The sequence below is a fragment of the Acinetobacter sp. 479375 genome, assembly GCF_000581715.1.
GTDB classification, from domain to species: Bacteria; Pseudomonadota; Gammaproteobacteria; order Pseudomonadales; family Moraxellaceae; genus Acinetobacter; species Acinetobacter ursingii.
This window is the reverse complement of record NZ_JEZN01000003.1, coordinates 1-56,472: the sequence shown is the minus strand read 5'-3', so window position 1 is coordinate 56,472 and position 56,472 is coordinate 1. Positions and strand designations below refer to the sequence as shown.

Sequence of the window (56,472 nt, the reverse complement as noted above, 5' to 3'; positions counted from 1 at the left end):
TTGAGTAATTCCTTGTCGAGTTCAAGAGAAAAAGACTCCGCGAACCTGTTAGTTACTTGCTCAATATTGTTTGCTAATGCAGGTCGCATGAATGGAGTTGCTGGCATTTGAGATGTTCCAAATTCAATGAATCGCCAATATTTAGTATTACCACCAGGTAATGCGATTGTATTCTCATCAGGTACCTGCTTTGCTTCGCCTTTTTTCTTTCTCTCCTTGAAAACAATTTTTTTGCTTTTACTATTTGATCCAGCACCACCCATGATACCAACACGCATTCTCACGTATGAACTGTTGCGGGTTTTACCCTGACTGACAGTGACATTCTCATAAATCGCTTCACGAGTTACTGGGTCGTCAATTCTTTTTGCATTTTGTTTTGCTGCATCTTTAACAATATTCATGGCTTTTCGTGCAGCACGGTTAGCAGCATTTTTAACAAGCCTTTGGTTGGATAATCTATTTAGTTTTTTTAAAACTTCTTCTAACCCTTCAAGCTTAATCTCCCCCCCCGCCATAAATACCTCACTTGGGTTTTTCTACACCCTGCCCCAACAAGAACGTGCAATATGTATATGAGTCTTCGTTGTCATCAAGCGCCTGACTCTTGATCGAAAATACTCGCCCTTTCCAGACCACTTGCATTTCGGTATCAATGTCAGTGCGATAACGAATTTTCATTCGTGCTGTGACTTCTGATTGATCTGCTTGTGCTGAAATCAGGTCTTTGGCTGAAAGTGGTGTTACTTTGGCCCATACCTTGGCGTATTCAACCAAGCCACCTTCGATTTCAAAACCATCTTCATCTCGACCACCTTGTTGATACTTTTGGATAACAACTCTGTGTCTTAATTCACCTGCGCTTTGTCCCATATCTCTCTCCTATATTGCCGTAGGCGTGCGATAAGGAAATAGCAATGCTTGAACAGGTTGAGGCATGTAATTTCCATTAACTGGCGCGTCAGACTCGGCATTGCGGTACTTGTCATAGAAACCAACGCAGACCAGAACAGCCAATTTAAATTCTTCAGGCGGTTCTGCATGATGAACTTCATCCGTATAACGAAAAACCGCTGATTCAGCGGCCTTTATGTAGATTTCTAGGTTCGTATCGTTGGAGTCATCATCGTAGCGAAGATGCTGTTTGACTTCTTCGAGTGTGACTAAGCTCATTCTGTCCACTCCTTCGCGCACAATTTAAAGTTTTTGTGGTCAAATTCACCTAAATGATTGTTTTCGACATGCCAGAGTGCGCCATTCTTTGTAATGAACTGACCTTTTTGGTACTGCACATCGTCTTTGAATACGCCCTTATAGAGCGATTTAAGAGAATTATCGGACTGGTTTGAGCTTGAATCATTCTTGGTGAATGGATCATCTTTAGCATCACGCTTGGCAAGCGCTTCCAAATTGTAGTTTTGCTGTTGTAAATAAGGAGATTCACCACCTTTAACAGGTAAATAACCCAACTTCTGGCGCGCCTCATTGGGGGCAAAGATGCCTGCACTGATGCCATCCTTGAAGTATGCAATTTTACTAGATGAATCCATACGAATTAGAACATCAAGATCAAGGAAAGCCGCAACACCATAAGACGGTAAATCCAATCCCTCATCCAAAAGGTTTTCACGTGCTTCGATATAGGATTGAAGGCAATCTGAATAGTAGATTTCGTTCAGATCAGAAACTTTAGTTGCACCTTGAACATCAGTCACGCCAATTTTGAAAGGTGGCACATTAAATGCCGTACAAACAATACGAGCAGACATCCCAAGTTGTTCAATTAATTGACTGTCTATCGCTGACATTGAAATGTTTACGTATTTTGCTCCATCGGACAAAAGACCAGTTTTACCCACATTGGCACCACTATAATTTGCATCCCATTTGGTTTTCACCTCTTGGGCTTTTGTTGCATCTAATGGTCCAGGCACCTCAATAACACCACCTGGTTTAGATCCATTGGCAAAAAAGTTTTTAGAGTTTCTGAGAATCGAAATACCCTGCTCAGATGCCAGACTACACGCCATGATTGGTGTTAATCCCACAAGCGGATGATAGAGCGCATTAATGCGGTCATGGATGATTTCAGAAGCGGGAATAATTACATTTTCTGTCTGTGCTAATCGGTCATTGGTAAGCTGATAAAACACATTTCCCTGATCATCAACAAGAACAGTCACAAGATCAGGGTTTAAAACAACCAATCGGTACAGCTCACCAAATACATCACGCATTTTAAAGACGTAGGTATTACCACGAAGCAACAGGCTTTGCGTCCATTGTTCATTAAATTGTTGCCAGTTTTGGTAATTATTCGGTTTTTGAAGTACGCGCTGTAATTCTTTTGGGGTTAAAGCATCAACTAAGACACCTTGCTGCTTCTTTTTTAACAGAACAGGCATCTTGCCAATGTCTTTAGAGATAAGGCTTACACAAGCAAATACCGCATAAAATGCAGTCATATCTTCGCGGGTAATTTCCTTGTTTTCTTGCCATGCACCAGAGTATGGCTCTGCCACAAATATGCTATTCCAACTTTGCCCCGAATTATGGACACTTTGATAGCTCTTTTTACCTCTCAACCAGTCATAAATGCCCATTTTTACCGCCTTATTCTTCAGTTTTTACGTCTTTTTTGGTGCGATTTGCAGCCTTTTTAGGCTCTTCATAAGGCTTTGCAACACCTGTTTTAATAAGGATATTTGCCGCAAAATCTTCAACTTCTTTCACTTCGCCTACTTCGGCATCGTGCATAACCTGTAAATATTCAATTTTCATAGCTGTTCCCATAGCTCAACAGTGAGTTTTCATTGTTCAGATATGAAAACAGCCCCAATTAAGGAGCTGTTTTGGATCGATATACCGATTAAGGCGTGTAATCAATGTATGCCGCTGCAATGGCGCGACGTTTCGCCCAAGTGATGAACTTCTCTACACGAATGGCAAATTTGTTTTCTTGCCATAGGTTATGGGTTGTAGATCCATCAACAAGCGTTGCTTGATCGCTGTACGCCACATCAACACCACCGTCCTGAGCAACAAGCAATTCGCTCATTTTTACAAGAATGATCTTGTCGCCAATGGATTGTGACGTGATAACTGGAATACCCAGAAGCGAACGCGCTGCACCCGCAAAGCTCATGCCGTTGAAATATGTATTTCCAAGAGCATCACGAAGCAAAGCGTATTGCATTGCACGCGTTTCACTCATTAAGAAATACGCATTGTCAGTGGTAAGGTTTGCGGCAACAAATGTCGTGATAAGTTTTAACAAATCGGCTTCAATTGCTGCTGCCGTAGTGCCAGAAGGTTCAATTGCTGTTACACCATTCAGAATACCCGATGGAGTCACATCGGTTTGCGCTTGAGTACCAAGAAACGTGGTATCAATCAGCACTTTGGTTGCTTCAATCAAATCATTAAGCACAAGTTGATCAATTGCTGGATCGGCACGACGCAACAATTCTTGCGTATAAACTGTAATCGCAGCCAATTTATGCTCTTTGATTTCGATACTGTTGAATGTCGGGTTAGTTAAAGGCTTTTTAGCACCTTCACCCACCCAAGAAGCAGTACCACCGCTTAATTGCCCGTTAATTTTTACATTAAACGGAACAGCACGATAACCTTTCAACTTATCAAAGATGGTTGCATTACGAAGCAATTCTAAGAAATCGCCTTTATATGTGTCTTGCTGCACAAGTGGCGCAGCGAAACCAGCATCAGTAGTGGTACCCAAGGTGGCTTTTTCAACATATTGAACCACTGCTTCGTCATAACCTAATGCTTTTGCCGCATCAACGACAGTCATTAATCGACCTTGTTTTTGCTCATGACATGCAAGCATTTTTGCACGAGCAAATTGTGCGAAAGGCATCCCTTTAGGAAGATTGGATTTAACTTCAACCTTTGGATCAGCTTTTGGCTCAGGATCGCCTTTTGCAGATTTTTTTGCTTCCTCAGGATCATTACCTGCAACAGGCGTTGCGGTTTTTGCCGCTTTTTCAATCTCTGCAATTTGAGCTTCGGTACGTGCAATATTTTTCTTAATTGCCTCAATATCTTTTTCAAGAACCTGAATTTCTGCTTCAGTTGCTTCATCAGGTGTTGTGCCTGCTGCTGCTGATTTAGACAGTGCAGTTTGCATTGCTGCGTTTTTATCTGCCAATGCTTTGAGCAGCTTTGCTAAGTATTCTTTCATAGTTTTACTCCACCCTGTGTTGGGCTATTTAGTTTTACGATTACGTGTTTTTGTTCAGATGAATCGCCATCTGGAACGTTCTGAGGTTGTTTGCCCAACGCGGCTTTGTGTTCCTCAAATGCTTTTTTAAAATCTGTTTCGCTTTCGCGATTGCATGGAATGGTGACTAAGGAAAGTTCATAAAACTCCCAATCATTAAATTTTATGCCACCACCTTTGATCATTTCCGCGTCATCCCAATTTGGGAGAAACCCAACGGATAGACCCTTGATGAGGTTGTGTTTCAAGGACTGATAAGCCTCTTCAATTCGGGCTTTCAATGCGCCTTCTTCTTCTATCTTTGGAAGATGAATTTCAACCTCAATCCCTTTACTGGTCACTTTCACATCCGTGACATGACCAATTGGTGATTTATGGTCGTGGTGAAAAAGTAATGGCATTGGCAAAGTGAACTTAGCGCCTGTGGGAACCATGATGTCTTTTGCTCGATCCTGATTGGGTGTGCTTGCCACCCCTTTAAATGTTCGTTTTTCATCGTCTACGGCTTTGATTTCGAATGAGCCGAATGATTTGTGCAGAGCAGTCATAGCCCCTCCAAAATGCAAAAACCGCCAAATAAGGCGGTTATTAAAAGAAAACCACCTTTCGGCGGTCTATTTGGTTTATAGCTTAATCTCTTAAGCGATAAGCTGTAATTGTTTTGAACTATCCAGACTATCAAGCAACTTTAAAGTATCTTTAGGAATCTCTGAAAAACACTCATTTGCCCCTCCAAATTGAATATTTGGAGTGTATTTATAATCAACTAACAAGCGATGTAACTTCTTTTCAAGATCCCAAACAAATGAAGCACTCTCACTGATAAATTTGATAACTTCATATGAGTAAGGCATATCATAACTAAATCGGTTTTTAATTTTCTTTACTGTAATTCCAATTTTGAAAAAAACTTCGTTGCTTGAGTAGCACTTAATAAGATACAGGTTGCTTTTCCCATCATGTCTTTCATCACACAGCTTTACATAATCTGATCTTTTCCAAAGAGATATTTCATTTTTGCATTGTGGACATCCAACTCCCATCAAATGGTCATTAGGGGTCTGCATAAATGACTTATGAAATTGACAAATGATCTTAACTTTAATTTTATTTCCACGATAATTAGTCAAGTCATAGTTGTACTTATCACCATGTAACGCTTTGGCTTTCTCTATAAATTCTGATGTATTGCTACTTAACTTTTCTTTAATCTTGTCATTGCCACAATGGTAACAACCATATCTGTAGTGTTCCTTAGCTTCTTGTTCAAATAAACCATGCTTTGGGCAGATAATTTTTACTTTGTGTGCTCTACCTCGGTATTCAACAAGAGAGTAATCATAAAAATTATTGTGAATAGATGACACTCTGCTTATAAATTCGTTTGTAGTTAATGGCATCTTACCAGCACATGCCAAACACCCTTGCCCCTTTAAGTGTTGCCTACTTTCCTGAAAGAAAGGTCCGTGAGTATGGCAAATAATCTTAACCTTCCCATGTGAGCCACAATAAACAACCTCAGAATAGTCATATTTATCAAAATGAATTTGCTTGGCCTTTTCTATGAATTGCCGAGTTGTCATTTTAAATTGCGTATTCTTTAATGCACCATTAGAATTGCTACCAGTCATAGTCGTTCCAGCTTAACGATTAATGATTAAAAGCCCATTAAGATTGCCGTCTTTTTGGGCTTTGTTTGTATAATAATTATACCACAAACAACAACCTACACGAAAAAAACACTATATTCTTTTTGTGCAGGTTCGGGGTTCATACTCATTAGTGCTGTAGCATTTAGAGCAGCAATTAATGGATCGATTTTAGCTACACCACTCTCCTGCTTACTGACCATAATGCCATTACCCTTCATGACAATACGAGCATTTCCAACCACCCAAGTCATCAATCCGAGACCTTGGTGCCATAACTCACGACCAGCAAGCTTTCTTTCTAAAGTTTGAAGATAGCCAGCTAACTTGTATCCTTGAGGAATACCAATGATTTGTTCTTGCGGTATTCCCGCATCAAGTAGACCATCCAATAACCCACCTATCATTAGTGGATCAAGGCCAACTTTGTCTAGCTTTCCGCTATCAAATACCTTTTTCGCAATTAATGAAATATCGGCAATATCATCACCTACTTTCTCATAAATCGTGAGGCTTCCTTCCCTTACAAAATCAAGCAGCTTAGGAGCTTCAGACTTTCTCCTCTCTAGGACGATCTGGTGACACCATGCATGGACCCACAACATCCACTCTCTTGTGGTTTTATGTCTCCCCATGAGAGCAAACCCCAATAAATCATCTAATCCACCACCATCGCCAGCTAATTCCAATACATCAGACTGCTCGATGATCTCATCTAGGGTGATATTTTTAGCCTGTTGATTCCAGAACTCAGCACCTGCCCACCGATTAGCACGTAGATTCATGCCAATTTCAATGTTTAAGTGCTTTGCCAAGAAGTCTCTAAGCGATTCTTCACCTGCATCTTTGACCTTTTTAAACTCTGAAATCAGATATTCAAGGTCTACCGATGCGCCTAAGTTTGGATTAGTGATGTAGAAGTTCTCAGGTTTTAAGTGTTCGCCTGCTTCGACCAAATGTTTTGGAAACTCATAAATGAGAGGCAAGAAGCCTTTATCCTCTTTGATCCCATCCCGTACATCACGGGCATAGTCTAAAAGCTGCTTAAATACTCCACACGGCACTTCATCCGACATTGTAGACAGATAGATCACGCAACCTTCTGGGCGAGACGCTAAACCACCTTTTGCCTCACGGAACATTGATTCAGCGTTGGCACGTTTACCAAAAAGCCAAACCTCATCGATCAAAATGATTGAAGCCTTTTTACCTGCTGCCGCATTTGATTCCGCTGCGATAACTTTAAGAGTTGCCCCAGTACCCAAATGAGTAACAGTCTTTGTGTGCTCAGACACATTGATCATTGCACTAAGTTCTTCATCAGCGCGGATAAAGTCACGAATCGGGTTAAAACTATTGTCTGCAACTTCCTTTGTTGGCGCTAAGATAATCAACTCGGCAGAAAGACGGTCATTCAACAGCAAAGCAACAAGCATTACACCAGCTGCAATTGTGGACTTAGTATTCTTCTTGGAAATCAGAAGAAAGAACTCACGTATTAATCTACGCTTTGTGCTTGGATCATACGCACCAAAGATTGCACGAACAAACTCAATTACCCATTCCAATGTGACATCGCCCATCTTTGGACTACCCATAACATCGACTAAAATCAGCTCTTTAAATATGCGCTCTGCTACATCAGCCACTTGTGGAAATAATGGCTCACAAGGCATGAGCGACTGTTTATTGACAATACGCCCCTCCCAGTCTGGGCAAGCGGTTGTCCATTCTGGAAGCATTGCGGTCATAAATTTACCTTGATATATAACCTATTTGATAGCCAACTGAGGGTGTGTCCATCCCCATGCTGCGCAACACTGTAGACATTACAATTGGCTATCAAATAAGAAACCGCCCGAAGGCGGCAGTCTTTAGATTTTTGTTAATGGTTGCCAAGCAGCAATCTGCTCAGGCGTGTAAATTTCACCGACCTGAGCCAAAACAAACTCATCTTTTCCTTCATTACACACATCAAAGTATGCAACATGATAATCCACTGATTCTTCATCAATTTGAATTGCTACGGCTACCATAGAATTGCGTTCTGGCAACTGGGCTTTATCTTTAATCCAACTCATTTTTCTCTCACATAAAAAAGAGCCATCAGGCTCGGTTATAAAAATTGGTTTTTATCAACTAGGCAATTGGTTATTCAAAGTGCCAAACTTGCCTGACTTAGTTGCAGCCTTAGCCGCATCCTCTTTGGTCTCTTTCTTGCCCTTTTCGGCTACTTTGCCGTGAACGTATGGAAGGGCGGCTTGGGCAGCTCGAACTCGCAGCGCCATGTCTTCCACTTGGTCTGTGTAGACTGACTTCAAGAACTCAAGCGGATCGTCCAATTTATTAGCAGTCTGGATAGATGTGAAAGTTGTTAAAGGTTTAATGTCGTGTTTAACAACTTGCTCGGGTGTGGCTTTTTCAAGTCGTTCAAGATAGGCAATAACATCAGGGTCTTTTGCTAAACGCGCACCTGCCGCAGATGCAGTCTTTTCAGGGCATCCAGCCAAAATGGCAGCTTCTTTATTATCTTTGCCGTTTCGTTTTGCGAGGGCAAATGCCTTCTTTTTTTCTGTTAAAGCCATGTACCCTCCTTTAACATATTTTTGAAAACTGATTTTTTCTTGTAAGTGAGGTGGGCGGTGGTGTCCGTGAGCTTTGAGCTTGAAAATTTTAACTCCCCCCTGCCTGCTGATATTTTACGCACCATTTTGATGCATATTTTTATTGGAATAATTTTCCACAAAATCATCCAGATCAATCGCTCTATCACGCAGTGCTTCTCTTGCATCACTTGGCAAGCGAGTATCGAACTGCATGCCACGCATAAAGTTAGCTGCCGATTCAAGCTGCGCTAATAGTTCTTCATCGTTCATTGTCTGCTTTCCTTCAAGGTCTTCGTCTTATGACAAGGCACACACAAACTCTGTAGGTTTGATTCATCATCATTGCCACCTTGTGCAATATTAACGATGTGATCTAACTCAAGCTCCATTGTAACTACACCACAGCACTGGCATGTGTACTTATCTCTTAGGTGAATCTTTGCCTTGAGTCTGCGCCAAGGACGACCACCACGACCTGAACCCCAACTATTCTGCCTTGGCGTTCTCTGTGCCTGTAGTCTCGGCTTGAGTGTTTGTAGTTTCATTATCTAATCCAACGTTCTCGACCTTGGTCTATCTTCTTCCTGTTCCGTAACCTGCATCAGCAACTCATTATTCTGTTCCAGTGCTGCTAGGATTATCTGATCCTTGTTCGCTATCTGCTGAATCAGTGTTGTGTTCTGTTCCACTATCTTTGTCAGCAATTCCTCTAATGCGGTTGATTGCTTTGGCTGTTCTTTCTTTTGCTCGCTCATATTGAACTCTCATCCATTCACGACGTTCTTCACATGATTTACAGACCATGGCTTACTCCAACGCATATTTCAAATCATCAGGCACAGGCAAAACCAAGCCAAACGTTTTAAGCGCAAATGATTCAATTAAATTTAGATACTCAGTGAATTGAGCTGTATTCATTCGTGTTGTAGAAGTCTCTCGAATAACACCGTTTGCTATCGCTTCATATTGCTCAGATTCGCTTTGTTTGAGAGTTTTGATGGCTAAACACATTGCTGCATATTCATCATCATCACGCTTCAATATGCCGATTAGAAACTTCTTCTTGAACTCAAAGTGCAATTGATCTTCATCATTGCCTGTCTTTCTATGAATCTCATGAAGCCATTTCCAATACAAACGGTTTTGAGCTTTTGATCTGTCTTTTGCTTCGGGTTTTATCTCAACCACAAGCGGCTTACCCTCATTAATCGCCTGAGTGTAATTGGTATGCATGAAGTTAATGGCTTTAGTGATGTCAGCATGACTCTGGATAGGAAACACGGCTTTTTGCATTTCCTACTCCCAGAACTTCGTGCGGCAATTAAATCAATTGGTTATGCTTTGTTGAGGTACTTCTGCTCGCGCTCGCGATCTTTCGATGTGGTTAATTCCCAAGGCAAGGCAACCCATCCAAGGTGAGAAACCTCATCTACGAACATTCGATTTTCAACTTGCGCTTCGGAAATCTGAAATTCAGTCAAGTCACCAGTTGACACAATACGGTGTCCATTCACATATTTTTTTAGAAACTCGAGAGCATTCTCGCCTTGTAATTCAACCATTAGAAAACCTCATAATTTTTAATATTTAGATTCAACATCCGCTCAACTCTCACTAGCCACTTCTCAAACATGGCTTCACTTTCTGCCCGGTGCTTTTAAATTAAAAATCCCTTTTCTTGCATAAAATCCACAGGATGCTTTGCGCTCTTTGTTAAATTGCAATTCTTGCAAAGCAATTGCAGGTTGTGTGGCTCATGCTTGCCGCCAAGTTTTATCGGTAAAATATGATCAATATGGTATCCATTAGCAATTGAAACCTTGCAGATTGCGCACTTAGCTTTTTGCAGTGTTTTTAGGTTAGTAATTGTGCCGCGTGGCAATCTTGGCATTATCTTTCCACGCTTCCTTCTACTGCTCCACTCTTTAACTCTCTCAGGATTTTTTTCCCTGTATTCTCGCAGCTTTCTCGCACCATCAATCTTAAATTTCTCTTTTGTTCTTTCGCGGTACGCTTGCTTCCCACCAGTCCAAGAGTGATGTTTCTCACCGTACCTGTAATTAATCTCACCCTTACTCCTCATTTCAGCCATTCTAGCAGTAGCTTTAATCTGCATAGATTCGCCATTCCTAGCGCAAACATCCTCGAGGTTACACTTGTGAGAGAAAAACTTTCCTCCGCCCATTTTTAGTTGATATTGTCTTGGGGTGAATTTCTTTTTGCAAACTAAACACTCTCTTTGCCTTTCTTTTTCGCCTTTTTCAACAATGTTCTTTCTGTACAATTCTGCACATTCACCACCACAAGTTTTATAGCGATTTAACTTACTTTTTGGTAAAAACATAGTACGCCCACAATGCCGACAATCCGTCGTATATTTTGTAGGGTCAAACTCAAATCTTAGCTCATGCCACCCTTTGTTTTTATCTTTCATAATTAACTACTTAAGATACATTTTACTGTATAAATTATAGCATATTCACACTATATCTTCTTGTTATTTCGACTATTTTCAATGTATTTTCCACCACCACTATTTAAATCCAAATCAAAATAAATCATCGTTTGATATGCTTAACATTCGATTGGTTATATCTAGTAATTTCTCAAAAAGCTCTTTCGCTTCTCTACGACTTAAATTTTTATAAGTATCTAGCGCATGGTGGCAAGCCCTACAAAGGCTAATCGTAAATTCATCCGATGCCTTTTTACCTAAGGATTTCCCATACTCAGCCCAATTCGCATGACATGCTTCACTTGGTGGAGGATTACCACACCTTACACACGGAAGCTTGCGAATCTCAGCCAGTCGCTTAGGACTACGCATAAAGAGCTGTGCGTAAATTATTAATACGCTCTTTTAGCTTGATCATAATGCCGTCAATGGTGCGCATCTCATTCAGTGTTAATCCTGATCTGCTGAGATTCTGATACTTAGACAGCTCAGCACTGCAAAACTCTAAGTCTTTTTTCGCTTGTACTTTGTCTGCCATAAATCCCAACCCTTCGGAATTTCCGAATAGTTGCCAATCGCTTATTGTCGCGCATCAAGCACTACCCGTAAGTTCTTAATCCTTTCCCTGAACTGCACAATCTTCCGGTCCACTAAGATCATTTCTTCACGTGAGAGTAATTGGCGAGATAAGCTTTGATACTTGTTCAATTCAGCAGAATACATTTCGATATTTTTTCTTATTTCTTTTGTGTCCATACAAACACCCGTCTTTAGCTTAGATGAAGTGAACCTTGCTCGTATCACTTAGATTTGCCGAGAGCGCTAAGACGCTATTCACTTCTCTAAATTAAATGGCACGCCATGCAGGACTCGAACCTACATCAATCACACTAGAATTATGATGTCTTATCCAATTAGACGAATGGCGCATAAAAAAGCCCCACCGAAGCAGGGCATAAAGAGGAAACTGAATTAAAACAGCCCAGCTATTCAAATGAACAACTGGGCTGAGCAGTAACGTAGTTTAAGGCTGACTGATGTGTTAAGGGGTCGCCAATCCGCAAGTAAATACTCACCTCTTTAGGTGGTCAATCCAAGGGTAGTGTCTTGTTCAAAACCCGCACCCTTCTACTCACTTTAATGACCAAATAAAGCGCTTATCAATTTTGGTTTGAAAGCCTGATAAGTAGCTCTCGGTTTTTGCTTGTGATCAACCACATACAAGCGAATGTGTTAGGTGGCATCATCAAGCCATGTCTAAACCCTTTATGCCCTCATGATGTGCTGGTGATAAACCAATGCCAAGGGTTGAGGCAATAAAAAAAAGCCCATCGGATTATGAGCTTTTTATAATTGGTCACTTTACTGTGTAATACGACCAGTATAGGAAAATACTACCTTATATACCGTTATTTTGTCAAATAAGCTTTGTTCAAATTTTTTCTATAGATATCAGTGTAATAATCAATTTCATCACGCATATCTTCAAGGGCGATATCCACCATCTTTTCAAGGTACGCATAACCTTTCAAATAAGTTTGAACCTTCATTTCCTTAATACCAAAAAAAATCAACTTGTCTTCGGCTTTCAAGACATTGTTTCCGCGCAAATTAAAGAACAAAGCCATCTTTGCTACCTTGAAAGCAAATGACTTTAAGTCAAACCTTACGCGCTGCACATCCTTTGCTAAAGTTTCATATAAAATCGCCGCTAGATGATGATGTAAAATATGATATGCCATGGTGTTGTCCCGATAATCACCCCATACCAGTAATTCACAATATGCCTTTGTTGCCACGTCTTCAATTGAAGCAATAGCACCGCAACGATCTTCCCAGTTTGCTGCCTTTTCTCCTGTCGATGCAGTAGATGCTTCATAGCTTGCTGTTTTAGCTCTCATTTGCTGACCAACCCATTCAAGATTTGATAATTTTTCAACTACTGCATTCATGCCATTCCCCTTATTTAAATATCGCGCAACTGTATTGGGTGCCCTTTACCCAAAAAACATCCTGCTTTTTGCATACCAGCAATGTGTTCACAATTGACCCACCCAAACCTATGATCATCATCAAAACTATGATCACCACCCATATTCCATCAGAATCTTTTTTACGCATCACGCAGCCTCCAGCATCAAATACTTTTTAATTTCATCTATGGCTTCATCCGCACCGAAGCAGACTTTGCACATGTAACCTTGTTCTTCTAAGCGTTGAATCATGAGCCTTTGACTTGGTTGTAATTTCCCTTTCTTTGACTTCAACTCAATCCAAAGCCCGTGTACTTCACCATTTGGAACGATAAGCTGAAGGTCTGGAACACCAGCCTTCACGCCTAACTTCTTGAACTTTGCAGCTTCAATTATGTTTCTTGAGCCACCATTAGGAATATGGAATAAGTAATCACTCAAACGTCCTGAACCATACTTCACACGATGCGCCCAACTCATGAGCGCCATCTGTTCTTGATCTTCTGTTGGCACTCTATTGAATCGCTTAGAACGAGCTGCCTTCAGTGACTGGACCCTTTGAGCCTCTTTGAATGTGGTCATTGGTCACCTGCCTCAAGAACATCAGTTCTTTCACGCGCTAGATATAGGTCAACTTCTTCAAGCAAGGTTTCATAGCGTCTTTTCGCTTCACTACCCAATGCAGAAGCTTCCTTCTGAATTTCCCATGCTTTGTCGTAGTCCTTTTTTGTATGCACTGGCTCGTCAGGGGCATGCACAAAACAATCCCGAAACTCTTCAAAGCGATTGATAGATTCTCTATGGATTTGAATCCAATGAATAAACATCATTCCGATTTTGGCCAATTCTTCGTTATTCACTGTCCTTCCCCCTTGAGCGCTTGCTCTTTCTCTAATGCTCTGCGTGCAATGTCTTTAGAATATGTATGGTCTTCTGACATCTTTACTGCCCAATATCCATTCAACTCACATCCATTGAGTTCCGCTTCTTTTTGCATATGTGGAATCGGGTAAGCGATCTGGTCTAACGCAAGCGTTAAGGCATCCACCCGCTTTTGCAGCTCCTCCAATTTCGCTTGCTGTGCTTCCTCACCAGCCAAATACATAGCCTTAGCTAGATTCTTTGTAGATTCCCAAACATGTCTGTTTTCTTTCCAAGCTTCTTCGAACTTTTCCATCACACACCCTCCACTTTGCAGAGCGGGCTAACATCGACCATGTCTAAGACTTCGACCTTCACTTGCTTGTAAGACTCAACGAGTTCGTAGTCTGCTAATCTTTTTTCAAGACTCGAAAATGTAACCATATCGCCTGAGGCACGATAGTTAGTAATAGCCGCCTTGACTGATTCAAACCCACCTGATCGCTGAACAATCTCAACCGATTCAACCACCTGTTTGAGTTCTTGAAGATCAACCGAATAGTGGCCAGTCATATTTGGAAAGCTAATAATGTGCCCGTGATTCTGATCTCGACTTATCCAAAAAACAGCCCAATCAGGCGCACCCTCCAAAACCGCTTTAGCTTTCTCAATACCATGTACTGCTACAAATTTATGTGCTTTCATGCTTAACCCCCTCAATCGCTCTCATACCCTTTCTCATCATTTCGAATTGGGTTTTTGAGCACGGTGTTTTACGGTTTTTAATCATCCCGATCTTTGTGCTTGAACAATTCATATAATTCGCCAAAGCCAAAGTTCGACCCAATTTCGCATCTAACCAATCACCCAACTCTTTCGCCTGCTCATCGCTAAGTCTTGGCATCTGTGCTTGAGGTTTTGCTCGACCACGCAACTTCACTTCACGATTGTTAAATTTTTGCTTTGGTGCAATACCAGTGAATCCTTGAAGCACTGTGATTTGATTGCCTTGAGCCAGCCATTCTTCTACTGTTGTTGCTGTCATGGCTTAATCTTCCCTTCAACATTCAATAAGTCTTTAGTGAACTGCGTTGCTACATAAGTGCAATTAGAGTCTTTCTTGATATATCCGCGCTCCTTTAAATCAGCCAAATAGTTTTGAATCGTGTTAATTGGTGCTTCCATCACACATTCTTGAATATCTCGGCTTGTGAATGGTTTTGTCGCATGACTTGCGAATAAGAGAATGTCAAACACGTTCTGAAATACCTCACATCTTTGAGCAACTGGTCTTGGATTGTTGTTTTTCATGCCGCACCTCCGAATAAATCTTGTTGAGATTCGATACCACCCCACTGCATAGCCATGGCGTCTGCAATACCCTGGAATGTCAAACTCCTTGCTTTTCTGCGAGCTTCCGCTGGTAGTTTTAAGGTATCTAAATGCCATGGGCTATCCGTGCCTTTACCGTTTTTGTACTTCACAATATTCGGCTCAACTACTTTGGTTGCCTTTAATGCAGGTAAGCCTTTTAGCCATAAGCACGTAGCTTTGCGTTCATGTTCTCCGAACATGTATGGATGTATAATTTGTGAAGGTTTTCTATAAACCTTACTCATGCAGCCAATCGGGTTTTCAATCGCCACTTTCTCACAATCCAAATCTGTGAAAAGTCTAAAAAATGCTATAGCTTGTTCTTGGGCTTTCTTTCTAGTTCTTGCTTTTTCCCCATAACGATCTGTATTAAACCAACGATTCCCAGCAACAGATAAAAATGTGCATGGCGGATGAGCGACAATAAGATCCCAATCGTGATAAAGCACATCTCGTACATCGCCTTGATAGTGTTTGCCGGGCTGCTCAGTGGGAAGGATGTCGCACGACATAGCATCATGGCCCAGCTTAGTAAACGCTTCACGCACTCGACCGGAGTATTCACATGCGATTAGGATTTTCACACCCCACCCCCAACTGCTAACGGCACTTTCTTGTTATCTGCCTTGTGCATTTCGATATATTCTTCCCTGTTATCGAATGGATCAGGCCAGTATTCAGAGTCGGGTTTGAGTTCAATCTTTTTTAGATCACCAGTCATTTTGTTGATCTCTTTAATCTCCCCTCTCACTGCTTTTTGCGCTTGGTTAATTGCTTCTTTAAAACTCATTTTTTGCTTCATGAGTTCCATTGTCATAATGCGGATGCGCTCTTGATCTTCGGAAAGACCTATCTTTTGAGACACAGTTTTTTCTTCAGCTTTGTAGCCGATCTGCTTTGGTGCTTGATGCCATTCTTGTTGCTTACCTGAAGCTTGAGCTTTCAAAAGATTTGCAGCGTAAATACCTTTGAACTGGTTGCGCGCCTCATTCATTTGACCAAGCGTGATCATGTATTCGACTTGATCTAACGCATATTTAGTCAAAGTCGTAATTTTCTGGTTGCGATCTTTCGTGTATTCACATGCTCTCGCCCATGCTTCATCCACTGACCACCAAGAGCCTGTTAAGCACATTGCTCTGAATTCAGCGATAGTTGGGCAATAACGACTGGAGCTTAGTTGTGACAGCCCAAAGTTGAATTGTTGCTCTGTGATGCCATACAGCGCACCAATGATGATAGTTTCGACCTGCTCAGGTGACACGTTACCCATTTGATGTGTAAACAGGTTGCCGTGAATGACGCGCATGGTGTCAATGAGTTGCTGTGCTTGCTGTGGGCCAAAAAAGGAATTAGTCATGCTGCACCTCGATCACATCAATGATGTTGTTCGGCTGCTGCTGATTTCGTTTTGCGTAGTAATCAGCCCATGCTTGTTCACGTTGTTGATTTGGTTTTGGTTGGTAGGCAGTTTGCTGATTGTTGTTTAGCTTTGCCCAGTCATCACGAATTGCTGTTTTGAAAGCAGCATCCCAATTCAGGTACTTGTACCCATTGGCTTCACACTTGGCAGTGAAATACTCAAGATGCTGCTCAAGGTGTTTGTAATTTTTTTCCAGCGCCCAAGTTCGGACTTGATCGCTGATTGTGAAGTTTTTAGGGATTGATGTTTTTGTCTTTCCAGACTCGCGTTTTTTTGCGGTTGGTTTGACTTGATCTTCGCCTGTGGTTTTTTCGTGTGCGAGTACACTATCTGATACTTCATGGTAGTTAATGGTAGTTAATGAATGTTTGTGTGACTCTGCGTCACTACTTTGTGCGCTTAAAGTCACTACTTCCTGCATTAAAGTCACTACTTCCATGTCGTCAAAGTCACTACTTGTTTTTCTAAAGTGGTGACTTTGCGTCACTGCTTTAGTGATGTTTTCTGCAACGAACTTGTATTTTGAATTGCTTCCTTTTGCTCTTTTTACCAACAAAAAACCAAGTTTTTCGAGTTGCTTAATATGGTGGCTAACAACACGGTTTGATAACCCAGTGTCATCCATTAATGTTTGGATTGTTGGGTAGCAAATGCCTGTTTCAAAATCAGCATAGGTAGCCAAAGTTAAAGCAACATGCTTTGTGGTTGAGTGCATCTTGATTGAGCGAATGCTAGTGACGTAATTAAACTTTTTTTCCGACATGGCTTTTCGCTCATTTTTTGGAAAACGAACAACCTCACCTTGTGGGTGTGGTGGTTCATGTGCTAAATTTGATTTCATTCAATGCTCCTGAAGTTTTGAATACAAAAGCCTGACCTAGACCGTCAGGCTTTTTCTTTGTCTGAATCCCCGTTAATCCCTTCCAATCCCTCACCGAAAATTACTTCTGTAGAGAGATCCCGCATCAAAGCTCCTAATCCCAAGCGCTCAAATGATTTTGCTTGTAAATTAAGTACATGCCACTCACCTGCTATTTCCTTCTCAAGTAAATATGCAAGGTATTGAGCAAGGTCTTTACCTTTGATTTCAGCGAGTACTTTTGCTCGCTCATGGTTTTCAGGAGACAAACGCACATGCGTAGATTTTTTATCAAGACTCATTTGAGTGTCCTTAGGCAGCAGAAGATTTGTTGCTTTGAATATTTGGGTTTAGAAATAAGTGTGGATATTGGAGTTTCACCTTTGCTGGTATTCCTCTAGTCATCCAGTTTTGAACTCGCTGTTTATCTTTGAAGCCTAGTAGCTCTGCCACTCTTGTAGAGCCACCAAGCCGTAAGAGAATTTCTTTATCAGCTTCGATAGACATGGTTGCCTCTAGTAAACGTTTGTTTATTTAATAGTAAACATGATGTTTCCTAATGTCAAATCATTTGTTTAACACAAAGTGTTTACTTTTTTAGATAATGTATTTGTTGATGTATTTGGATAATGTGATGAAAGAAGAAAAGGCTGCACACCCCTCTGTTATTCGTCTTTTAGAGGCCAGTAAAATGACTCAGGAGGAAACAGCTAAAGCTATTGATGAGTCGCCTCAAACAATAACAAACTGGAAAAAAAGAGGCGTGTCTAAAGCTGGCGCTCTAAAGGCTGCTGCACAGTTTGGTGTATCGGCGAATTGGATTCTTAAAGGTGAGTTAAATAAGAACGAAGTAAACCCAACAAAAGTATTAGAGTGGGATTCTGAAACTCCTATTGACGATGACGAGGTTGAAATACCATTTTATAAAGAAGTATTGGTTGCGTGCGGTTCGGGGTCTTTGGTTGAAATGATTGGTAATGAAACTCGCAAACTAAGACTCAGTAAAGCCACTCTTCGACAGTATGGGGTTGAAGCGTCAAATGCATATGCCCTAACAGCTTTTGGAAATTCAATGTATCCAGTCATTAATGACAGAGCGACTGTGTATGTTGATGTGGGTAGGACATCGATCATTGACGGTAAAATCTATGCGATTAGTCATGGTGGACTTTTTAAGTTCAAGTATCTTTATAGAATGCCAAAAGGCGGTGTAAGGATTGTGAGTGCCAACAAAGATGAATATCCAGAAGAAGTATTAACAGCAGAAGAAGTTATGGATCAGGATTTTTGTGTGGTGGCTTATGCTTTTAATGTACAAAATCCTCTACCGTAATTGAAATAAACATTTCGTTTTCTAAGACCACATAAAGTGGTCTTTTTTTATGTCTCTGTTTAGTAAAAGAAAACAAAATAAATAAACATTTGTTTAATATTTTTCTTGACTACAGTAAACGCTGTGTTTACTATTATCTCACAAACAAACAAAAAAGCTCCGAACACTTGCAGGCGGACGGAGCTTTACTCAACGAGTGAGGTCATTATGACACAGAATTACGAAATTAAAAATCGCTGGACTGGTGAGGTCCTTTTCTCTTGTGAAATCCCTGACGGTATGGAATCTGGAATGATTGCACGTCATGCGGTTGAGACTGCTATTGCTGAGAGCGCGAATCTTCGGGGCGCGGATCTTCGGGGCGCGAATCTTCGGGGCGCGGATCTTGGGGACGCGAATCTTCGGGGCGCGAATCTTTGGGGCGCGGATCTTGGGGACGCGAATCTTCGGGGCGCGAATCTTCGGGGCGCGGATCTTGGGGACGCGAATCTTCGGGGCGCGAATCTTTGGGGCGCGGATCTTGGGGACGCGAATCTTCGGGGCGCGAATCTTGGGGATGCGAATCTTGGGGACGCGAATCTTTGGGGCGCGAATCTTGGGGATGCGAATCTTGGGGACGCGAAAAATGCTCCGCTTATTATCCCAACCTTACGATGGCTTGTTTGCATTAATGGATTTGGTTACATGCGAATCGGCTGTCAAAACCACAAAGTAGAGCAATGGAAAGCTTTTACAGATCAAGAAATTAGTCGCATGGATAGTGATGCTTTGAAATTTTGGAATCAATACAAGGTCATGCTTTTGGCTGCTTGTGAAGCGCATGTTCATTCAGATGAGGAGGTTGATCAATGACACAAAACGAATTAATCGATCAATTGATCAAGAATCAAAATGAGAAGCGTGAAAAGCTTGCGTCACCATCTTTCATGAATTTGCTTTCAATCGGCTTTGTCGTTCTGTTTTTCGCGTTCTTGTCTGCTGTTTTTGTTTATAAGGCTGCTGATGAGATGGACTATCAAGAAGCAATGGCAAAGGCTTATCAGGCGCAGTTTGCGGAGCATAATCATGAGTGAGCTGATTAGTGGTGTCGATGCGCTTAGAGCGCTGGCGGATGGCAAGGAAGTGCAATATTGGTCTGAAAATGACCCAAGCATTCAGATGAGATGGACAACAATGACTGGCCATTTTTGGGATCAATATAATTTAGGATATTTTCTTAATGAGAAAACAGCATTCAAATTCCGCCTAAAACCCCGCACTGTAAAACTTGAAATCGAAGTGCCTGCGCCTTTTCAGCCAAAGGTTGGTGATATTTACTTTATCGTTCATCCTGCATTCAAGAGTGGATATACCTGCAATACATTTGACGATACTGAAAAACACAAGGAATTTGTTAAATACGGTGCTTGGCGAACTGTTGAAGACATCAAAATCGTCGTTGAGCAGCTTCGCAAACTAAAGGAGCACTCAAAATGAATATGATGCTTCGTACTCCAGACTCGGAAGTTATTCGCATAATTTTAAACGAATACCACACCTGTAAAGCTTGTGGCTCAACAACTAAAAACCGTTTTTTGTGTGAAGGTGGATACATCTGGCAATGCAAATGTGGTTGTGCTCAGCGTGTCTGGTCATGCAGTAAAGACTACACAGATGCATTGAATTACGTTTTGTCGTGAGGTGTGTATGGGCTTGCTATTCAACACAGACTTTCTTGAGCAATTTGGGTGTTTTGCTGGCGAAGAATCGGAAGCCACGCACTACAGCACTTTTGGCGGATCAGATTGGAAGCTTTTAGTAAATAAAGATCAATTGTTTTACTGGGATGCATTATCCAAATCATGGCGCAGATGGCATTTGACATTAGCTCACTGCACACCAATTGGTGAGCAAGAACCGAATTTTAGATGTGGGCCACAAAAGCCAATTGAACAACAAGTTATCAATATTGTTCGCATAGATCGGGATGTGTATTACCCGAACCGCGGACGTTCACATATAGTGGGTGATTAAGATGAACTCAAAAGTAAATGAATTACAAGTTATTGAACAAAACGCAATTATTGTTGCATTTCAAAAAGAAAATGGCATTCAAGATTTGTTTGATCGAATGGCAGAACAAGCGCGTTCAATCGTACCAGATGTCACCACAAAAAAAGGTCGTGATGCTATTGCCTCACAAGCTTACAAGGTAAGTAAATCTAAAGCCGCTGTAGATAATCACGGCAAGGATTTGGTTGCAGGTATTAAAGCTCAGGCTGCTGCAATTGATCGTGATCGTAAGGCATGGCGTGACCAGTGTGATGCACTGCGTGATGAGATTCGAAAGCCGCTAGATGACTGGGAGCAAGCCGAAAATGATCGTGTTGCAAAGCATCAAGCGGTAATTAGAGCCATTCATAGCTTGCATGGTGAAAACATCTTGAATAAAGAATCTCACGAGATTAAGGGTTATATCTTTGATCTTGAAAATACAGAAATTGATTCGTCTTTCGAAGAGTTCGAACAAGAAGCCAAAATCGCAAAATTGGAAACACTTGAAAAGCTACGCACTGCCCTGACTGCACGTGAAAAATATGAAGCCGAACAGGCTGAATTAGAGCGTTTGCGTCAAGCTGAAATTGAGCGCCAGCAAAAAGAACGTGATGAGGCTATTGCTCGTCAAGCTGCTGAAAATGCACGAATCGAAGCTGAAAAGAAAGCTCAAGCAGAGCGTGAAGCCGCAATCTTGCGTGAAGAAAAACTAAAACAGCAAGCGATTGAACAAGCAAAACAAGCTGAGACTCAAAAGCAGCAAGCGATTGAAGCGGAACGCTTACGCATTGAAGCCGAACAAGCTGCAAAGATTAAAGCTGATCAGGAAGCGGAAGCAGCGCGTTTAGCGAATAAAGAACACATGCGCTCAATCAATCGTGAAATTTTGAATAAGTTTTGTGAAATCGGACTAGATGAAGGTCAGGCAAAAGCGGTTATTACTGCGATTGCAAACAACCAAGTTCCGCATGTTTCAGTCAAATATTGAGGATTAGAAGATGAATGCACCTGCAAATAACAATATTGTTCTAGCTCAAATGCACAAAGTGGCTGTGGCGTTTGACATGGTTGATGTGGATCCAGAGCAGTTAAAAAAGACATTAATTGACACTGTGTTTAAAGGCGCGAATGACGTGCAGCTTGTCAGTCTTTTGATTGTTGCAAACCAGTACAAGCTCAACCCATTTACCAAAGAAATTTATGCTTTCCCTGCCAAAGGCGGTGGCATCACCCCTGTTGTTGGTATTGATGGTTGGGCGCGAATTATTAATGACAATCCTGTTTGTGATGGTATCCAGTTTGAGCAAGATGATGAATCATGTACTTGCAAAATCTACCGCAAAGATCGATCACACCCTACTGTTGTGACTGAGTATTTGAGCGAATGCCAAGGCACATCTGAACCATGGAAAAAATACCCAAAACGCATGCTTCGTCATAAAGCGTTAATTCAGTGTGCGCGTGTTGCTTTTGGCTTTTCAGGTATTTATGACGAAGATGAAGCGCGACGCATAGATGATTGTCAAACTTCACAGGTTAAGACGGTTACATCTGACGTTCCAGAAGGATACCAAGAGTTTGAGGATGAGCACTTGCCTACCCTGAATCGTGAATCGCAATACGGTTCAGAACGCCTTAAGAGTGCGTATGAAGCCCTTCCCCAAGGTTCACACAAAAACCACTTGTGGGCAAAGCATTCTGTCAACTTAAAAGGAATCGCGCAGTTTGCCGACCAAGCCTTATCCAACCAAGGAGAAACCTATGAACATTCTCCAGCGTAATGAAGATTGGTTTGCAGATCGTGTAGGCAAAGTGACTGCAAGTCGTGTCAAAGATTTGAATGCGAAGCCTATGAAAGGAAAAGCTTTAAATGCATTGGGTTTAACTATTCTTGCTGAGCGTCTTACTGGTGTTCAAAAAGAAATCCCAACCAGCTATAGCATGCAGTGGGGAATCGATAACGAGCCTCACGCTATTGCAGCCTATGAAAATGAAACAGGTAACTTTGTAGTAGGAACGGGCTTAATTGATCACTCTTTTATTGAAATGTTTGGCGCGTCACCTGATGGGATTGTAGGTAAAGATGGGCAAATTGAAGTTAAGTGCCCTGACACAACAACGCACCTTAATACGCTTCTGACTAGAAAAGTGCCTGATGAATATATTCCACAGATCACCAGTCAATTGTCTTGCACTCGTCGTGAGTGGTGTGATTTTGTGAGCTATGACCCACGATTGAAAGCAGAACTTCAGATCATTGTTATTCGTGTATTTGCAAAGGATTTGGATATTTCTGGCATGGAATCTGATGTTCGAGCATTTAATAAAAACATTGATGAAGCAATCAAAAGCTTAGGAGTGGCGTGATGAGACTTTACTTAATCCCTTACGCATTACGAACCAGGTCTTATTTAATGATCGAGTTTAAAGAATGGTGCTTAAAAAAGAACTACGACATATCCAATGATTCTAATTTTAGCATCAAGAAGCCGAATGGTGTTGTTGGGCGTTCATTTAAAAATGATAAATGCAACAGAAACTTTTTATCAATATGTCGAGATTTTTTGATCAATGAAAAGGGTCACAAAATGATTGGTTGTAATAAGAGATAGGGTGGCGAGATGGAAATTAATCAATTAAAACCTGCTGAAATTGTGCGTGATGATATGGGCCAATGGATTCATCCCGAATATTGCGCATATATAAATGCAATGAGCGGAGAATCAGACTATTTCACTAAAGAGGAATGGGATCAGCTTAAGCAACATTTCAATATCGAAACCGTGACGATCTGGATGGAAGCAAGTGTTTCGCAAGATGATTGGGAAATAATGATGGATGCGTCTGATATTACAAAGTGGGAACCAATCGCACCGCATGGATTTTTCTTAATCGATATTGGGTTTGGCGAAGATGATGCTTGTGCGCTCTTTGCTCGTGAAATTCGTGAAGAAAGTGAGGTGGCGTGATGGTTGATTTAGAGAAAGAACATAACGAATTTTGTGAAAAATATCGCGTGCGTGAAAATGGAATTATTTTCTCAGCAGAATTAAATACATTTGATTTTGGCAATTTAAAGCAAAGCGCCAATAAAAGCGAAATCAATCTTTTGATTGAAGTGAGAAAAATGTGGTCTGCTTGGCTACGATGCGCCGAATCAAAACAAGTCGAAATCGACTCACTCAAAGCTGAAAACGAGGAACTTAAAACAGCTTATTCTGGTGTAAATGCAGCACTTCTCGAGCAATTAAAACTTAATAGCGACTTGCATGAGAAACTTCTAGGTGCAAGTGATGGCGAGTTTGTTGTGGTGCCGAGAGAGCCTACGGATAACATGATTGATGCTGCAAATGAATTTGTCAGTGAAGATTATTCTGATATGGAGGCGGCATACAAAGCCATGATCGAAGCAGCGCAAGGAGATGGGGATGAGTGAAAAAAAGCCCTATGTTGAAATCTATGCTAGTGAAGGCTATTCACTTCAAATGAATATCAACGATATATCAGATGTTTATTTTGTGATTCTGTTTTTGATGACAGCATTTATAAGAAAGTCGGATTCTGTGAGTGTTGTAGAAGAAGCTGAAGGAGGTTGATGTGAAAATTAGATTAGAGGAAATGACTCAACAAGATAAAGATGATCGTTTGAATCGGTTTCTAACTGCACCAGAGCAACAACTTTTCCCTCAAGAAGATGTTGCGATTTACTTAGCATGTTCAACACATACACTTCAAAGGCTGCGCTGCACCGGCGGTGGAATTCCTTACTCAAAAGTGGGTCGCAGCGTTGCATATAAGAAAGCAGATGTGCTCAGGTTTCAGCAGAAGCAAACAGTAATGAATACAGCTCAACTTGCTTCTTAGTCGAAGCAATTGAGCCTACCCTGATAAACAGCTTCGATATCATTCATTGCAAGCCGTAATTTTTTAATTGATACCTGAACATAACCACCAGTTACATCATTTTTTGCGCCCGACCTATGATTAAGTAGGCGCTTAATGGTGTATGGTCCATAATCAAGATTATTGCAAATAGTGGCGAATGTTCTTCGTAAGTCATGTAGTGAGATAGCAACACCTGTCTGTTCCGCAAGTGTTTTAAGCAAACCATGCGCACCAGATATATGTTTAGCTTTGGAAATCATGCTCGAACCCGGAAAAACGTACTCATTATTTTTTAATTCATAGCGCTGTTTAATGATTTCAAAAAGATGATCACCCATCGGTAGTAAGTGGTCATCCCCATTTTTAGGATCTTTAAAAACAAATAACCCTTTCTCTATGTCCACATTTTCCCATTTCAATGTTTGAGCTTCGTTGCGTCGGCAGCCTGTGTACATGATGAATAAGACCAGATCCCTTGTGGCATTCTTACTTGCATCCTCATACAAAGATCGTTCGGTATAGTAATTTAAGACCGCATTATAATAGGTATGAATGTTTGTTTCATCTAAGTGCCTCGTTCTTGCTTTAGCCCTATTCCATCCACGCTTTGCAGGAATCACATCAACCGGGTTTTGTTTAAGAATTGGATTTTCATCAGTTGAGCAATGGATTTGAGCGAAGCGCCAGATAGACCCGAACATTTTTAAAGTAAGGTTGGCTTGAGTGGGGCTATATTCGGTCAGTTTAATAAACCGGTCAAATACATCTTTTTTGTTGATTTCAAATATAGGTCGTTCTTTCCAGTCTGAAAGGAATGTGTTGATGCAGTGATTGTAAGTATTCACGGAAAGCGGCTTTAGCTTTCTTTGCTTTAGGTACATGTCGAAAGCCTGACTTAAGGTCATTTCGTTGTTTAAGGTATCTTTCTTTTTTTCAAAAACACCATTGGCAATTTCCGCTAAAACAGTTTGAGCCCTTTTTCTAGCTTCGAGCGGTGTTATTTCATTTGTTTTCCCGAGCGTAACTCTAAAGAGCTTGCCTTCATGTCTACGTTCAACAATATATGATTTGCTTTTTGTTGTGGCGCGGACTGCAAAACCAATTAGGTCTGAGTCGCGATAGATGGCTTGCCCTTTTTCAGTCAATACAATAGCATCAACATTAGACTTGTTGAGTTTCATTTCAGACTTAATCTACAAATTCGACACTTGCATTTTAATCCTGAAATCACTCAACAGTCTACACATAGTCTACACCTTAATTTAAAATGTAGAATAAATTCAAAAATAGACATTTAAAAACAATTGCTTATAAAATACCTATTCTATACAAAATTAGAAACGCCAGTTATAGAACAAATCGATTGCACGTTCCAAAGATTGACTGGCTTCTAGATAAAGACGTTTATTCATTTGGTAACGTAAAGTTAATTTATTCACAGGTGTAAACACACCTACGCCGTAGCGAATAAACAAGTCAGGAGTAATATAACCCGTTAGACTCACCTGTGTATCATCACCAGTACCCTGCGCGTCTAATGCCAAACCACTTAAGCCAAAGGTCCGTCCGATTTGATTGGTAAGTGCACGAGTGCCACCTAAACCCATACTGATCCCTGCTGCGGCAATCGTGTTGTTGACATCTGATTTAAAGCCCGCTGTGTTGCTTAAACCACTATTACCCTCATTGATACGACCTGTCACCAGTGCATTGAGAGCTTCCTGCTCCGATAAACCTGCATCATTATAAATCTGGATATTAGGTACAGCGGCGGTACCTGTAACACGAACACCCACTGTACTGCCTTGAACAGATTTGTTGGCATCAACATCTAATGTCGGATTAGAAATTGGTCCGTTAAAACGAGCAATCGCGCGATTTAAATCTAGGCTTTGTCCATACGCTTCAATTTTAACTTTTTGGCTAACACCAATTGCACCACTTGCGCGTAGCGCAGTTTCAAGTCCGCGTTGCGATAAATTGAGACGACCCACCAAAGGAATTCGACTATTAAAGCCTTGAAAGATCACTCTTTCACTACCAATATTGACCGACACATCTGCTCGAATATCCCATGGTTTAGCTGCTTTCAAAATCGCAAGTTGATCCTGTCCATCTCTAACAACCCGTACATCAGATGAAACTGCCACCACAGGTTCACTTGCTTCTGGCATAGAGATTAAAGCACGAGGAATATCTATTTTCCCATTTACGATCAGACGTTTACTTAGCGGATAGGCATCCATCGATACATCTGGATTGACAATCGCGGTAATCAATGGTGCTTGACGAACAAGTAGATTATCACCCTTCAAATTTAATTGAACACGTGGATCATTTTTCCAGTCGATATTTCCTGTCAGTTGTCCAACGCCACGCCCACTATTAAACGCTCCATTAATTGTAGCGTTGTCCTGACGGATCGCCGAATACAATTGAATATTAGTAAGATTGACAGGCAATGACATCATACTAATCGAACCATTTTTTAGACGTAAATCACCTGTAATTTGGGGCTGAGTCAAAGTTCCATTAATCTTTCCAGCCAGTGCTAAAGTTCCATTCATTGAACGGACATCACTAATGAAAGGTTTAAGCACTTTAAGTTGTACATTATCAAAGGCCACTTCACCATTCATTGGCATAGGGGTTTGATAAGGATTAATAATGACTTTGGCATAGCCTGTACCAATTTCTGGTGTTTTGACATCTAATCTTAACAATAGGCCCTGACTGACACTTTTGGCAATCACACTGAGCTGATCATAACTTAAAGTCGATGCAGGATCTTGAGGGTCGGTAGCAGCCAATCCAATTTCACCATTTTGAGTGATTAATTGCGCGTCGAGTTTGGGCTGAGCACCATTTGCCCAAGATGCTTTAGCATAGCCATTGAGCTTACCTGTAATGGCTAAACCTTCTGGCATAAATGCTGCGAAATCATTTAAATCCAAATCTCGGGTTACAACTGAAAGATTTCCTCGTGCTTTACTGACTCTTAAAGGCTGATCCAGACAAAGCTGACTATTTTGGCTAGCCCAGCAATGCTGTCCAACAAATAATTCCTGATTGCCTGTGCTATAAATAACCGCAGCATTTTGCTGCTGTTTTAATACAGCACGGCGCGAGTCAAAAATACCCTGTTGAATTTGTCCAAGCCAGTCATTATTTTGGTTAAAACCACCTGCCAGTTGCACATAAAATTTTGAATAGTAGTTCCAGCCTTGTAACTGAACCAGATGTGCTTTACGCGTACCTGACAAGGTTATACCTGCGTATTGGATCTGACGTCCACCACGATGCAAATCATCTAGCGTCGCTTTTAATGACGTTGGTGTGGTGTCAGAAGTTGGGAGTTCTCCCAATATTTGTATTTTTTTGACACTAATATCACCAAAACCAAAGTTATCGACCACCAAATTTGCAGTCGCTTTTAGTCTTGGTTGAGCCTGAACATTCAAATATCCATAAGTACGACCACGTAATCCAGGATAAAGTTCATACATGGCAGGTGCATTGACCTTCAAACGTAAGTTTTGTGCATTACCAGAAGCCTGTACCTGATTTTTACCATAGGCCAAGAATAAGTTATTTGCCTCAAATTGCTGTGGTAAAAATCCTTTTTGGTTAGAGTTCACTATCATCGATAGATTACCCGTACCACGAACGATTTTGTTATTTAAAAAGCCCGCCATGTTGAGTTTTTCGATATTAATTCGTTTGGAGTTTTCAGCCCAGAGTCCTTGAGTTTTTAAGTTACCAGAGAGCTCACCTTTAACACTAGAAACAAAATATTGCGGCTTAAAACGAACCAGTGAAGCATTAATATCCCAACCAATTGCATTTTTTAAATTGACTGAACCTGATGCAAAAATTTTACCCGCAACACCATTGTGCTGTAATTCAGCAATTTTTATAAAATCTGGCGTTCCTGAAATATTAAACTTGAGTAAGCCTTTGCCCTGATTAAATGCATTTAGACCACCATCATAGTGAACTGCAAAACTTTTAAATCCACCACCCGATTTTTCATCATGAAAAACGATTGCAGCAGTACTTTTTCCAGTCAGCTCGATCATTTCATTTTGAGTAGAATTTGCCATACGACCTTTTAATGAGATCGCATCAAATTGGATAATCTGCTGATTCGGCTTGGCATATCCATTTGCCTTGATTTCACCATTGAGCAAATTTACAGGCGCAGCAGTAGTAATCGTTTGTGGATTAAAGTCTTTCGCATTTAAAATAGCATTCCATTTAAGTTGACGCTTTTCTGATGGCAGTTCAACTTTAGCCTGACCACTCAAACTACCTTTTTGAAGCGACTGATAGGTAAATGCAGGAACATTCAAGATATTATCTTTTAAATTCAAGCGCGCTTCATATTGACCCGCAGGCAACGTCGCTTGTTCATGCGTACGTACATTGGTCGCGACATGGATATCTTGTTTACCTTCCACCAAGGCCAAATTGACCTGTCCTTCATCGCTATCTAACCAACCAATATAAGGCATGGCACGATCAATATTTTTCCATGAAACATCCAGAATCATCGGTTGAACGTTTTGTTGCGATGCTTTTTTTGGTGTAGTCTGAGCCTGATTAAGCTTACCCTGCCATGATTCATATTTATCAAAATCAAGATTTGCGGTCAGCGCCGTCCCTTTTCCGAGTGAACCGGCTGATGCGATATTGGCATCCAACGATGGCGGTAAAAAATCGACGATTGCTTGAGGGATCACTTTATCTTTTGGATTAAGATGATTCAGACGTCCTTTGACATCCCAAGTGACGTGATCATGCCAGCCAACATGTCCTGCTAAGCTCACAAAACCCTGCATGAGTTGACCATTAAAGTCATGAATATCGAGACCATTAACCAGATCGGTAGACATTAACGAGGTGTACTGACCTTCTGGAATATTTTCGCCCTTTAAGTCGGTTGCCAGATCCAGATCCAGTTTGTCTACATTTCCTTTAAACTTGGCCGTACCATCCTTAGAAAATAATTTTTGCTCTATGAGTAATGGCCAGTGATAATTTTTAAAATTAAGCTGACCAAACATCGGCACGCCCTCACGCACAGGATGAACCACCACCCAACCCGTCAGCAAATCTGGGGTATTGGTTGCAACGCCCGCTTTTATGGTGTCTAGACTTCCGTTTGCCGCGACTTTAATCGTATCAATATTTAAACTTTTTAACGAAGGTATAATTAAATCTGCACGCGCATTTAGAGGATATTTACCATTAAATGTCATTTTTCCTGTGGCATTGTCTACCGCAAGGTAGCCCATATTCATACGGGAATTTTCGAATTTTAGTTCTGTCCCAGACCAAACTGCATCCTCAAGATAAATATCATGAAAATCGACTTTCGATTTGACGGTTTGGATCACTAGATGATCAATTTCAGCCTCATTCAGTCGTAACACAAATGGCAATTTAATTTCACTAAATTTGAAAGGTTCATTACTCGGTGGAGAATGGCTAATAATTTGTAAATTACGCACATCTGCACGTCTTAGGTGTATCTCTTTACTCAAAATTGCGCGCCAGCCCAAAGACACATCAGCTTTGTCAATTTTGACGTCCAGATCTTTTAGTTTCACCCAAATATTTTTTAAAATAATACCTTTTAAAAGATTCCCGCCTTCGTAATCATAACTCAGAATATGTTGACGCTCCATGACCCGATCTAGCAGAAACTTACTGCCCCGATCTGTGGTAAACATCACACCTAAAGCAGCCACTAAAAATACAATAACAATGAGCAGCGTCAAAAGTGCATTTCTCAGAATGCGACGCTTTTTAGGAGGTGTAGGAGTAGCCGGTTGTTCTACGTCAGCCATAATATTCCTGAGTCAAATTTATTTTAAAGTTGTGAACCAATAAAGAAATGCAATCGAATTGGATGATTATCATCGGAAATACCTGATGCAACATCCAGTCGAATTGGACCAATAGGTGATTTCCAGCGAATCCCCACGCCTACACTATAAGCCGTATCATTTTTAAATTTTTCATCATAAGCATTACCAAAGTCTGAAAATAACGCTGCGCGCCAGCCATCCTTAAATTGGTAGTTATATTCAAGTGAACCAACAGCCAGTCCTTGCCCACCGACTTTATAGCCATATTCTTCTGGAGAAAGACTTTTATAATCAAAACCACGTATGGTTTGGTCACCGCCAGCAAAAAATCTTAAATTATAAGGAACTTTGTCAAAATCATCGGTAAAGATATAACTTAAATCAGAACGTCCGACAAATTGATGATCATCGTTTTCACCCAAGGAATAAATAAAACGCCAACCCGCGGTTAAAATAGCCATATTGGCATCGGATAATAGTGACTCACTCCCCAACTCAACTTTATAACTTTGTTTAAACCCGCGCGTTGGGTTAATGCTGCTATTGCTCGTTGTTTTTGAAAGTTCATATCCGAACAATAAAGCTTCTTGTTCTGCATCCGAACCCGGGACTTTAAATGCATCAGGAATATCATCACTATCCACAACACCATGCTGAGTTAAGCGATCCAGTCGATAGCGAAAACCAAAACTATGTTGCCATCCTCCTAGCGGATTTTTGATGATGCGTTCTGCCCCAAATACCGCAGATTCAGTCTCTAGACTCACATCAGGGCCGATGTCATCACGATCTTCGCGCTCATATCCACCAACCAGATTAATATAATCATTAATTGGATCTTTATAGGGAATACTATAACGCCCATCTATGGCCTGACGTATCTTCGATAGTTCAAGGTTAGCGTCAAAAGAGTGCCCCAAACTATTTACAATGGCGCGTCGGTATTGAGTTCGAATACGAAATTCAGTATCTGTGCCATAACCAATACCTGTTTCCACACTGTTTAAACGATCGGCATTTAAGGTCACGATGACAGGCACTTTCTTTTCTTCGCGTGCCTGAGCCTGTAGTTGGTCATTTTCAGAAGCACGTTGCTGCATCTTTTGTTGTTCAACTTGTGATTTTTCACTTTGCTGATCAGTTGACTGAGTCCCCGCAAATTGAGTTTCATCAGCTACATTTTGCGTGACTTCTTGACCAGATTTTGCATCCGCTTTTTGCAAGGAAGCCACTTGCTGTTCTTCAATTTTTTGCTGATCAACCAATTCTTGTAAGTCAGGTGGTAATTCCAATGGCTTTTCAATTGGATCAGGTTTAATGGTATCGACCAAGGTATAATTAAAATAACGCGAATTGGTCAGGTTATTGGCTAATGTATTCACACGCCAAAAAGCATAATCATCACCATCTTTCCACGGCGTCATACTTTTCAGAACTTTCATTTTTAATGGTAATTTTTTCGATGGGTCACTCATTCTGAATTCGACATTGCCCAGCTTATAACGCTCACCTGTTTCGTACTTTAAATTAATCGCTGCGGTGTCTTCTGGTTGTTTCACCTTGACATCATGTAAACGCCAATAAGCATCAAAATAACCATTATCTGAAGCTGATTCTACAATACGGCTTTTCGTTTGTTCATATTTACCATGATTTAAAATATCACCGACATCCAGATCTGGTACTAAACGAATGACCTGAAATTGTGGAGTGTTTGCGCCTGCTCCAGAAAACTCAATATTTTGCTCTTCAACTTTAACTGGATTATTTGGCGTCACGGTAACTTTGACTTTGCTATCGCTGATTTTTTCAAAATTAAACTTGGCATTGTAATAGCCCACAGCCTGAGCAGCTTGATTACTTAAACTGCGTAATTGAGGTAAGGCTGCATTAAAGTCACCAAAGGCTTCCTGAGTATAACTAGATAATTTGGCGCTAATATTTGCTGCCAAGTCAGCAGGTGCTCCGACCACTTCTGCACTAATCCGAGGATCAGCTTTAGCTGTATTAAAACTACGAGAAGGTCTAATTTTATAAAGAATGCGCCGAAAAAAACCGACTTTTTCATCTTGGTTATCGGCATGCACTTCAGCAATATCATTTAACGAACGTCCTGAACTATTCGCTTCAACCGTAATTTTCTGATCAGATTGAATGTGTTGCATTAAGCTATCAACATTCACAGGCGCTTGATTAATTTGGGCAAGCTCCTGCGCTGTTGGGGCGCTAACACCCGTTTCTGCAACTTTGGATGTCCCATTTCTAGCGTTAGCAGCTTCTCGTTTGGCTTCTTCCGCCACCTTAAAGATTTCGTTGGCCATATTGGCATCAACTTGTGTCTCAGGTATATCTTGTAGGTCTTCAAATTCTATCGGTTTAAATGCCTCAATTTTATTTCCAGCTTGTTCTTGTTGTTGTAATAAAGCCTCACTATCTTGTTGAGATAGGTTCTGAGAAGAATTGACCGAAGACAAATCAGCAACATGCTGAGGATTGCTAGATGTAGTCTGATCGGGTTGAATGGCTACAGCATCAGTACTATTTTTTTGTTGAGTATTGGCTATTTCTGACTGAAGACTTTGACTTAAACTTGAAGAAATAGAGGTATCTGAAATACTTTCAGCATGAGCAACAGGCGAAAAATATAAACTCAACAGCATGCTTGAACAGATGAATTTATTGATATCATGCACATTTAAAATAAAACGTACAGATTGGGCAAGAGTTGTATGTCTAAATTTAATATTCGCAAGCATGTAAAACTCTAGGCTTATTTTAATCGGAATCGCTTTAATGTATATAAATACACGGAAATCAATTGATTTTTCAATGTATCAACCGTCAAAAATATCATACATGATTTTCAAGGTGATTTAACAAATTCATCACATTTCTTAATAAATCGCAATGAAGTTTTAAAAAATGAAAAATGACAGCAACCTTCTGACATCGCGTCGATTTTTACCTATGTTTCTAACGCAGTTTTTCGGTGCGTTGAATGATAATGTTTATAAACAGGCGTTGCTACTTGTCATTACATATGGACTGATCAGCCAACAATCTGCCAGTGTAAGTACCTTAAACAACCTTGCAGCACTTTTATTTATTTTGCCGTATTTTATTTTTTCTGCCACTGCTGGGCAAATTGCAGATATGTATGAACGTGCCAGTCTGGTTCGTGCGATTAAGATTCTTGAAATTATCATTATGCTGATTGGTTCAGTTGGCTTTATAACAGGACATTTATTTCTGTTAATGGTGGCTTTATTTTTGATGGGCGTACATTCCACTTTTTTCGGCCCGATCAAATACGCGATTTTGCCTGAGATTTTAAAGCCCAATGAATTGATGTCGGGCAATGCCTTATTTCAATCTGGAACATCGATTGCGATCTTGCTGGGTATGATTTTGGGTGGAGCAGTGATTTCTTCGTCCCATGGTAATTTGACTTGGATTAGCATCACCGTAGTCAGCATTGCAGTGATTGGTTATATGTGTAGTCGCTTTATTCTGCCGCAAAAAATTGCTGAACCTGATTTAAAAATTGACTGGAATTTTTTTAGAACCAGTTTTCAAACCATCAAATATGCCAAAAGTATTCCTTTAATTTTTACGATTTTACTGGGTAATTCATGGTACTGGTTTTATGGCGCAACCTACCTGACGCAAATTCCACAACTGACTCAACAAAATTTACATGCCTCGGAAAATGTTGTGAGTCTCCTTCTGACTTTTTTCTCAGTCGGGATTGGAGTAGGTTCATTACTGTGCCGAAAAATTGGTGGATCCGAACTGAATATCAAAATGGTGCCAATTGGTGCAATTGGTCTAACAGTCTTTGCTTTTTATCTGGCTGCGAGTCTGGCGTTTGTCCCAGAAAAAACAGGGGAATTACTTTCTTTAAAAGAGATGTTTACCTCTGGATCGGTGTATTATCATGTCATGCTTGCCGTCACGTTGTTAGGGGTTAGCGGTGGATTTTATATTGTGCCACTCTATGCCATGATGCAAGCTTATTCACCGCGTTCGCATCGCGCGCGCGTTGTCGCTGCAAACAATATTTTGAATGCTGTATTTATGGTGTCATCAGCAGTATTTTCAATTATTATTTTAAGTATTTTAAAAATTGACATTAAAATTCTTTTTATTATTACGGCTGTCTTGAGTGCTATTTTTTCAGTTTGGTTACTGCGTAAGTTACCACCCATGTTAAATTCAGCACATGATTCTCTGGAGGATTAATTCCATGCGTCACTATACGGGTATCGACCGATTGATCAACTCTTTCGATCAAGCATTAAGAAGTTTAGTTCCTGGAGCAACTGCGGCGCATCGCAGCAACCCAGCCGAACAAACTGATGCGCCGCTAACAGTCAGTGATGCGCGTCATGTCGCTGGCTTGATGCGAGTCAATCATAGTGGTGAAGTCTGTGCGCAAGCGCTTTATCATGGTCAGGCGCTCACTGCAAAACTACCCAATGTACGCCGTGAAATGGAACAAGCCGCAATTGAGGAACAAGATCATCTGGCTTGGTGTGAAGATCGCTTAAAAGAGCTAGATAGCGTCCCTAGTTTACTCAACCCCATCTGGTACGGCCTTTCATTTGGCATGGGTGCGATTGCAGGTATTGCAGGTGATAAATATAGTTTGGGCTTCGTTGCGGAAACTGAACGTCAAGTGAGTGCACATTTGATCGATCATTTAAATCAATTACCCGCTTATGATGAACGTTCAAAGCGTATTTTAGAGCAAATGAATGAAGATGAATTGCATCATCGCGATACCGCACTAAATGCAGGTGGTGTTGAGTTACCTTTTCCTGTCAAAATCACCATGACTGCAATTTCAAAGCTGATGACCAAGACCAGTTATTATGTTTAATTTAATCAATTAAATAAGTAACTAAAGAATCTAAAAAGCCCTCTCAATGAACTTGAGAGAGCTTTTTGATTATTTCAAGCCATGTTGATATTTAAACCTTTCCAGATCTCGAATCGCATCACGATAGTCACGATTAATTCGGTCAGAATCATTTTGCAGATCCTTTAGGAGTTTGCGATATCGCTCACGATCTTCTGGTTTAAGTTTGTCATCATAAGATTTGCGTGAATATTCTTTGAAATTATCCTGATAACGCTGATAATCTCGTTCAGCATTATAGTACTCTCGTGCAGCCTGATCGTAACTTCTTAATTGACCACGAGTTTCTACAGGACAAACTTGATAATTACCATTGCCTTTTAGCGCTTCATAAAAAATATTCTCGGGTTGACAATAGTATGTTTGCCCCTTGCGATAGCCTTGTTCATATTGAATCTGATTTGGCTTGATATCCGCTTTTGAACAGGCTTTATAATATTGATCTAGCCGACGTTCCTGCCCATTCGAACCATCTTTTTCACCAACTGCTACCCAATTTGCTGTTTTACATTCATCCAGACTCATTGCGGCACAACCTGAAAGTAAAACAGGCACAATCGCCAGACCTAAAATTGTTATTTTCATCATTAACCCGAGCCACACATTTTATGAGATATATTTAATGAATGAACAAGTATGACATCATTCACAGTCAAACTTTATAAGACGATTCAATAGTTGTTTTAAAAATAAACATCGTTTATATAAATCGCAATCCCACACCAGCTACCGTTTCTATATATTTAGGTTGTAATGCATCATCCCCTAGTTTACTACGCAACTTTGCCACCAATATTCGAAGATAATGCGTATCTTCCTGATGCGTTGGCCCCCAAAGCTCTTTAAGCAATTGTGGTTGAGTCACGAGTTGCCCTCGATGTTTTAATAATAACGCCAAAAGTTGAAATTCTTTACGACTCAGATTAATCAAATTTCCCTGAATAAAAACCTGATGCTGCGCCAGATCAACCTTTAAATGATGATCATCAAAATCAATCTGATCTTTTACCCCAGTTGTAGCCTGCGAACGTAGCACAACCCGAATCCGCGCCATAAGTTCGGGCACACTAAAGGGCTTGGTCATATAATCATTTGCACCTGCATCAAGCAAAGCAACTTTTTCCTGCTCATCAGCACGGACAGACAATACAATAACTGGCACATTCGACCAAGTTCTCAGCTCCTGCAATACTTCCCGACCATCCAGATCAGGCAAACCCAAATCCAGAATTACCAATTCGGCTCCTTGAGTTGCAAGTACCTCCAATCCTTTCATCCCTATTTCACAAAGTATCGTTTTGTAGCCTTGTGCACGTAAGGCAATGTCCAGAAATTTTCGGATTTGTGGCTCATCATCAATCACCACGATGCGCGTTTCAACGGAACTTTGTAGAGTCTGATTCATTTTTTTTAATTCATATTTGTTCTGGATGAATAGGTAAACGTATTCTAATCAGTGTTCCCTGTTGATCGCTACCTGTTGTCGCTGTGATTTCACCCATATGAGCACCAATAATTGCTTTGACGATGGTAAGTCCAAGCCCTGTTCCAAAGCGTCCCCGATCTCCACGTTCCATCGTATAAAACATGTCAAAGATTCGATTACGTTCATCTTCGGGGATTCCAACACCCCGATCTTCTATTTCAATTTGTAGCGTCTGATCATCCCATTTTCGAGTACGCACCTGAATCGGCTGATCTACAGGAGAAAATTTTGCGGCATTTTCCAGCACGTTAAAAATTGCCTGTTCAATCAAGGCAGGGTGCACATATAGTTCTATCGGTTGCTCTGCCCGCTGAATATCAATCTTGATCTCAGGCATATAGCGTTTTAGCCGTTGAGTTGCTGAACCTATCAGTTCATCCAGACCAATCCAGTCACGATTTAGTTTGAGACCATCATGGCCCAGTCTGGTCATATCCAATAGATTTTGAATATAGCGATCCAGCCGTTCACCTTCAAGACGAATCGTATCAAGCAATGTATCCTGATCCTCCTGAGACAAAGCAGAGTGATAATTTTTAAGGGTATCGGCCGAACCCATCATCGACGCCAAAGGTGAGCGTAAATCGTGTGAAACCGATGAAAGTAATGCAGAACGAAGTCGCTCGGTCTCACCCATAATTTTCGCTTGTTCCAGTTCGTCTACCAGTTGAGTACGCAACATGGATTGGGCAATTTGCTCGACCATCGATTCGATCAGGCGTTTTTGCTCCACATTCAAAGCAATTCGCTGCTGAGTTAAATCTAGTCCCAATACCCCCAAATTTTGTTTCTGAGCTAAAAGCGGCATAAACCACCAGTCAATCTGGCTAAGTGTATCGGTATATTTGCCACAGCCTTGTTGATGCTTTAAACACCAATCCGCTGCAATTCTTTCTTTGTCGTTTAATTCTCGATCAGAATGAATCATGTTATTTTGTGCAATCATGATCCAGACAGGAAAATTAAACTGCTGTTGAAAAGCGGTTTGTGCAATCTGAATAACATCATCTAAATGAACTGCACTGGATAATCGTGCGGTGACATCCTGCATACGACTGCTAAAGGCATTCGCTGCCCGAAGTGACAATACCTGTTGCCGCAAGCGTGATGCAAGACGACTGGCTATCAACGCCGCAGCTAAGTAGGCAATAACGGTGACAACGCCTTGATGAGCTGAAATCTGGAAAGTAAAACGCGGCTCGATAAAGAAAAAATTATAGGCAAAGAAAAAAAGCATGGCGGTAATTACCGCTGCCAACATCCGTGTCTTGGTTGCAACCAATAATACAGCCACGATAAAAATAATCGATAAATCATCGACTCCGACATACACTTCCGCTATTCTTGCCAAGATAATACTTGTAAATGTCACCATCAAAATGAAGAAAATTTCTTTTAAGCTCAATAAAGAGAAGTAAACATCTTGCCCTAATGGCTTTTGATTAATGCTATCACTTAAAGGTTGCAACACCACTTCAAGTCGCTGATTGTTTTCTAATAAAATGGAATGAAGCGGTCTTTTAAAAAGTGGTTTTAAGCCTGTAGATGGGTGATAACCCAAAATCATGGATGAAATTGATTTTTCCTGAATCGCATCATTCAATGTTTGAGCCACTTTAACACCATATAAAATTTCGGTTCTCCCCCCTAATTGACGTGCCAATTGAAATGCCTGTTCGACTTCCAACTGAACAGGCGCATATTTTTTTTGATCGGCGTAAAAACTCTCCTGAGCCACATGTACTACCGTCCATGACAATGCTCGTTTTTCAGCAAAACGACTGGCTGCTCGTACTAAATATTCTGACTGACCTCGTCCATCAATCGCGACCATCATCTCATTTTTTAACGGAATTGAACGCGTGCCTTGCGCAAGATAAGTTTCTCTCAAATCCGACTCGACATGCTCTGCAACGAATTGCATCGCCAATTCACGTAAAGCTGTCAAATTTTGAATACTAAAAAAACGTTGTAAAGCCGATTGCGCCTGATCAGGCAGATAAACTTTACCCTGCTGCAAGCGTTCAATCAGTTCATTTACGGGCAAATCGATCAGGCGTATATCCCGAATACGGTCAAACACCCGATCTGGCACGGTTTCTGAAACCCGAATCCCTGTCAACTGATAAACCACGTCATTCAAACTTTCCAGATGTTGAATGTTCATGGTGGTAAATACATCTATGCCAGCATCTAACAGCTCATTTACATCCTGCCAGCGCCGTTCATGACGGCTATTGGGAATGTTACGGTGTGCCAGCTCATCAACGAGGACTATCGTAGGACGCAAGGTTAAAATGGCATCCAGATCCATTTCATCAAAATATTGCTCTTTATAAAGAATATTTTTACGTGCTAATATTTTTAAACCTTCAGTTAAGGCAATGGTCTCAGCCCGACCATGAGTTTCCACAATACCAACTGTAATATCAACACCTTGGCGCGATAATTCGTGCGCACGGCTTAACATGGCATAGGTTTTACCAACGCCCGGAGCCGCTCCTAAAAAAACGGTCAAACGCCCTGCCTGATAGCGCTGAACATGATTCAGTAATGCCGAAGCCTGATCTTCACGTGCTGTGGTCATATTGATATTTCACTCAAAAATACGTCCCTGTATCAAATGATTTTGATCCATTTATGGTTATGGATGAAGTTGATCTAAAGCCAGATTCAATTCAAGCACATTTACACGCGCTTGTCCCAGCAGTCCAAATTGTTTCGATTCAGTATGTTGATGGACAATATCCATCACTTGCTGCGTTGATAAATGTCTGAGTTGAGCAATACGCTCCACCTGTAACTGCGCTGCTTCTGGACTAATATGTGGATCAATCCCACTGCCCGATGCAGTCACCAAATCACTCGGAATTTGGTTTTCATCAACATGATTGGCTTTTACAGTATCGACCAAACGCTGTTCAATTTTTGCCTTTAAATCAGGATTAGTCACCGCCAGATTACTCCCTGACATCGCCATCGGATCATAGTTCGCGGCCGAAGGTCGTGACATAAAATAGCGAGGATTTTGAAAATTCTGTGCAACCAGTGAGGAACCTTCAATCCTCTGACTCTTTTCAATCAAACTTCCGTTAGACTGTGCAGGAAAGAGTAACTGCCCTAGTCCTGTTGCCACACTGCTATAAAGCAAACCGAACCCTAAAAGGCTGACCAAACTTAGCCCAATAGCAGGACGTAATATTGCAGAACGAGGTTCAACATATTGTACTGATGATTTCATCATCTACTCCTTATATAGCTAAAATATGAACCAAAATAAGATCAATGGCTTTGATTGCAATAAACGGTAAAATCACGCCACCTACACCATAAATCAGCATATTACGGCGTAGTAATTGAGTTGCAGTTGAGGGTTTGAATTTCACACCACGCAAAGCAATTGGGATCAGTAATGGGATAATAATCGCATTGAAAATCAGTGCTGCCAAAATTGCATTGTTTGGACTGGAAAGCTGCATGATATTCAGTTTTTGCATTTGCGGAATGGCAGCAGCAAATAGTGCAGGTAAGATTGCAAAGTATTTGGAAACATCATTAGCCAATGAAAAAGTGGTCAGTGCACCGCGCGTAATCAATTGTTGCTTACCAATTTCAACCACAGCCAAGAGTTTGGTTGGATCGGAGTCCAGATCAACCATGTTCCCCGCCTCTTTAGCAGCCTGAGTGCCTGAGTTCATGGCCAAACCAATATCTGCCTGAGCCAATGCAGGTGCATCATTGGTTCCGTCTCCCACCATGGCGACTAGATGACCATCTTGTTGCTCTTTACGAATACACGCCAATTTATCTTCAGGACGTGCTTCTGCAATATAATCATCCACGCCCGCTTCCGCCGCAATTGCAGCAGCGGTCAGTGGATTATCGCCTGTGACCATCACGGTTTTGATTCCCATTTCACGTAAACGGGCAAACTTTTCTTTAATACCGTGCTTGATCACATCAGAGAGTTCAATTACCCCTAAAATGTGCTGTTGATTGGCAACCACCAATGGCGTTGCACCTTTTGAAGCAACTTGTTCGACTCGAGCTTTTAACTCGACATCGGCTTGCGAGTGCTGTACAAATTTTAAAATCGCATCCAACGCACCTTTACGAATCTGTTGACCATTTTCCAGATTGACACCTGAAATACGTGATGAAGCATTGAACGCAATAAATTCAGCATTCTCAGGCTCAATCGCTTGCAAGCCTTGTTCTCTTGCCAGTTTAACAATCGATTTACCTTCTGGGGTTGGATCGGCCAAAGAGCTCACCCAAGCTGCCATTCTTAAATCAGCCTCAGAAACCGATGTCAGAGGATAAAATGCAGTCGCTTGGCGATCACCATAGGTAATCGTTCCTGTTTTATCTAAAAGCAAGACATTAATATCACCCGCAACTTCAACAGCCTTACCAGATTTTGCTAGAACATTGGCTTTGAGTGCTCGATTCATCCCTGCGATGCCAATCGCTGGCAATAATCCCCCAATCGTGGTTGGAATCAAACACACCAATAACGCCACTAAAACCACTGGACTGATACTGATCTGCAAATAGCTGGCGATAAAAGGCAAACTCGCCACGACCATGACAAAGGTTAATGTCATCACCATGAGTAAAATACCCAATGCAATCTCATTCGGTGTTTTTTGACGGTTTGAACCTTCAACCAAAGCAATCATGCGATCTAGAAAGCTATTTCCCGAATCGGCAGTTACCTGCACAATAATAGAATCGGTCAATACTTTAGTACCACCAATGACCCCTGATCGATCTGTTCCTGCTTCACGCAATACAGGCGCAGACTCACCTGTCACCGCTGCTTCATTAATTGTCGCAAAACCTTCAACAATTTCACCATCAGCAGGAATTAACTCGCCTGCATGAACTTCAATAAAATCATTAATTTTAAGCTGAGTGGCCGCAATTTCATGTGTTGTACGATTCTGTAATGATTCCAGTTTTCTTGCGATTAGATTTTGTCGTGCCTGACGCAATGAAGAGGCCTGTCCACGCCCTCTGGCTTCAGCTATCGCTTCTGCATAGTTGGCAAATAATACAGTTATAAAGAGTATGATCGTAACTAGACTACCAAACAACCATTCGGTATAGCCTGCCACTGTACTAAATGCCGTAATTAGTGTGCCTAACCAGACAATACCCATGACTGGATTTTTCAACATGTGTTGAGGCAGTAATTTGACAAAAGCACTTTTTATCGCTTCGATGCGCTGTTGACTCGTTTGTTGAGACTGAATTTGAGTTGACATAGTTATTCCTCCTTAACCCAACTGCATACTGAGATAGTCCGCAATTGGCCCAAGGACTAAAATCGGCATAAATTGCAACAAGGTTAAAGTGATGACGACCGCAATTAAGGTCAATGAAAAGGTAGGTGTTTCTACTTTTAAGCTTCCTGAACTTTCAGGAGCCTGACGTTTCTGAGCAAGACGAACAGCAATCATGAGAGGAATAACCAAGGCTGGAAAACGCCCCAGTAATAAAACTGCACTACAGCTTAAATTCCACCAGATTGTGTTATCACCCAAGCCTTCAAAACCCGAACCATTATTGGCAAATGCAGACACATATTCATAAAACACCTGACTAATTCCATGCACACCCGCATTACTAATGCCCGATATCGCAGGATTAACCAACGTGATTGCGGTAAAAGCTAAAATCACAATCGGTTGTAGCAAAATGAGAATGGCCAATAACTTAATTTCAGCCGCTTCAATTTTACGACCAAATAATTCAGGAGTACGCCCAGTCATTAACCCAGAGATAAACACGGTAAGTAACAAATAAACGATAAATTGCTGTAAACCGCATCCAATCCCGCCCCAGATCGCATTGATCAACATATTGCTCAAGGCAACCAATCCAGTTAATGGTGCAGATGAGTCATGCATCATATCGACCGAACCATTGTTTACCTGCGTGGTGACTGCTGCCCATAATGCAGAAGATGCGGCACCAAAGCGTTGTTCTTTCCCTTCCATGACTGTGATTTGATGTGCCGTTGCAGATAAGCTTTCTGACCAGATTGATGCGGTCGCTGAAAGAACAGACATCAACAACATGGTTCCAAACACAAACACCGCAAAGCGTTTACGTTGAGTGAAATATCCCACCATAAAAATCAATGAGACTGGAATGAGGAGAATTGCCAGCATTTCCAGAAAGTTTGAAAATGGTGTGGGATTTTCCAGTGGGACACTACTATTTGGCCCATACCATCCCCCACCATTACTGCCTAATTGCTTAATGGCAACCATTGGAGCAACAGGGCCTAGTGGAATTTTTTGTAATTGTTTTTCTACAGAATGATCTAGTACTTGTACTTCTGGACCACCCTGAAAAGTTGCAGGAACCCCCTGCCAATTCAATAATAATGACCAGATTAAGCACAATGGCATTAAGAAACGCACCGTAGGACGGACTAAATCTGCCCAATAATTTCCCAATTGAACCGAATCACTCGTTAAATTTTCACAGCTTTTCTTTTGTAGAAAAAAAGCTCTAAGCGTTGCCACAGCCAAAGCCAAGCCCATCATCGGGGTAATCACCTGCAAACCCACAATTGCTGTCATCTGTGAAAAATATGACAGTTGAGCCTGACCTGAATAATGTTGTTGATTGGTATTGGTTAAAAACGAGATGGTGGTATGCAATGCCAAATCCCAACTCATATTTGGGGCTTGATTTGGATTTAACGGCAACCATGCTTGGGTCATAAAAATGCAAGTTGATAAAATCAACAACACCACACAACTTACTAAAAATGCGGCGATATATTGGCGAAGTCCCATCTGCTGCTCTGGCTTTATCCCCAAAATCCAGTAAATAGGTCTTTCAATCCAACCAAACATGACATCAGATTTCATCGGCTGATTCGCCATGACCTTCGCCAGATATTTACCCAATGGCCAAGCAAGTAAAATGACTAATGCAAGTAATAAATAAAGTTCTAGCATGACAAAATCCCCTGTAAACGACAGAGATTTATCATCTGAAATGTGAATAATGATTGAAGACTTTTTAGACTTTGCCCTTCGAGTGTAGAGCTAAAAATGCTACCGACATAGACGCTAGACATTATTATATTCCTGAAATTGAAACGGATTTCCCGAATCTCAGTATGCGTATAATGTCCGTAAACTCTCTATTGCAGAGAGTTTAACTGGCGTAAATTTTGCGTAAAATCTTATAAACGTAAAAAGTGATCATCAAAATTTATTTTGTAAATCAGATAAATACCATTACGATCATGAATGGGTTTGAGTCTTGATTTGAAAATCAATCTGTGGAAAATCGTACTCCGAAACGTATAGCACAGCATTTTTCCATAACTCATAAAGTGGAATTTTGACGTCTACTGCGAGTGGCATTCTTTTAGGATTAAACTGCATCTCACCAAGATGATCTCCCCACGCAATCAAATCAACGTCGAGCGAAATCTGATGTGATGGTCGAATACGTCCTGATTGAGCCTCAAGTTGTTTCAGCGCGATTTCAATCTCAGATCGGCTTTTGAGAGATTTTAACAGACAGGCTGAATTCCAATAATTCGCTCCAACACCATCACGGCACGGAATCTGATAAACATGTGAAAATGTAACCTCACCCCATGACTGAATGGTTTGATAGGCAATCTGAAAATGTGATTCTGGATCAAGATTACTCGCCAATGCGAGGGCAAAAATCGTTTCGTTGGCGTTCAAGGCGAATTCCTACAGAATTGGCTTCTGCAATAATGGCAGGCTTACGAATGGGAATAATAATAGATTGAATCGCTGAAAACGTCTCGAAAAGCACTTGCAAAACCCGTTGAGCCGCATGCTCAATCAATTTCGGTTGTGCTTTTTGAATGGTTTGAGCAGCAAGTTCACAGATTTGAGCATAATTTAAAGTATGCTCAAGCTGATCTGATTTAGCTGCTTGGCTCAAATCAACATGAACGGTTAAATCCAGCATTAAAGGTTGAATAATTTGCCGTTCCCAATTGAAACAGCCAATTACAGTATTGACCTTTAAACCTTCAATAACAATGGCATCCATGATGATCTAACTCAAAATTAATGTTTAAACAACGATTGTGGCTCTATAGTTTGAACCATTTTCAAACGCTGGTCTGCATAAATATCGGTATACGGTGCAAGGACGCGCATAAAACGATCGAAATACAACATTTGTTTAAATAACAGCGCAAAATCACGCGGGAATTTAATTCCATGACGCTCCCCCACAGCCACCATATCTAGCATAATGTCATTTAAATCAGATGGTTTTGAAGTCAAAATTTCCTGAGGATCGGCAAGTAAAACACCACTAAATAAACGCTCAAGATCACGCGCCAAGACATGAGTATCAATCTTGGTATGGGTCATGCCCATTTTCAGCATGTTTTCAGCCATTGCGGTGTAATCAGTTTTTTGTAAAGCATCCATAAAGGCTAAACATGCGGTCCAGACTTCGGGATTCAGTTGCCCCACAATACCAAAATCAATAAAACCAATACGACCATCTTCGAGCAACATAAGATTACCTGCATGCAAATCTGCATGAAAGCTCTTACACAGCATTAGACTTCCAAACCATGTATTCATCGCCGTAATTAAGACCTGTGACGGATCTTTGGCGTATTTTTTGACCACTTCAAAATCAGTTAAAGACACGCCATATAAACGTTCCATCGTAAGTACACGGCGCGTTGAAAACTGATGATAAACTTTTGGTGCGGTAGCTGCCTGATTATTGGTAATTTGAAGATATTCTACAAAATCATCCAGATTTTGAGCTTCTTCAATAAAATCTACTTCACGTACCATTCGTGTTTTAATTTCATCAACAATTTCAGAAAGTGAAGCAAACTTGACCTTTGGAATAGCTTTTTCCAGCATTTTGGTCGCCCAATGCACCACGTTCAAATCGGTGTATAAAATCGTTTCAACACCTGGTTTTTGCACTTTAATGACGACATTTTCACCTGTAGTGAGTTTTGCCGCATGTACTTGAGCAATAGATGCAGAAGCCAATGGCGTTTCATCAATTGAAGCAAAAATTTCATCTAGGTTACGACCTGCAAACTCAGTCGCTAACACTTCCTGAATATAGCTAAAGGGTAACGTCGGTGTTTGATCCAGACAACCCTGAAACTCTTCAACATATTCACGCGGAAATAGTGAGGGTGTACTCGCAATAAACTGACCGAGTTTAATATAAGTCGAACCCAAAGATTCAAAGGTTTCGCGCATAAGTTTGGCATTGCTTGGCTTTTCAGTCGCGTATCTTATACCCGCTTTAGCAGCGACCACGGCTGTTTCACCTATACGAGCAACGGAGCGTAACCCGTCAAACAAAATATTTTTTTTCATATCATTCAATGTGATTTGGTTTATCGAGGCAGTGTATCAAACTTCATTTAGTTTACCGATAAACTTGCCTGACAAATTGGACAATTTGTATCTTTTTCAAAATGTAGAATACGCTGTTTCAGGGTTAAGCCATCCCAAAGTAACAGTTTACTTTTTAAAGGGCTTAAATTTAAACCTAAAAACAGCAAAGTGTGATGAGCTTGTAATGACGCTATCATGACAGGGGTCGTTGCAAGTACACCCGATTCAGCACAGCGTAAGCCTTCATTGTCATGTTGTTCTTTAGGAAATAAACATTCATAGCAAGCCGAATCTGCATCTACCATAAATAACTGCCCCTGAAAGCCAATGGCTGAGGCACTAATTAAAGGAACTGACAACTTTTTACTGGCGGCATTGACCAGATAACGTGTGCTGAAGTTATCACAACCATCCAATACCAAATCCTGCTGTTGAAGCAGCTTATCGATATTCGTATCATCCAAACGTTCGGTTAAATAATCGATTTGAATATAGGGGTTAATCTGACACAGCCTTTTTGCTAAAACTTCAGCTTTGTACTGACCTAAATCTTGTGGTGTAAACGCAATTTGGCGTTGTAGGTTACTGACTTCGATTGTATCTGGGTCAATAATCGTCAATTTTCCAACCCCTGCCCGAGCCAGCAATTCGGCACTGGTACAACCAATGCCACCTGCACCGACAATCAAGACATTGGCAAGTTTTAATCTTTCCTGAGCTTCTATATCCCAGCCCTCTAGTAAAATCTGACGGCTATACAGATGCATTTCACTATCACTTAGTTCCAACTCAGAATTTGGCAGATCAATCACGTATTTATGCTCATCAATATTTAACTACAGCATCTTATCAAAAGAATAGCGTTTCATTTCATATTAGACTTCCTTCATAAGCCTCTTTTATTTTTCCTTATGGGAAAAAATTAAAGAGGGTCTAAATAATGATGAAAAAAAGTCTATGGTATTTTATCAAATTAAGTTTTTAGACAAAAAAGCTATCTTAGTAACCTTATAATTGATCAAACACAGGTTTTTTCACATTCTAAGTTGTCTGATCACCACAACTAAAGTTTGACAAATATGAAGATCTTTTCACGCATTTATAACAATTTTTTGTGCTTTAAAATTGTACTTTCAGCAAATTCATTTAAACTAAATTTGACATCAGGATGATTTTAACTCTGTGTCTTATTCCTACTCCTTCATTTTTGGTAGAGATCTTCTAATTCTATGAGCTATAAACACAACAATCTTTTTGCAATGCGTGAAAACTATTGGAATGATGTAGATTCAGGCCATGTTAAAGCTGAGAAACAGTATTTTTGTGATGCCTTAAACTCTCATGGTGTTTTTGAAGATGCATCACTTGAAGATGCAAAGTATTTCTTCTTCACCTTACCGAGTATTATTATTGTCAAGGGCTATGCCTTAGGCTTTATGCATCGATCTGTTCAGGCCATGATTGATCAGCATATTTTAAGTCATGTCAATCAATTAAAAATGCGCGAGAGTCTTAAAATCAAGTTTCGTATGTAGAGTGTCAATCGATCTTTTAGACTTCTCTCCTCATGGTTTAAATCTTTTTTATATTTCTCCTAAATTAGAGAACAATAAACATGTCTTGTAAAAAGTCTGTTGTTCACTTATTGACTGAATTTGCTTTTCTACTTAACTCGAAGTTCTTGCAGATTGCATAAAAAACTGAGCTACAAATATGCTCACACCCTCAATTTGAATATTTTTTGTACTATCCAAAAATTTCAGATAAACATTCTTCCACTCTAACTGTTTTAATACGGTCATAGCATGTAATATTCGCTACAATTATACTCATTGACTCTGCATGACTTTAGCAAGGATTTTATATGTCTGATCAGAACGATAAGCTTAAGAACCTAAAAACATCATCTATGGATCGACGCTTATCTATCGCTAAAGCCTCATTGCTTGCGGGTACTCGCTGGGCAACGGCAAATGCGTCTTCTTTTTTCTCAAGTGATGAAGAAAAAGAAAAAAAACGTAAAAAAGCGATGACAGAACAGGCAAATTATTTAGTTTCAGAAATTGGCAAACTCAAAGGTTCGATTGTTAAAATCGGTCAGATGATGGCGCTCTACGGCGAACATTTTTTGCCAGAAGAAATTACTCAGGCACTTAATACACTTAATAACCAGACTGTTGCGCTCGCATGGCCTGCAATCAAAGAACATTTACAAGAACAACTCGGCGATAAACTTCATGAACTGACTATTGATCATGAACCGATTGGGACTGCATCACTGGCTCAGGTCCATCGTGCCACACGTAAATCTGATGGACTAGAATTGGTCTTAAAAATCCAGTATCCAGGCGTTGCCGAAGCCATCGATTCAGATATGAGCTTATTTAAAAATATGCTCAAGCTGACACGTATGGTGCCTCAAACCCGTGAATTTGATCAATGGTTTGAAGAAGTCCGTGAAATGATGCATCGTGAAGTCAGTTATGACATAGAATCAGCAACTACACGACGCTTTGCAGAACGTCTTAAACATGATCCTCGTTATGTCGTGCCGCATATTGTTGATGATTATTGTACCGATAAAATTTTATGCATGACCTTTGAACGTGGTGTTCCAATCAATAGTCCCGTGATGCTGTCATTACCACAGGAACGTCGCAATCTGCTTGGAGAGGCATCGCTCGAAATCGCAGTTCGCGAAATTTTTGAATGGGGCGAAATGCAAACCGACCCAAACTTTGGCAATTATTTGGTACGTTTAGGCAACGGTGACGATATCAAGGACAAGATTGTATTGCTCGACTTTGGTGCTATTCGTCAGTTTGATGACCACCTATTAAATGTTGCTCGCAGCTTAATCACAGCAGGCTATCATCATGATGCCGATGCCATGGTCAAAGCCATGACAGGCTATGAATTTTTTGATTCAATTCCACAAGCGATCAAACCCGACATGGCTAAAGTGTTTTTACTTGCCACTGAAGCCTTTAGCTGCCCTGAAAATAATCCTGACATGCCACAAGGTTTGATGGATGAACAAGAACGTTACAACTGGAAAAAGAGTCAACTACATAGCCGCGTCATGCAACAAGCCAGCAAATCGATGGCATCACGTTACTTTTCAGTTCCCCCTAAAGAGTTTATGTTTATCAGCCGTAAATTCATCGGTGCCTATACGTTTATGACAGTCATTGATGCAAGAACCAATGTCAGACAAATGATCCGCAAATACGCTTAAAAATAGATAATTTATACTCGACTAGGTTGTAACTTTGTCAGCCTAGTCAATTCTTTAAATTGACTCTCCGATTCTTTTTTTATTTTCATATAAAATTCATAAGATTAGATTGATATCATCTTTCGTATTTTCCACTTATCATCCTCAAATATCACTGTCAGCACTGACATGGTTTTTTGATTTAATGCATGTCAGCATAAAAATAATAATTAATACTGCGAAGGATGCAGCGCAATGACGAATATGGTCAATAAAGCCCAAGGTTTTGGACTTTCATTACTGACAAAAATGGCATCCAGTGATTTACTGGACCAATTTAAGCTACGCAAGTTGATAGAAAAATCACTTTACCAAGGTTCAAAAACAGGATTTAAAGCACTGAGTCATACTCAAAAAGCCTTTAAACCTCAAAATATTGATCGTCAGCGCTTACCAAATCAGCAAAAAAACCTGTTCGATTTAAGCCTGACTGAAGAACAACAAATGACCGTAGAGGCCATGTCTCAATTTGCACAAGAAGTTTTGGCTCCACTTGCGCATCAAGCCGATCATGATGCCAAATTCCCAGATCAACTTTGGCAATATATCGAAGATTTAGGACTTAATTACTATGCCCTTCCTGAAGCCTTAGGCGGGGTGGCAGCAGAACAAAATATTGTGAGTAATATCCTGATCGCAGAACATCTGGCACGGGGTGATTTTAGTTTAACCGCAGGATTACTCAGTACATTCAGCGTGATCAATGCACTGACCCGCTGGGGTTCCAAAGAGGTCCAATCAAAATATCTGACGGCTTTTGCCGAAGATAGCAAAATTCAAGCAACCTTTGCAGTACAGGAAAACACGCCTGCATTTAACCCATTTAAACTCAAAACCAAAGCCACGTTAACCCATGATCAGTTTTATATTACGGGCGAAAAAACGTTAGTCGTTTTAGGGGAAACGGCTGATTTATTGCTGGTCAGTGCGGATTTCAATGGTCAGGCCGATGTTTTCGTTGTAGAGCGTGACGATAGTATCCATTTAAAAAGCTCGCCTGCAATGGGACTTAAAGCTACTCAATCAGTCACATTGAACTTTCAAAATACACCCGCAACACGTTTGGGTGACCAAGAATTTGATTACAGCGCATTTATTGATCTAGGCAATCTAATGTGGTGTTCAATGGCAGTCGGTACATGTGAAGCAGTCAAAGCCTACTGTATTACTTACGCCAATGAACGTACTGCGTTTGGAGAACCGATTTCACATCGTCAAAGTGTCGCATTTATGATTGCGGATATGGCGATTGAAATCGATGCCATGCGTATGTTGATTTTAAATGCAGCAAGTCTGGCTGAAGCAGGTCAACCATTCCACCGTGAAGCATACTTGGCGCGTTTATTATGTGCCGAAAAATCCATGAAAATTGGCACAGATGGCGTACAAGTTTTAGGCGGTCATGGTTTTACCAAAGAACACCCTGTTGAGCGCTGGTATCGTGATTTACGTGCTACAGCAATTTTACATTCAGGTCTGCATGCTTAATCGGAGAAAAATAAAATGAATTTACAAAATCCTAAAAAATTTAAGATGCTGATTGATCAGGCGCATGAAGTTGCACTGAATGTTTTACGTCCTATTTCACGTAAATATGACAAAGCTGAACATGCTTATCCCAAAGAACTGGATATGCTTGCGTCATTGGTTGACGGGATGAATGAAGGTGGCGAAGGCATGAATGCTGGTGCGGCTGGAGCAGGAAAACGCAATGAAAGTCAGGATCAAGGCAACCGTAATGGCACCAATCTATCTACAGCACTCAGCATCATTGAAATGTGCTACGGAGATACAGGGCTATTACTGAGTATGCCCCGTCAAGGTTTAGGCAATTCAGCAATAGCAGCCGTTGCTAACGATGAGCAACTCGAACGCTTTAAAGGCACATGGGCTGCGATGGCGATTACCGAACCGGGTTGTGGTTCTGATTCTGCTGCCATTCGAACTACGGCCACCCAAGACGGTGACGATTATATCTTGAATGGTGAAAAAATCTTTGTGACCTCTGGCGAACGTGCTGACTCTGTTGTAGTTTGGGCAACACTGGACCGTAAATTAGGCCGCGCCGCCATTAAATCATTTGTGGTTCCTAAAGGTACACCGGGCATGAAAGTTGAGCGTCTGGAACATAAATTGGGGATTAAAGCCTCAGATACAGCTGCGATTAGCTTTATTGACTGTCGTGTTCCTGCTGCCAATTTGTTAGGCAATGCTGAAGTCGATGTCGCCAAAGGTTTCGCGGGTGTGATGGAAACGTTTGACAATACCCGTCCACTGGTTGCAGCTATGGCCGTTGGTTGTGCCAAAGCCTCACTAGAGCGTATTAAAGAGATTTTTAAAGATGAGCTTGAAGCAGACTATGCAACGCCTTATTTGCAGACCTCTAATATTGCTGCTCAAATTTATCGGATGGAAGCTGAATGGGAAGCTGCACGCTTGCTGACTTTAAAAGCCACATGGATGGCTGATAATAAAAAGCCAAACTCCAAGGAAGCTTCTATTGCCAAAGCCAAAGCAGGTCGAATTGGCAACGACATTACCTTAAAATGTGTCGAGTTGGCAGCCAGCGTAGGTTATAACGAAGATGAATTACTGGAAAAATGGGCACGTGACTCCAAGATTCTGGATATTTTTGAAGGAACACAGCAAATCCAGCAACTGATTATTGCACGTCGTGAACTCGGTAAATCTTCCAGTGAATTAAAATAATTTTCAACGATATTTCATTGAAAATAAATCGACTTGAGTGGAATCTGGATTTAAGCTAAATTCGATTCCACTTTTTTTATTCATGCTTATCAATGTATTTCATACGTCCTATCCAAACTAAGGATGATCCCAAAATTGCTCAGGTCATCCGTGAAGTCTCAAAAGAATATGGTCTAGCCACAGATGCAGGATTTGCAGTTTCGGACCCAATACTTGATCAAATGTCTGAGGTTTATCATCATCCCAATAGTCAATACTGGGTGATTGTAGATCAACATGATAACGTGTTGGGTGGTGGTGGCATTGCGCCATTATTGGGAGATTCCACTTTACTCGAAATTCAGAAAATGTATTTCTTGCCTGTCTTACGCGGTCAGGGTTTTGCTAAAAAACTTTTACAGCAATGTTTTGATTTCGCCAAAGCACAAGGTTTCCATGATTGTTATCTGGAAACAACAGCGACACTTAAAGAAGCAGTCAGTTTGTATGAAAGATTGGGCTTTCAACATTTAGCTCAACCACGTGGTCAAACAGGACATAGTCAAGCCTGTGAAATCTGGATGCTAAAAGCGTTGGAAGATTAAATTATAAAAAAAGCCCTAAACACAATTAGGGCTGTTCAAGGAAAACTTAGATAAAACTATGAGTTCGTCGAGTTTTCTTCAGTTTGCAATGATTTATCGACTAAACCAAACTTCGCAAAAATTTTAGCGCGACGTTTAGGATAAATATTGGCTTTGTTCAAATCACCTTTATAGTGATCAAAAACACGTTTATCCATCATCTTAAACCACATTGACGGAATCAATGCAGGCAATAACATACTCGCATAACCACTTGGCAGCTCAGGCGCTTCATCAAAATGACGCAATGCCTGAAATGGACGAGTTGGATAAGCATGATGATCTGAGTGACGTTGCAACTGATATAAAAATAAATTAGTCACGATGTTATTGTTGTTCCAACTATGCTCTGGCATGGTACGCTCATAGTTACCGTCAGCTTTTTTCTGACGCAATAAACCATAGTGTTCAATATAGTTAATGATTTCAAACAAGCTGATGCCATAAAATGCCTGAGTTGCTAGATAAGGAATTGCCCCTTTTCCAAACAATTTAACCATTGAGGCATGGAAAGTGGCACTCATTGCCCAACCTTGTAGCAGTTCATTGTCTTTAGACCAGAACTGTTTACCCTTACGTTTTAATCGGTTGGTTTCAATTTCAATAGCTGATTTTAAAGAACCCAATACCGTACGAGGCCAAAACTCATAAAATGTCTCGCCCATTTGTGAAGATGCTGGATCTTCAGGTGTCGCAGCACGTTTATGATGTCCATAAGGATGTTCAACGCGGAAATGATTATATCCTGTCGGAACAAGGGCCATATGAGACAAGAGATGATCAATACGGTCTTGTTTATGACTGAGTTCATGTGCGGTATTAATCGCAATACCGTTCACCGCTCCCATAGAGATACCAATTAAAATTTTATCTAAAAATGAGGTTTCTTTACGGCTGGCAATATAACTGGCATAAACATTTGCGGCATATTGTAATGGAATAAAAGTTTTGACTAAAGTGGCATAATATGGGTCATTTTCCAGTAACTTAATATCTTCATTAGTCGGATTATTGGCATCTTTACCAATAATGGTATCAATGGTCGGAATAATCACATGTAATACAATTGGACCACCTAAAGCAAAAAGCTTTTTCAATGGACGTGGTGCAAATTGATAACCCGCTAAAATACCAATCCCAATGGCAGGTAAAGCTGGCCCTAACATCCACATATAACGTTTACGATCTAATTCTAATTTTGACTTTGAAGCTACCGTGAGCAATTCTTGCTGGACTTTTACTGAAGCATTCATGTCTCGCATCCTTTCTTTCTTGATATCTGTATCTTGTTGAATTTATACTTTGAAAGACAGTTGCATGCGTCCAAAAAACCTATGTAAAAGTCTTTGGCATTTTCGACCATTTTTTTGTCCTAAAATCACATTTTTTATCTGATTGCTTTTGTCTTTCAATACTGGAAAAAGAAACTTAAAACGAATATGGATGCATTAAGCAAAATTTTTGACGATATTCATTTAAATAAATCTGAATATATTTATATAAAAGCGCAGGGAGAATGGGCATTTTCCATGCAGGAACAGCATGCTGTTATTGCTCATATTATTTTAATGGGTTCTATTCATTTTAAAATTGATTCAAATACCAGTTTAACTGCACAGGCTGGCGATATTGTTTTAATTCCATCTGGAAATGCCCATTATGGCTCAAATAGTCAGGACAACAAACTGATTGATAGTTTAGATGTTAGTGATTTTTTTAAAGGTCATCGGGACGATGCAATTGAAATCGGAACTCGATCCTCTGAATCTGCATTAATTTTTACGGTACGCTGCCATATTGATACTTTGATGGCACGACCTTTACTCAGTGCACTTCCCTCTTATATTCATATTCATCATGCCATGAGTTCGACTGGACCAGAATGGCTGCGAGTCGGCTTGTACTTTGTGGCACTAGAAACGCAACGGATCCAACCCGGTCGCGATAAAATTTTTGATCATTTAATGAGTATTTTGTTGATCGAATGTGTCAGAGATTATATTTCTCAGCTTGATGATCAAGACTCGTGGTTGAATGCCTTAAGTCATCCTGAGCTTTCCAGTGCGCTTGCTGTAATACATGGTCGTCCAGAACACCCTTGGACGGTTGAATCCCTTGCAGAACAATGCTGCATGTCTCGTTCAAAATTTGCCAGTCTGTTTCAAAGCATCATTCATGAAACACCCTTAGCATATTTACAACAACATCGTTTACGTCTTGCTAGCCAGTTATTAAGAGAGAGCAATCTCACGATTCAAAAGATTGCCAATAATGTCGGCTATTCTTCGGAAACCGCGTTTAGTCAAGCATTTAAGCGACAATTTGATCTCTCACCCAAACAATATCGGCAAAACTATATGCAAGATTAGACGAAGCAGTAATTTTATAAAACTTAAGCTAATTCTTCGCTCACTTTTATTTGATAAATCACTAGTCTTGCTGCCATTTATTGTTTTGAAAACAGAGATATAGTACCTAAAACTTATTCTGGAGCCATACAACGATCATAATAAGACTTGCCAAAGGCCTGAGTGGCTTGTTCTTTGGCGGTATCGGTATTTAACTGTTTTTCTGTATAGGCATCTTCAACAATATCCATATAAAACTCTTTGGTTTCTTCGGAACTAAATTCTTGTGAAATTCGCTGTTGAGTCGAATAAAGTACACCATCTTGACGTTGTTGCATCACTGCTGCTGCGACTTCTGCAATTTGTTGACACTCCTGATCTGGAGACAAGGCAAAAGCAAAGTTAGGCGCAACCAAACAAGCAATAAAAAAAACTCTTAACATTACAATCCTTCATTAAAATTTTTATGCCATACCCTTGCTGTTTAGGGCAAAGCAACCGTTTTTTGATTCAAAAATATCTGCGTTATAATATATTTTAATAATATTAAAAACATCTTTTTTTATCTTAGTTAGATCTTTTATTAAAACTTGAATTTATAATGATTATTGGAAATAAATGTATTCTTTTTCTACAAGATAAAATAAATGCTGGCTTTATTTGTTTAAAAATTAATCCATTCCTATAGGCTGATTAATTTTGATTTGTATATTTTTTAGGCTTTGTTGCATAAATAAATTTCATCCCCATACATGTTAGATGAATACAGAATCAAAAAGCCGATACAAAACAACGAACTGGTCTGAGTACAATCAGGCTTTACGTCAACGGGGTGCTTTCACCATTTGGTTTGATCCCCAAATGCAATGGTCTGCAACACCTACTGGAAAAAAAGGACGTCAACCTACCTACACTGATATAGCAATTCAATTTGCCCTGACGATACGAAACCTGTTCCAACTGGCTTTACGCCAAACACAAGGTTTCATTCAAAGCCTTTTTCAAATGGCTCACCTCGACTGGAATGTTCCAGACTTCTCAACATTGAGTCGGCGAGCAGATAAGCTGCAGCCACTTCTACATAAATCAGCAAAAAATCCACAGGAAGACTTGCATATTTTAGTTGATAGCACAGGGAT

The 56,472-nt window shown here is 40.6% G+C and carries 65 protein-coding genes, 1 tRNA gene and 1 pseudogene (1 of these 67 only partly in view); 21 read left to right on the top strand and 46 right to left on the bottom strand.

Features of this window, described 5'->3' with window-relative positions:
* From J500_RS04005 to J500_RS03860, 31 genes are all read right to left on the bottom strand, one after another.
* A protein-coding gene (locus J500_RS04005) for an HK97-gp10 family putative phage morphogenesis protein (protein WP_034698389.1) crosses the window boundary here: on the bottom strand, window positions 1-518 show its 5' portion. Its footprint begins 4 nt before the window's first position; the window shows 518 of its 522 coding nt (coding positions 1-518); it begins with the start codon at window positions 516-518; its stop codon lies off the left edge, out of view.
* 7 nt (window positions 519-525) lie between these two features.
* Window positions 526-873 (bottom strand): phage head closure protein, encoded by a 348-nt coding sequence (locus J500_RS04000; RefSeq protein WP_034698388.1) that lies wholly within the window; start codon window positions 871-873, stop codon window positions 526-528.
* 9 nt (window positions 874-882) lie between these two features.
* Entirely contained in the window at window positions 883-1,173 is a 291-nt protein-coding gene (locus J500_RS03995) for a head-tail connector protein (RefSeq protein ID WP_034698387.1), read from the bottom strand.
* Entirely contained in the window at window positions 1,170-2,603 is a 1,434-nt protein-coding gene (locus J500_RS03990) for a phage portal protein (protein ID WP_034698385.1), read from the bottom strand. The genes J500_RS03995 and J500_RS03990 overlap by 4 nt, the downstream gene beginning before the upstream one ends.
* Window positions 2,604-2,613: 10 nt before the next feature.
* Entirely contained in the window at window positions 2,614-2,781 is a 168-nt protein-coding gene (locus tag J500_RS17500; RefSeq protein WP_004997290.1) for a hypothetical protein, read from the bottom strand.
* 88 nt (window positions 2,782-2,869) lie between these two features.
* Window positions 2,870-4,204 carry a phage major capsid protein gene (locus tag J500_RS03985; RefSeq protein WP_004997288.1) on the bottom strand — a complete coding sequence of 445 codons (1,335 nt, stop codon included), beginning with the start codon at window positions 4,202-4,204 and terminating at the stop codon, window positions 2,870-2,872.
* Window positions 4,201-4,791, bottom strand: a complete 591-nt coding sequence (locus J500_RS03980; protein ID WP_005003597.1) for an HK97 family phage prohead protease — start codon at window positions 4,789-4,791, stop codon at window positions 4,201-4,203. Before J500_RS03980 ends, J500_RS03985 begins: the two co-directional genes overlap by 4 nt.
* 90 nt (window positions 4,792-4,881) lie before the next feature.
* Window positions 4,882-5,874 carry a hypothetical protein gene (locus J500_RS03975; RefSeq protein ID WP_034698378.1) on the bottom strand — a complete coding sequence of 331 codons (993 nt, stop codon included), beginning with the start codon at window positions 5,872-5,874 and terminating at the stop codon, window positions 4,882-4,884.
* A gap of 95 nt (window positions 5,875-5,969) precedes the next feature.
* Complete coding sequence (locus J500_RS03970; RefSeq protein ID WP_034698375.1) at window positions 5,970-7,643, bottom strand: terminase large subunit; 1,674 nt, start codon at window positions 7,641-7,643, stop codon at window positions 5,970-5,972.
* Window positions 7,644-7,766: 123 nt separating this feature from the next.
* Window positions 7,767-7,973, bottom strand: coding sequence for a hypothetical protein (locus J500_RS03965; RefSeq protein ID WP_004997280.1), 207 nt, complete (start codon window positions 7,971-7,973; stop codon window positions 7,767-7,769).
* A 54-nt stretch (window positions 7,974-8,027) separates the two neighbouring features.
* Window positions 8,028-8,477, bottom strand: coding sequence for a terminase small subunit (locus tag J500_RS03960; RefSeq protein ID WP_034698372.1), 450 nt, complete (start codon window positions 8,475-8,477; stop codon window positions 8,028-8,030).
* A 114-nt stretch (window positions 8,478-8,591) separates the two neighbouring features.
* The gene (locus J500_RS17495) at window positions 8,592-8,768 is read right to left on the bottom strand and encodes a hypothetical protein (RefSeq protein WP_171071569.1); all 177 of its coding nucleotides are present in this window, start codon (window positions 8,766-8,768) and stop codon (window positions 8,592-8,594) included.
* Complete coding sequence (locus J500_RS03955) at window positions 8,765-9,043, bottom strand: HNH endonuclease (protein ID WP_034698370.1); 279 nt, start codon at window positions 9,041-9,043, stop codon at window positions 8,765-8,767. Before J500_RS03955 ends, J500_RS17495 begins: the two co-directional genes overlap by 4 nt.
* A 67-nt stretch (window positions 9,044-9,110) precedes the next feature.
* A complete protein-coding gene (locus J500_RS03950; RefSeq protein ID WP_005402872.1) occupies window positions 9,111-9,302 on the bottom strand; it encodes a hypothetical protein in 192 nt (63 codons plus the stop codon).
* 3 nt (window positions 9,303-9,305) lie between these two features.
* The gene (locus J500_RS03945) at window positions 9,306-9,791 is read right to left on the bottom strand and encodes a recombination protein NinB (RefSeq protein ID WP_034698364.1); all 486 of its coding nucleotides are present in this window, start codon (window positions 9,789-9,791) and stop codon (window positions 9,306-9,308) included.
* A gap of 41 nt (window positions 9,792-9,832) precedes the next feature.
* Entirely contained in the window at window positions 9,833-10,060 is a 228-nt protein-coding gene (locus tag J500_RS03940; protein ID WP_034698362.1) for a hypothetical protein, read from the bottom strand.
* 95 nt (window positions 10,061-10,155) lie between these two features.
* Window positions 10,156-10,932, bottom strand: a complete 777-nt coding sequence (locus tag J500_RS03935) for an HNH endonuclease (RefSeq protein WP_034698359.1) — start codon at window positions 10,930-10,932, stop codon at window positions 10,156-10,158.
* A gap of 385 nt (window positions 10,933-11,317) precedes the next feature.
* Window positions 11,318-11,491, bottom strand: a complete 174-nt coding sequence (locus J500_RS17490) for a hypothetical protein (protein WP_164542917.1) — start codon at window positions 11,489-11,491, stop codon at window positions 11,318-11,320.
* A 314-nt stretch (window positions 11,492-11,805) separates the two neighbouring features.
* Window positions 11,806-11,882, bottom strand: a tRNA-Arg gene (locus J500_RS03925).
* 480 nt (window positions 11,883-12,362) lie between these two features.
* Window positions 12,363-12,905, bottom strand: a complete 543-nt coding sequence (locus J500_RS03920; RefSeq protein WP_034698354.1) for a hypothetical protein — start codon at window positions 12,903-12,905, stop codon at window positions 12,363-12,365.
* A gap of 168 nt (window positions 12,906-13,073) precedes the next feature.
* Window positions 13,074-13,508 (bottom strand): VRR-NUC domain-containing protein, encoded by a 435-nt coding sequence (locus J500_RS03915; RefSeq protein ID WP_034698351.1) that lies wholly within the window; start codon window positions 13,506-13,508, stop codon window positions 13,074-13,076.
* On the bottom strand, window positions 13,505-13,786 hold the full coding sequence (locus J500_RS03910) for a hypothetical protein (protein WP_034698348.1): 282 nt from the start codon (window positions 13,784-13,786) through the stop codon (window positions 13,505-13,507). Before J500_RS03910 ends, J500_RS03915 begins: the two co-directional genes overlap by 4 nt.
* Window positions 13,783-14,103 carry a hypothetical protein gene (locus J500_RS03905; protein WP_034698345.1) on the bottom strand — a complete coding sequence of 107 codons (321 nt, stop codon included), beginning with the start codon at window positions 14,101-14,103 and terminating at the stop codon, window positions 13,783-13,785. Before J500_RS03905 ends, J500_RS03910 begins: the two co-directional genes overlap by 4 nt.
* The gene (locus J500_RS03900) at window positions 14,103-14,492 is read right to left on the bottom strand and encodes a hypothetical protein (RefSeq protein WP_052024125.1); all 390 of its coding nucleotides are present in this window, start codon (window positions 14,490-14,492) and stop codon (window positions 14,103-14,105) included. Before J500_RS03900 ends, J500_RS03905 begins: the two co-directional genes overlap by 1 nt.
* Window positions 14,479-14,832, bottom strand: coding sequence for a hypothetical protein (locus tag J500_RS03895; RefSeq protein WP_034698342.1), 354 nt, complete (start codon window positions 14,830-14,832; stop codon window positions 14,479-14,481). The genes J500_RS03900 and J500_RS03895 overlap by 14 nt, the downstream gene beginning before the upstream one ends.
* Window positions 14,829-15,098: a hypothetical protein gene (locus J500_RS03890; RefSeq protein WP_034698339.1), complete on the bottom strand. Its 270-nt coding sequence runs from the start codon at window positions 15,096-15,098 to the stop codon at window positions 14,829-14,831. Before J500_RS03890 ends, J500_RS03895 begins: the two co-directional genes overlap by 4 nt.
* Window positions 15,095-15,745: a phage-like protein gene (locus J500_RS03885; RefSeq protein WP_034698336.1), complete on the bottom strand. Its 651-nt coding sequence runs from the start codon at window positions 15,743-15,745 to the stop codon at window positions 15,095-15,097. The genes J500_RS03890 and J500_RS03885 overlap by 4 nt, the downstream gene beginning before the upstream one ends.
* On the bottom strand, window positions 15,742-16,521 hold the full coding sequence (locus J500_RS03880; protein WP_034698332.1) for a hypothetical protein: 780 nt from the start codon (window positions 16,519-16,521) through the stop codon (window positions 15,742-15,744). Before J500_RS03880 ends, J500_RS03885 begins: the two co-directional genes overlap by 4 nt.
* Window positions 16,514-17,425, bottom strand: coding sequence for a helix-turn-helix domain-containing protein (locus tag J500_RS17670; RefSeq protein WP_052024124.1), 912 nt, complete (start codon window positions 17,423-17,425; stop codon window positions 16,514-16,516). The genes J500_RS03880 and J500_RS17670 overlap by 8 nt, the downstream gene beginning before the upstream one ends.
* Window positions 17,426-17,469: 44 nt before the next feature.
* Window positions 17,470-17,745: a hypothetical protein gene (locus tag J500_RS03865; RefSeq protein WP_034698330.1), complete on the bottom strand. Its 276-nt coding sequence runs from the start codon at window positions 17,743-17,745 to the stop codon at window positions 17,470-17,472.
* A gap of 10 nt (window positions 17,746-17,755) precedes the next feature.
* A complete protein-coding gene (locus tag J500_RS03860) occupies window positions 17,756-17,950 on the bottom strand; it encodes a hypothetical protein (RefSeq protein ID WP_034698327.1) in 195 nt (64 codons plus the stop codon).
* A gap of 127 nt (window positions 17,951-18,077) precedes the next feature.
* Between J500_RS03860 and J500_RS03855 the strand changes: the two genes are divergently transcribed.
* The 12 genes from J500_RS03855 (at window position 18,078) to J500_RS03800 (ending at window position 24,674) form a co-directional block, all read left to right on the top strand.
* Complete coding sequence (locus J500_RS03855) at window positions 18,078-18,776, top strand: S24 family peptidase (RefSeq protein WP_034698324.1); 699 nt, start codon at window positions 18,078-18,080, stop codon at window positions 18,774-18,776.
* A gap of 207 nt (window positions 18,777-18,983) precedes the next feature.
* Entirely contained in the window at window positions 18,984-19,628 is a 645-nt protein-coding gene (locus J500_RS03850; RefSeq protein WP_034698321.1) for a pentapeptide repeat-containing protein, read from the top strand.
* On the top strand, window positions 19,625-19,849 hold the full coding sequence (locus tag J500_RS03845) for a hypothetical protein (RefSeq protein ID WP_034698319.1): 225 nt from the start codon (window positions 19,625-19,627) through the stop codon (window positions 19,847-19,849). Before J500_RS03850 ends, J500_RS03845 begins: the two co-directional genes overlap by 4 nt.
* On the top strand, window positions 19,842-20,252 hold the full coding sequence (locus J500_RS03840; RefSeq protein ID WP_034698317.1) for a hypothetical protein: 411 nt from the start codon (window positions 19,842-19,844) through the stop codon (window positions 20,250-20,252). Before J500_RS03845 ends, J500_RS03840 begins: the two co-directional genes overlap by 8 nt.
* A gap of 210 nt (window positions 20,253-20,462) precedes the next feature.
* Window positions 20,463-20,789 (top strand): hypothetical protein, encoded by a 327-nt coding sequence (locus tag J500_RS03835; protein ID WP_034698314.1) that lies wholly within the window; start codon window positions 20,463-20,465, stop codon window positions 20,787-20,789.
* A gap of 1 nt (window position 20,790) precedes the next feature.
* Window positions 20,791-21,798 carry a hypothetical protein gene (locus J500_RS03830; RefSeq protein ID WP_034698311.1) on the top strand — a complete coding sequence of 336 codons (1,008 nt, stop codon included), beginning with the start codon at window positions 20,791-20,793 and terminating at the stop codon, window positions 21,796-21,798.
* Between the two features lie 10 nt (window positions 21,799-21,808).
* A complete protein-coding gene (gene bet / locus J500_RS03825; RefSeq protein ID WP_004997221.1) occupies window positions 21,809-22,591 on the top strand; it encodes a phage recombination protein Bet in 783 nt (260 codons plus the stop codon).
* On the top strand, window positions 22,572-23,177 hold the full coding sequence (locus tag J500_RS03820) for a lambda exonuclease family protein (RefSeq protein WP_034698308.1): 606 nt from the start codon (window positions 22,572-22,574) through the stop codon (window positions 23,175-23,177). Before bet ends, J500_RS03820 begins: the two co-directional genes overlap by 20 nt.
* Before the next feature lie 254 nt (window positions 23,178-23,431).
* Entirely contained in the window at window positions 23,432-23,779 is a 348-nt protein-coding gene (locus J500_RS03810; protein WP_034698303.1) for a hypothetical protein, read from the top strand.
* Window positions 23,779-24,246 carry a hypothetical protein gene (locus J500_RS03805; RefSeq protein ID WP_034698300.1) on the top strand — a complete coding sequence of 156 codons (468 nt, stop codon included), beginning with the start codon at window positions 23,779-23,781 and terminating at the stop codon, window positions 24,244-24,246. The genes J500_RS03810 and J500_RS03805 overlap by 1 nt, the downstream gene beginning before the upstream one ends.
* Window positions 24,239-24,406, top strand: coding sequence for a hypothetical protein (locus tag J500_RS17360; RefSeq protein ID WP_155757818.1), 168 nt, complete (start codon window positions 24,239-24,241; stop codon window positions 24,404-24,406). Before J500_RS03805 ends, J500_RS17360 begins: the two co-directional genes overlap by 8 nt.
* A 1-nt stretch (window position 24,407) precedes the next feature.
* Complete coding sequence (locus J500_RS03800) at window positions 24,408-24,674, top strand: helix-turn-helix domain-containing protein (protein WP_228130664.1); 267 nt, start codon at window positions 24,408-24,410, stop codon at window positions 24,672-24,674.
* Here the strand turns inward: J500_RS03800 and J500_RS03795 are convergent.
* The 3 genes from J500_RS03795 to J500_RS03785 all read right to left on the bottom strand — a co-directional run bounded on the left by J500_RS03795 (window position 24,671) and on the right by J500_RS03785 (window position 33,324).
* Window positions 24,671-25,876, bottom strand: coding sequence for a tyrosine-type recombinase/integrase (locus tag J500_RS03795; protein ID WP_034698296.1), 1,206 nt, complete (start codon window positions 25,874-25,876; stop codon window positions 24,671-24,673). The two genes, J500_RS03800 and J500_RS03795, sit on opposite strands and share 4 nt — an antisense overlap.
* Before the next feature lie 153 nt (window positions 25,877-26,029).
* Window positions 26,030-30,547, bottom strand: a complete 4,518-nt coding sequence (locus J500_RS03790) for a translocation/assembly module TamB domain-containing protein (protein ID WP_034698293.1) — start codon at window positions 30,545-30,547, stop codon at window positions 26,030-26,032.
* A gap of 23 nt (window positions 30,548-30,570) precedes the next feature.
* Entirely contained in the window at window positions 30,571-33,324 is a 2,754-nt protein-coding gene (locus J500_RS03785; RefSeq protein WP_004998184.1) for an autotransporter assembly complex protein TamA, read from the bottom strand.
* A gap of 166 nt (window positions 33,325-33,490) precedes the next feature.
* Between J500_RS03785 and J500_RS03780 the strand changes: the two genes are divergently transcribed.
* Window positions 33,491-34,810, top strand: coding sequence for an MFS transporter (locus tag J500_RS03780; protein WP_034698290.1), 1,320 nt, complete (start codon window positions 33,491-33,493; stop codon window positions 34,808-34,810).
* A 4-nt stretch (window positions 34,811-34,814) separates the two neighbouring features.
* Window positions 34,815-35,450, top strand: a complete 636-nt coding sequence (coq7, locus tag J500_RS03775; protein WP_004998190.1) for a 2-polyprenyl-3-methyl-6-methoxy-1,4-benzoquinone monooxygenase — start codon at window positions 34,815-34,817, stop codon at window positions 35,448-35,450.
* A 69-nt stretch (window positions 35,451-35,519) separates the two neighbouring features.
* Here coq7 and J500_RS03770 read toward each other — a convergent pair whose 3' ends face one another.
* The 10 genes from J500_RS03770 to J500_RS03725 form a co-directional block, all read right to left on the bottom strand.
* Complete coding sequence (locus J500_RS03770) at window positions 35,520-36,077, bottom strand: DUF2799 domain-containing protein (RefSeq protein ID WP_004998192.1); 558 nt, start codon at window positions 36,075-36,077, stop codon at window positions 35,520-35,522.
* A gap of 112 nt (window positions 36,078-36,189) precedes the next feature.
* A complete protein-coding gene (locus J500_RS03765; RefSeq protein ID WP_004998194.1) occupies window positions 36,190-36,894 on the bottom strand; it encodes a response regulator in 705 nt (234 codons plus the stop codon).
* Window positions 36,895-36,904: 10 nt separating this feature from the next.
* Window positions 36,905-39,562: a sensor histidine kinase gene (locus J500_RS03760; RefSeq protein WP_004998196.1), complete on the bottom strand. Its 2,658-nt coding sequence runs from the start codon at window positions 39,560-39,562 to the stop codon at window positions 36,905-36,907.
* 57 nt (window positions 39,563-39,619) lie between these two features.
* Window positions 39,620-40,216 (bottom strand): potassium-transporting ATPase subunit KdpC, encoded by a 597-nt coding sequence (kdpC, locus tag J500_RS03755; protein WP_004998199.1) that lies wholly within the window; start codon window positions 40,214-40,216, stop codon window positions 39,620-39,622.
* 10 nt (window positions 40,217-40,226) lie between these two features.
* Window positions 40,227-42,245, bottom strand: a complete 2,019-nt coding sequence (kdpB, locus tag J500_RS03750; protein WP_004998200.1) for a potassium-transporting ATPase subunit KdpB — start codon at window positions 42,243-42,245, stop codon at window positions 40,227-40,229.
* A 12-nt stretch (window positions 42,246-42,257) separates the two neighbouring features.
* Window positions 42,258-43,955 (bottom strand): potassium-transporting ATPase subunit KdpA, encoded by a 1,698-nt coding sequence (gene kdpA, locus J500_RS03745; RefSeq protein WP_004998202.1) that lies wholly within the window; start codon window positions 43,953-43,955, stop codon window positions 42,258-42,260.
* A gap of 291 nt (window positions 43,956-44,246) precedes the next feature.
* Window positions 44,247-44,702: a 2-amino-4-hydroxy-6-hydroxymethyldihydropteridine diphosphokinase gene (locus J500_RS03740; protein WP_004998207.1), complete on the bottom strand. Its 456-nt coding sequence runs from the start codon at window positions 44,700-44,702 to the stop codon at window positions 44,247-44,249.
* Complete coding sequence (gene folB / locus J500_RS03735) at window positions 44,659-45,039, bottom strand: dihydroneopterin aldolase (protein ID WP_034698284.1); 381 nt, start codon at window positions 45,037-45,039, stop codon at window positions 44,659-44,661. The genes J500_RS03740 and folB overlap by 44 nt, the downstream gene beginning before the upstream one ends.
* 17 nt (window positions 45,040-45,056) lie before the next feature.
* Window positions 45,057-46,355 (bottom strand): ABC1 kinase family protein, encoded by a 1,299-nt coding sequence (locus J500_RS03730; RefSeq protein ID WP_004998210.1) that lies wholly within the window; start codon window positions 46,353-46,355, stop codon window positions 45,057-45,059.
* Between the two features lie 47 nt (window positions 46,356-46,402).
* Entirely contained in the window at window positions 46,403-47,143 is a 741-nt protein-coding gene (locus tag J500_RS03725) for a HesA/MoeB/ThiF family protein (protein WP_275889988.1), read from the bottom strand.
* A gap of 462 nt (window positions 47,144-47,605) precedes the next feature.
* Between J500_RS03725 and J500_RS03720 the strand changes: the two genes are divergently transcribed.
* The 5 genes from J500_RS03720 (at window position 47,606) to J500_RS03700 (ending at window position 52,946) form a co-directional block, all read left to right on the top strand.
* The gene (locus tag J500_RS03720) at window positions 47,606-47,911 is read left to right on the top strand and encodes a hypothetical protein (protein ID WP_004998216.1); all 306 of its coding nucleotides are present in this window, start codon (window positions 47,606-47,608) and stop codon (window positions 47,909-47,911) included.
* Between the two features lie 329 nt (window positions 47,912-48,240).
* Window positions 48,241-49,614 (top strand): ABC1 kinase family protein, encoded by a 1,374-nt coding sequence (locus J500_RS03715; protein WP_004998218.1) that lies wholly within the window; start codon window positions 48,241-48,243, stop codon window positions 49,612-49,614.
* Between the two features lie 243 nt (window positions 49,615-49,857).
* A complete protein-coding gene (locus J500_RS03710; protein WP_171063838.1) occupies window positions 49,858-51,141 on the top strand; it encodes an acyl-CoA dehydrogenase family protein in 1,284 nt (427 codons plus the stop codon).
* Between the two features lie 15 nt (window positions 51,142-51,156).
* Window positions 51,157-52,362: an acyl-CoA dehydrogenase family protein gene (locus J500_RS03705; RefSeq protein WP_004998221.1), complete on the top strand. Its 1,206-nt coding sequence runs from the start codon at window positions 51,157-51,159 to the stop codon at window positions 52,360-52,362.
* 92 nt (window positions 52,363-52,454) lie between these two features.
* Window positions 52,455-52,946: a GNAT family N-acetyltransferase gene (locus J500_RS03700; protein ID WP_004998222.1), complete on the top strand. Its 492-nt coding sequence runs from the start codon at window positions 52,455-52,457 to the stop codon at window positions 52,944-52,946.
* Between the two features lie 56 nt (window positions 52,947-53,002).
* Here J500_RS03700 and J500_RS03695 read toward each other — a convergent pair whose 3' ends face one another.
* Window positions 53,003-54,238: an alkane 1-monooxygenase gene (locus J500_RS03695; RefSeq protein ID WP_004998224.1), complete on the bottom strand. Its 1,236-nt coding sequence runs from the start codon at window positions 54,236-54,238 to the stop codon at window positions 53,003-53,005.
* Window positions 54,239-54,424: 186 nt separating this feature from the next.
* On the opposite strand from J500_RS03695, the gene J500_RS03690 reads away from it, so the two are divergent.
* Window positions 54,425-55,354, top strand: coding sequence for an AraC family transcriptional regulator (locus J500_RS03690; RefSeq protein ID WP_004998225.1), 930 nt, complete (start codon window positions 54,425-54,427; stop codon window positions 55,352-55,354).
* A gap of 113 nt (window positions 55,355-55,467) precedes the next feature.
* Here the strand turns inward: J500_RS03690 and J500_RS03685 are convergent, their stop codons facing one another.
* The gene (locus J500_RS03685; RefSeq protein ID WP_004998226.1) at window positions 55,468-55,776 is read right to left on the bottom strand and encodes a hypothetical protein; all 309 of its coding nucleotides are present in this window, start codon (window positions 55,774-55,776) and stop codon (window positions 55,468-55,470) included.
* A 316-nt stretch (window positions 55,777-56,092) separates the two neighbouring features.
* Here J500_RS03685 and J500_RS03680 point away from each other — a divergent pair.
* Window positions 56,093-56,472 (top strand): annotated as a pseudogene (locus J500_RS03680) (IS5-like element ISAba10 family transposase); the annotation flags it as partial.

Excerpts from the sequence above, each read along its gene's own strand:
- J500_RS03710 (WP_171063838.1), top strand. The coding sequence starts at position 49,858 with ATGGTCAATAAAGCCCAAGGTTTTGGACTTTCATTACTGACAAAAATG.
- J500_RS03705 (WP_004998221.1), top strand. The coding sequence starts at position 51,157 with ATGAATTTACAAAATCCTAAAAAATTTAAGATGCTGATTGATCAGGCG.
- J500_RS03890 (WP_034698339.1), bottom strand. The coding sequence starts at position 15,098 with ATGAAAAACAACAATCCAAGACCAGTTGCTCAAAGATGTGAGGTATTT.
- J500_RS03940 (WP_034698362.1), bottom strand. The coding sequence starts at position 10,060 with ATGGTTGAATTACAAGGCGAGAATGCTCTCGAGTTTCTAAAAAAATAT.
- J500_RS03900 (WP_052024125.1), bottom strand. The coding sequence starts at position 14,492 with ATGAAAGCACATAAATTTGTAGCAGTACATGGTATTGAGAAAGCTAAA.
- J500_RS03945 (WP_034698364.1), bottom strand. The coding sequence starts at position 9,791 with ATGCAAAAAGCCGTGTTTCCTATCCAGAGTCATGCTGACATCACTAAA.
- J500_RS03725 (WP_275889988.1), bottom strand. The coding sequence starts at position 47,143 with ATGCATCTGTATAGCCGTCAGATTTTACTAGAGGGCTGGGATATAGAA.
- J500_RS03865 (WP_034698330.1), bottom strand. The coding sequence starts at position 17,745 with ATGAGTCTTGATAAAAAATCTACGCATGTGCGTTTGTCTCCTGAAAAC.
- J500_RS03805 (WP_034698300.1), top strand. The coding sequence starts at position 23,779 with ATGGTTGATTTAGAGAAAGAACATAACGAATTTTGTGAAAAATATCGC.
- J500_RS17360 (WP_155757818.1), top strand. The coding sequence starts at position 24,239 with ATGAGTGAAAAAAAGCCCTATGTTGAAATCTATGCTAGTGAAGGCTAT.
- J500_RS03730 (WP_004998210.1), bottom strand. The coding sequence starts at position 46,355 with ATGAAAAAAAATATTTTGTTTGACGGGTTACGCTCCGTTGCTCGTATA.
- J500_RS03985 (WP_004997288.1), bottom strand. The coding sequence starts at position 4,204 with ATGAAAGAATACTTAGCAAAGCTGCTCAAAGCATTGGCAGATAAAAAC.
- J500_RS03820 (WP_034698308.1), top strand. The coding sequence starts at position 22,572 with ATGAACATTCTCCAGCGTAATGAAGATTGGTTTGCAGATCGTGTAGGC.
- J500_RS03975 (WP_034698378.1), bottom strand. The coding sequence starts at position 5,874 with ATGACTGGTAGCAATTCTAATGGTGCATTAAAGAATACGCAATTTAAA.
- J500_RS03920 (WP_034698354.1), bottom strand. The coding sequence starts at position 12,905 with ATGAATGCAGTAGTTGAAAAATTATCAAATCTTGAATGGGTTGGTCAG.
- kdpA (WP_004998202.1), bottom strand. The coding sequence starts at position 43,955 with ATGCTAGAACTTTATTTATTACTTGCATTAGTCATTTTACTTGCTTGG.
- folB (WP_034698284.1), bottom strand. The coding sequence starts at position 45,039 with ATGGATGCCATTGTTATTGAAGGTTTAAAGGTCAATACTGTAATTGGC.
- J500_RS03770 (WP_004998192.1), bottom strand. The coding sequence starts at position 36,077 with ATGATGAAAATAACAATTTTAGGTCTGGCGATTGTGCCTGTTTTACTT.
- J500_RS03835 (WP_034698314.1), top strand. The coding sequence starts at position 20,463 with ATGGGCTTGCTATTCAACACAGACTTTCTTGAGCAATTTGGGTGTTTT.
- J500_RS03695 (WP_004998224.1), bottom strand. The coding sequence starts at position 54,238 with ATGAATGCTTCAGTAAAAGTCCAGCAAGAATTGCTCACGGTAGCTTCA.
- J500_RS17495 (WP_171071569.1), bottom strand. The coding sequence starts at position 8,768 with ATGAACGATGAAGAACTATTAGCGCAGCTTGAATCGGCAGCTAACTTT.
- J500_RS03685 (WP_004998226.1), bottom strand. The coding sequence starts at position 55,776 with ATGTTAAGAGTTTTTTTTATTGCTTGTTTGGTTGCGCCTAACTTTGCT.
- J500_RS03790 (WP_034698293.1), bottom strand. The coding sequence starts at position 30,547 with ATGGCTGACGTAGAACAACCGGCTACTCCTACACCTCCTAAAAAGCGT.
- J500_RS03965 (WP_004997280.1), bottom strand. The coding sequence starts at position 7,973 with ATGAGTTGGATTAAAGATAAAGCCCAGTTGCCAGAACGCAATTCTATG.
- J500_RS03850 (WP_034698321.1), top strand. The coding sequence starts at position 18,984 with ATGACACAGAATTACGAAATTAAAAATCGCTGGACTGGTGAGGTCCTT.
- J500_RS03860 (WP_034698327.1), bottom strand. The coding sequence starts at position 17,950 with ATGTCTATCGAAGCTGATAAAGAAATTCTCTTACGGCTTGGTGGCTCT.
- J500_RS17490 (WP_164542917.1), bottom strand. The coding sequence starts at position 11,491 with ATGGCAGACAAAGTACAAGCGAAAAAAGACTTAGAGTTTTGCAGTGCT.
- kdpB (WP_004998200.1), bottom strand. The coding sequence starts at position 42,245 with ATGTCAACTCAAATTCAGTCTCAACAAACGAGTCAACAGCGCATCGAA.
- kdpC (WP_004998199.1), bottom strand. The coding sequence starts at position 40,216 with ATGAAATCATCAGTACAATATGTTGAACCTCGTTCTGCAATATTACGT.
- J500_RS03935 (WP_034698359.1), bottom strand. The coding sequence starts at position 10,932 with ATGAAAGATAAAAACAAAGGGTGGCATGAGCTAAGATTTGAGTTTGAC.
- J500_RS03780 (WP_034698290.1), top strand. The coding sequence starts at position 33,491 with ATGAAAAATGACAGCAACCTTCTGACATCGCGTCGATTTTTACCTATG.
- J500_RS17500 (WP_004997290.1), bottom strand. The coding sequence starts at position 2,781 with ATGAAAATTGAATATTTACAGGTTATGCACGATGCCGAAGTAGGCGAA.
- J500_RS03995 (WP_034698387.1), bottom strand. The coding sequence starts at position 1,173 with ATGAGCTTAGTCACACTCGAAGAAGTCAAACAGCATCTTCGCTACGAT.
- J500_RS03880 (WP_034698332.1), bottom strand. The coding sequence starts at position 16,521 with ATGACTAATTCCTTTTTTGGCCCACAGCAAGCACAGCAACTCATTGAC.
- J500_RS03845 (WP_034698319.1), top strand. The coding sequence starts at position 19,625 with ATGACACAAAACGAATTAATCGATCAATTGATCAAGAATCAAAATGAG.
- bet (WP_004997221.1), top strand. The coding sequence starts at position 21,809 with ATGAATGCACCTGCAAATAACAATATTGTTCTAGCTCAAATGCACAAA.
- J500_RS03980 (WP_005003597.1), bottom strand. The coding sequence starts at position 4,791 with ATGACTGCTCTGCACAAATCATTCGGCTCATTCGAAATCAAAGCCGTA.
- J500_RS03810 (WP_034698303.1), top strand. The coding sequence starts at position 23,432 with ATGGAAATTAATCAATTAAAACCTGCTGAAATTGTGCGTGATGATATG.
- J500_RS03830 (WP_034698311.1), top strand. The coding sequence starts at position 20,791 with ATGAACTCAAAAGTAAATGAATTACAAGTTATTGAACAAAACGCAATT.
- J500_RS03840 (WP_034698317.1), top strand. The coding sequence starts at position 19,842 with ATGAGTGAGCTGATTAGTGGTGTCGATGCGCTTAGAGCGCTGGCGGAT.
- J500_RS03955 (WP_034698370.1), bottom strand. The coding sequence starts at position 9,043 with ATGAAACTACAAACACTCAAGCCGAGACTACAGGCACAGAGAACGCCA.
- J500_RS04000 (WP_034698388.1), bottom strand. The coding sequence starts at position 873 with ATGGGACAAAGCGCAGGTGAATTAAGACACAGAGTTGTTATCCAAAAG.
- J500_RS03960 (WP_034698372.1), bottom strand. The coding sequence starts at position 8,477 with ATGGCTTTAACAGAAAAAAAGAAGGCATTTGCCCTCGCAAAACGAAAC.
- J500_RS03700 (WP_004998222.1), top strand. The coding sequence starts at position 52,455 with ATGTATTTCATACGTCCTATCCAAACTAAGGATGATCCCAAAATTGCT.
- J500_RS17670 (WP_052024124.1), bottom strand. The coding sequence starts at position 17,425 with ATGAAATCAAATTTAGCACATGAACCACCACACCCACAAGGTGAGGTT.
- J500_RS03715 (WP_004998218.1), top strand. The coding sequence starts at position 48,241 with ATGTCTGATCAGAACGATAAGCTTAAGAACCTAAAAACATCATCTATG.
- J500_RS03950 (WP_005402872.1), bottom strand. The coding sequence starts at position 9,302 with ATGGTCTGTAAATCATGTGAAGAACGTCGTGAATGGATGAGAGTTCAA.
- J500_RS03760 (WP_004998196.1), bottom strand. The coding sequence starts at position 39,562 with ATGACCACAGCACGTGAAGATCAGGCTTCGGCATTACTGAATCATGTT.
- J500_RS03915 (WP_034698351.1), bottom strand. The coding sequence starts at position 13,508 with ATGACCACATTCAAAGAGGCTCAAAGGGTCCAGTCACTGAAGGCAGCT.
- J500_RS03990 (WP_034698385.1), bottom strand. The coding sequence starts at position 2,603 with ATGGGCATTTATGACTGGTTGAGAGGTAAAAAGAGCTATCAAAGTGTC.
- J500_RS03905 (WP_034698345.1), bottom strand. The coding sequence starts at position 14,103 with ATGGAAAAGTTCGAAGAAGCTTGGAAAGAAAACAGACATGTTTGGGAA.
- J500_RS03795 (WP_034698296.1), bottom strand. The coding sequence starts at position 25,876 with ATGAAACTCAACAAGTCTAATGTTGATGCTATTGTATTGACTGAAAAA.
- J500_RS03895 (WP_034698342.1), bottom strand. The coding sequence starts at position 14,832 with ATGACAGCAACAACAGTAGAAGAATGGCTGGCTCAAGGCAATCAAATC.
- J500_RS03785 (WP_004998184.1), bottom strand. The coding sequence starts at position 33,324 with ATGCTTGCGAATATTAAATTTAGACATACAACTCTTGCCCAATCTGTA.
- J500_RS03720 (WP_004998216.1), top strand. The coding sequence starts at position 47,606 with ATGAGCTATAAACACAACAATCTTTTTGCAATGCGTGAAAACTATTGG.
- J500_RS03970 (WP_034698375.1), bottom strand. The coding sequence starts at position 7,643 with ATGACCGCAATGCTTCCAGAATGGACAACCGCTTGCCCAGACTGGGAG.
- J500_RS03855 (WP_034698324.1), top strand. The coding sequence starts at position 18,078 with ATGAAAGAAGAAAAGGCTGCACACCCCTCTGTTATTCGTCTTTTAGAG.
- coq7 (WP_004998190.1), top strand. The coding sequence starts at position 34,815 with ATGCGTCACTATACGGGTATCGACCGATTGATCAACTCTTTCGATCAA.
- J500_RS03690 (WP_004998225.1), top strand. The coding sequence starts at position 54,425 with ATGGATGCATTAAGCAAAATTTTTGACGATATTCATTTAAATAAATCT.
- J500_RS03765 (WP_004998194.1), bottom strand. The coding sequence starts at position 36,894 with ATGAATCAGACTCTACAAAGTTCCGTTGAAACGCGCATCGTGGTGATT.